48 protein-coding genes (1 of these 48 running past the window's edge) are annotated in these 57,671 nt (G+C 72.2%); 23 read left to right on the forward strand and 25 right to left on the reverse strand.

Translation table 11 applies throughout. The features are described from left to right. Positions 1 to 141: 141 nt before the first annotated feature. Positions 142 to 1,665: a M81 family metallopeptidase gene (locus tag ADL29_RS32815; protein WP_053927190.1), complete on the reverse strand. Its 1,524-nt coding sequence runs from the start codon at positions 1,663 to 1,665 to the stop codon at positions 142 to 144. A 6-nt stretch (positions 1,666 to 1,671) separates the two neighbouring features. Further along, a complete protein-coding gene (locus ADL29_RS32820; RefSeq protein ID WP_053927191.1) occupies positions 1,672 to 2,823 on the reverse strand; it encodes an ROK family transcriptional regulator in 1,152 nt (383 codons plus the stop codon). A 243-nt stretch (positions 2,824 to 3,066) separates the two neighbouring features. Here ADL29_RS32820 and ADL29_RS32825 point away from each other — a divergent pair, with 243 nt between their 5' ends. The 5 genes from ADL29_RS32825 to ADL29_RS32845 all read left to right on the forward strand — a co-directional run bounded on the left by ADL29_RS32825 (position 3,067) and on the right by ADL29_RS32845 (position 10,842). Then, on the forward strand, positions 3,067 to 4,833 hold the full coding sequence (locus ADL29_RS32825) for a peptide ABC transporter substrate-binding protein (protein ID WP_245689729.1): 1,767 nt from the start codon (positions 3,067 to 3,069) through the stop codon (positions 4,831 to 4,833). Further along, positions 4,830 to 5,780, forward strand: coding sequence for an ABC transporter permease (locus tag ADL29_RS32830; RefSeq protein ID WP_053927193.1), 951 nt, complete (start codon positions 4,830 to 4,832; stop codon positions 5,778 to 5,780). The genes ADL29_RS32825 and ADL29_RS32830 overlap by 4 nt, the downstream gene beginning before the upstream one ends. Then, positions 5,777 to 6,658 (forward strand): ABC transporter permease, encoded by an 882-nt coding sequence (locus tag ADL29_RS32835; RefSeq protein WP_053927194.1) that lies wholly within the window; start codon positions 5,777 to 5,779, stop codon positions 6,656 to 6,658. The genes ADL29_RS32830 and ADL29_RS32835 overlap by 4 nt, the downstream gene beginning before the upstream one ends. After that, a complete protein-coding gene (locus ADL29_RS32840; protein WP_053927195.1) occupies positions 6,655 to 8,685 on the forward strand; it encodes a dipeptide ABC transporter ATP-binding protein in 2,031 nt (676 codons plus the stop codon). The genes ADL29_RS32835 and ADL29_RS32840 overlap by 4 nt, the downstream gene beginning before the upstream one ends. Positions 8,686 to 9,444: 759 nt before the next feature. After that, positions 9,445 to 10,842, forward strand: a complete 1,398-nt coding sequence (locus tag ADL29_RS32845; protein WP_053927297.1) for an NADP-dependent succinic semialdehyde dehydrogenase — start codon at positions 9,445 to 9,447, stop codon at positions 10,840 to 10,842. A 9-nt stretch (positions 10,843 to 10,851) separates the two neighbouring features. Here the strand turns inward: ADL29_RS32845 and ADL29_RS32850 are convergent, their stop codons facing one another. Continuing rightward, positions 10,852 to 11,244: an effector-associated constant component EACC1 gene (locus ADL29_RS32850; protein ID WP_157878636.1), complete on the reverse strand. Its 393-nt coding sequence runs from the start codon at positions 11,242 to 11,244 to the stop codon at positions 10,852 to 10,854. Positions 11,245 to 11,288: 44 nt separating this feature from the next. Beyond that, positions 11,289 to 13,430: a SpoIIE family protein phosphatase gene (locus ADL29_RS32855; RefSeq protein WP_053927298.1), complete on the reverse strand. Its 2,142-nt coding sequence runs from the start codon at positions 13,428 to 13,430 to the stop codon at positions 11,289 to 11,291. A gap of 201 nt (positions 13,431 to 13,631) precedes the next feature. Here ADL29_RS32855 and ADL29_RS32860 point away from each other — a divergent pair, with 201 nt between their 5' ends. Then, entirely contained in the window at positions 13,632 to 15,257 is a 1,626-nt protein-coding gene (locus ADL29_RS32860) for a glycoside hydrolase family 30 protein (protein WP_078971467.1), read from the forward strand. 27 nt (positions 15,258 to 15,284) lie between these two features. On the opposite strand, the gene ADL29_RS32865 is transcribed toward ADL29_RS32860, so the two are convergent. From ADL29_RS32865 to ADL29_RS32885, 5 genes are all read right to left on the reverse strand, one after another. Next, positions 15,285 to 16,511: a metallophosphoesterase gene (locus tag ADL29_RS32865; protein WP_078971468.1), complete on the reverse strand. Its 1,227-nt coding sequence runs from the start codon at positions 16,509 to 16,511 to the stop codon at positions 15,285 to 15,287. A gap of 121 nt (positions 16,512 to 16,632) precedes the next feature. Then, complete coding sequence (locus ADL29_RS32870) at positions 16,633 to 17,166, reverse strand: DUF1990 domain-containing protein (RefSeq protein WP_053927197.1); 534 nt, start codon at positions 17,164 to 17,166, stop codon at positions 16,633 to 16,635. Then, on the reverse strand, positions 17,163 to 18,026 hold the full coding sequence (locus ADL29_RS32875) for a YndJ family protein (protein ID WP_053927198.1): 864 nt from the start codon (positions 18,024 to 18,026) through the stop codon (positions 17,163 to 17,165). The genes ADL29_RS32870 and ADL29_RS32875 overlap by 4 nt, the downstream gene beginning before the upstream one ends. Positions 18,027 to 18,237: 211 nt before the next feature. Further along, positions 18,238 to 19,005 (reverse strand): crotonase/enoyl-CoA hydratase family protein, encoded by a 768-nt coding sequence (locus tag ADL29_RS32880; RefSeq protein WP_053927199.1) that lies wholly within the window; start codon positions 19,003 to 19,005, stop codon positions 18,238 to 18,240. After that, a complete protein-coding gene (locus ADL29_RS32885; RefSeq protein ID WP_053927200.1) occupies positions 19,005 to 20,657 on the reverse strand; it encodes an acyl-CoA dehydrogenase family protein in 1,653 nt (550 codons plus the stop codon). The genes ADL29_RS32880 and ADL29_RS32885 overlap by 1 nt, the downstream gene beginning before the upstream one ends. A gap of 87 nt (positions 20,658 to 20,744) precedes the next feature. Between ADL29_RS32885 and ADL29_RS32890 the strand changes: the two genes are divergently transcribed. Then, on the forward strand, positions 20,745 to 21,494 hold the full coding sequence (locus tag ADL29_RS32890) for a PaaX family transcriptional regulator C-terminal domain-containing protein (RefSeq protein ID WP_053927201.1): 750 nt from the start codon (positions 20,745 to 20,747) through the stop codon (positions 21,492 to 21,494). A 461-nt stretch (positions 21,495 to 21,955) separates the two neighbouring features. Beyond that, positions 21,956 to 22,663 (forward strand): LysM peptidoglycan-binding domain-containing protein, encoded by a 708-nt coding sequence (locus ADL29_RS46160; RefSeq protein ID WP_053927202.1) that lies wholly within the window; start codon positions 21,956 to 21,958, stop codon positions 22,661 to 22,663. A gap of 651 nt (positions 22,664 to 23,314) precedes the next feature. Here ADL29_RS46160 and ADL29_RS32900 read toward each other — a convergent pair. Continuing rightward, on the reverse strand, positions 23,315 to 24,511 hold the full coding sequence (locus tag ADL29_RS32900) for a lactonase family protein (protein WP_053927203.1): 1,197 nt from the start codon (positions 24,509 to 24,511) through the stop codon (positions 23,315 to 23,317). 351 nt (positions 24,512 to 24,862) lie between these two features. Here ADL29_RS32900 and ADL29_RS32905 point away from each other — a divergent pair, with 351 nt between their 5' ends. Then, positions 24,863 to 26,005 (forward strand): tetratricopeptide repeat protein, encoded by a 1,143-nt coding sequence (locus ADL29_RS32905; protein WP_078971470.1) that lies wholly within the window; start codon positions 24,863 to 24,865, stop codon positions 26,003 to 26,005. A gap of 132 nt (positions 26,006 to 26,137) precedes the next feature. Here ADL29_RS32905 and ADL29_RS32910 read toward each other — a convergent pair whose 3' ends face one another. Then, on the reverse strand, positions 26,138 to 27,607 hold the full coding sequence (locus ADL29_RS32910; protein ID WP_053927204.1) for a lipase maturation factor family protein: 1,470 nt from the start codon (positions 27,605 to 27,607) through the stop codon (positions 26,138 to 26,140). A 352-nt stretch (positions 27,608 to 27,959) separates the two neighbouring features. On the opposite strand from ADL29_RS32910, the gene ADL29_RS43820 reads away from it, so the two are divergent. Continuing rightward, a complete protein-coding gene (locus ADL29_RS43820) occupies positions 27,960 to 28,130 on the forward strand; it encodes a hypothetical protein (RefSeq protein WP_157878637.1) in 171 nt (56 codons plus the stop codon). 153 nt (positions 28,131 to 28,283) lie between these two features. Here the strand turns inward: ADL29_RS43820 and ADL29_RS32915 are convergent, their stop codons facing one another. Beyond that, entirely contained in the window at positions 28,284 to 28,859 is a 576-nt protein-coding gene (locus ADL29_RS32915) for a TIGR03086 family metal-binding protein (protein ID WP_053927205.1), read from the reverse strand. 993 nt (positions 28,860 to 29,852) lie between these two features. On the opposite strand from ADL29_RS32915, the gene ADL29_RS32920 reads away from it, so the two are divergent. Beyond that, complete coding sequence (locus tag ADL29_RS32920; protein WP_425424301.1) at positions 29,853 to 30,245, forward strand: VOC family protein; 393 nt, start codon at positions 29,853 to 29,855, stop codon at positions 30,243 to 30,245. A gap of 24 nt (positions 30,246 to 30,269) precedes the next feature. Here ADL29_RS32920 and ADL29_RS32925 read toward each other — a convergent pair whose 3' ends face one another. Both ADL29_RS32925 and ADL29_RS32930 read right to left on the reverse strand, forming a co-directional pair. Continuing rightward, the gene (locus ADL29_RS32925; protein WP_053927206.1) at positions 30,270 to 31,097 is read right to left on the reverse strand and encodes a M55 family metallopeptidase; all 828 of its coding nucleotides are present in this window, start codon (positions 31,095 to 31,097) and stop codon (positions 30,270 to 30,272) included. Positions 31,098 to 31,262: 165 nt separating this feature from the next. Beyond that, positions 31,263 to 32,210: an aminoglycoside phosphotransferase family protein gene (locus tag ADL29_RS32930; RefSeq protein WP_053927302.1), complete on the reverse strand. Its 948-nt coding sequence runs from the start codon at positions 32,208 to 32,210 to the stop codon at positions 31,263 to 31,265. 118 nt (positions 32,211 to 32,328) lie between these two features. Between ADL29_RS32930 and ADL29_RS32935 the strand changes: the two genes are divergently transcribed. The 7 genes from ADL29_RS32935 to ADL29_RS32965 all read left to right on the forward strand — a co-directional run bounded on the left by ADL29_RS32935 (position 32,329) and on the right by ADL29_RS32965 (position 39,931). Further along, positions 32,329 to 33,507: a CapA family protein gene (locus ADL29_RS32935; protein WP_053927207.1), complete on the forward strand. Its 1,179-nt coding sequence runs from the start codon at positions 32,329 to 32,331 to the stop codon at positions 33,505 to 33,507. Positions 33,508 to 33,601: 94 nt separating this feature from the next. Then, the gene (locus ADL29_RS32940) at positions 33,602 to 34,219 is read left to right on the forward strand and encodes a TetR/AcrR family transcriptional regulator (protein ID WP_046924791.1); all 618 of its coding nucleotides are present in this window, start codon (positions 33,602 to 33,604) and stop codon (positions 34,217 to 34,219) included. Positions 34,220 to 34,403: 184 nt separating this feature from the next. After that, entirely contained in the window at positions 34,404 to 35,630 is a 1,227-nt protein-coding gene (locus ADL29_RS32945) for a cytochrome P450 (RefSeq protein ID WP_053927208.1), read from the forward strand. 83 nt (positions 35,631 to 35,713) lie between these two features. Next, the gene (locus ADL29_RS32950; protein ID WP_053927209.1) at positions 35,714 to 35,905 is read left to right on the forward strand and encodes a ferredoxin; all 192 of its coding nucleotides are present in this window, start codon (positions 35,714 to 35,716) and stop codon (positions 35,903 to 35,905) included. Beyond that, on the forward strand, positions 35,905 to 37,134 hold the full coding sequence (locus ADL29_RS32955; RefSeq protein WP_053927210.1) for an NAD(P)/FAD-dependent oxidoreductase: 1,230 nt from the start codon (positions 35,905 to 35,907) through the stop codon (positions 37,132 to 37,134). The genes ADL29_RS32950 and ADL29_RS32955 overlap by 1 nt, the downstream gene beginning before the upstream one ends. A gap of 54 nt (positions 37,135 to 37,188) precedes the next feature. After that, positions 37,189 to 39,636 carry an excinuclease ABC subunit UvrA gene (gene uvrA, locus ADL29_RS32960; protein ID WP_078971472.1) on the forward strand — a complete coding sequence of 816 codons (2,448 nt, stop codon included), beginning with the start codon at positions 37,189 to 37,191 and terminating at the stop codon, positions 39,634 to 39,636. Positions 39,637 to 39,718: 82 nt separating this feature from the next. Continuing rightward, entirely contained in the window at positions 39,719 to 39,931 is a 213-nt protein-coding gene (locus tag ADL29_RS32965; RefSeq protein WP_053927212.1) for an EF-hand domain-containing protein, read from the forward strand. A 31-nt stretch (positions 39,932 to 39,962) separates the two neighbouring features. Here ADL29_RS32965 and ADL29_RS32970 read toward each other — a convergent pair whose 3' ends face one another. Then, entirely contained in the window at positions 39,963 to 40,880 is a 918-nt protein-coding gene (locus tag ADL29_RS32970; RefSeq protein WP_053927213.1) for a LysR family transcriptional regulator, read from the reverse strand. A gap of 85 nt (positions 40,881 to 40,965) precedes the next feature. Here ADL29_RS32970 and ADL29_RS32975 point away from each other — a divergent pair, with 85 nt between their 5' ends. After that, positions 40,966 to 41,616, forward strand: a complete 651-nt coding sequence (locus ADL29_RS32975; RefSeq protein WP_107095154.1) for a LysE family transporter — start codon at positions 40,966 to 40,968, stop codon at positions 41,614 to 41,616. A 16-nt stretch (positions 41,617 to 41,632) separates the two neighbouring features. On the opposite strand, the gene ADL29_RS32980 is transcribed toward ADL29_RS32975, so the two are convergent. Next, positions 41,633 to 44,008, reverse strand: coding sequence for a GH92 family glycosyl hydrolase (locus tag ADL29_RS32980; RefSeq protein ID WP_053927215.1), 2,376 nt, complete (start codon positions 44,006 to 44,008; stop codon positions 41,633 to 41,635). A 112-nt stretch (positions 44,009 to 44,120) separates the two neighbouring features. On the opposite strand from ADL29_RS32980, the gene ADL29_RS32985 reads away from it, so the two are divergent. Beyond that, positions 44,121 to 44,930: a hypothetical protein gene (locus tag ADL29_RS32985; protein ID WP_053927216.1), complete on the forward strand. Its 810-nt coding sequence runs from the start codon at positions 44,121 to 44,123 to the stop codon at positions 44,928 to 44,930. Between the two features lie 68 nt (positions 44,931 to 44,998). Here ADL29_RS32985 and ADL29_RS32990 read toward each other — a convergent pair whose 3' ends face one another. From ADL29_RS32990 to ADL29_RS33005, 4 genes are all read right to left on the reverse strand, one after another. Next, the gene (locus ADL29_RS32990) at positions 44,999 to 46,441 is read right to left on the reverse strand and encodes an amino acid permease (RefSeq protein ID WP_053927217.1); all 1,443 of its coding nucleotides are present in this window, start codon (positions 46,439 to 46,441) and stop codon (positions 44,999 to 45,001) included. A gap of 153 nt (positions 46,442 to 46,594) precedes the next feature. Next, complete coding sequence (locus tag ADL29_RS32995; RefSeq protein ID WP_046924782.1) at positions 46,595 to 46,810, reverse strand: dodecin; 216 nt, start codon at positions 46,808 to 46,810, stop codon at positions 46,595 to 46,597. Between the two features lie 97 nt (positions 46,811 to 46,907). Continuing rightward, positions 46,908 to 47,393, reverse strand: coding sequence for a universal stress protein (locus ADL29_RS33000; RefSeq protein WP_053927218.1), 486 nt, complete (start codon positions 47,391 to 47,393; stop codon positions 46,908 to 46,910). 78 nt (positions 47,394 to 47,471) lie between these two features. Further along, entirely contained in the window at positions 47,472 to 48,161 is a 690-nt protein-coding gene (locus ADL29_RS33005; protein WP_053927219.1) for a PAS domain-containing protein, read from the reverse strand. 105 nt (positions 48,162 to 48,266) lie between these two features. Between ADL29_RS33005 and ADL29_RS33010 the strand changes: the two genes are divergently transcribed. Both ADL29_RS33010 and ADL29_RS33015 read left to right on the forward strand, forming a co-directional pair. Beyond that, the gene (locus ADL29_RS33010; RefSeq protein ID WP_053927220.1) at positions 48,267 to 51,449 is read left to right on the forward strand and encodes a bifunctional cytochrome P450/NADPH--P450 reductase; all 3,183 of its coding nucleotides are present in this window, start codon (positions 48,267 to 48,269) and stop codon (positions 51,447 to 51,449) included. 139 nt (positions 51,450 to 51,588) lie between these two features. After that, positions 51,589 to 52,770, forward strand: a complete 1,182-nt coding sequence (locus tag ADL29_RS33015; protein ID WP_342671188.1) for an FAD-dependent monooxygenase — start codon at positions 51,589 to 51,591, stop codon at positions 52,768 to 52,770. A 33-nt stretch (positions 52,771 to 52,803) separates the two neighbouring features. Here the strand turns inward: ADL29_RS33015 and ADL29_RS33020 are convergent, their stop codons facing one another. After that, positions 52,804 to 53,346: a DUF2165 domain-containing protein gene (locus ADL29_RS33020; RefSeq protein WP_053927304.1), complete on the reverse strand. Its 543-nt coding sequence runs from the start codon at positions 53,344 to 53,346 to the stop codon at positions 52,804 to 52,806. 179 nt (positions 53,347 to 53,525) lie between these two features. Here ADL29_RS33020 and ADL29_RS33025 point away from each other — a divergent pair, with 179 nt between their 5' ends. Continuing rightward, positions 53,526 to 54,560 (forward strand): phosphatidylinositol-specific phospholipase C domain-containing protein, encoded by a 1,035-nt coding sequence (locus ADL29_RS33025; protein ID WP_053927221.1) that lies wholly within the window; start codon positions 53,526 to 53,528, stop codon positions 54,558 to 54,560. A gap of 38 nt (positions 54,561 to 54,598) precedes the next feature. On the opposite strand, the gene ADL29_RS33030 is transcribed toward ADL29_RS33025, so the two are convergent. The 4 genes from ADL29_RS33030 to egtC all read right to left on the reverse strand — a co-directional run. Continuing rightward, positions 54,599 to 55,546 (reverse strand): trypsin-like serine peptidase, encoded by a 948-nt coding sequence (locus ADL29_RS33030; RefSeq protein WP_245689730.1) that lies wholly within the window; start codon positions 55,544 to 55,546, stop codon positions 54,599 to 54,601. A 100-nt stretch (positions 55,547 to 55,646) separates the two neighbouring features. After that, on the reverse strand, positions 55,647 to 56,579 hold the full coding sequence (locus ADL29_RS33035) for a phosphatidylinositol-specific phospholipase C (RefSeq protein ID WP_053927222.1): 933 nt from the start codon (positions 56,577 to 56,579) through the stop codon (positions 55,647 to 55,649). A 120-nt stretch (positions 56,580 to 56,699) separates the two neighbouring features. Continuing rightward, positions 56,700 to 57,662 carry an L-histidine N(alpha)-methyltransferase gene (egtD, locus tag ADL29_RS33040; RefSeq protein ID WP_053927223.1) on the reverse strand — a complete coding sequence of 321 codons (963 nt, stop codon included), beginning with the start codon at positions 57,660 to 57,662 and terminating at the stop codon, positions 56,700 to 56,702. Beyond that, a protein-coding gene (gene egtC / locus ADL29_RS33045; RefSeq protein ID WP_053927224.1) for an ergothioneine biosynthesis protein EgtC crosses the window boundary here: on the reverse strand, positions 57,659 to 57,671 show its end. 743 nt of this gene lie beyond the right edge of the window; 13 of the gene's 756 nt are visible here — the last part of the coding sequence; its start codon lies beyond the right edge, outside the window; the stop codon is at positions 57,659 to 57,661. Before egtC ends, egtD begins: the two co-directional genes overlap by 4 nt.

Below are 57,671 nucleotides of genomic sequence, written 5' to 3' on the forward strand. Positions count from 1 at the left end.
TCAACGGGGAGGTGCCGGGCTGTAGCGGCGGAGCCGTGTAAGCCCGGTGCCGCTGCCGGACAGCCCCGCGCAGCGGCAACCAGCCCGCCGCAGGCGCAATGGTGGGAAAGCCCGACACGTCGGCCCAGGCAAAGCGCAGCGTCACAGCACCACGGCAGTGAGATCCGGCCCCTCGAACCCCTCATCATCAAACGGATACAGCGGCCGCCGCACCCGCTGATGCCCCAGCCGCAGCAGATCCTGGTCCACCCCGCCCGGGGTGAGGGCGAGCAGCCAGTCCGCGGCCATGGCGTACAGCTCCGGCTCCAGATAGCCGATCTTGACGACCACCAGGTCGTACCCGAGCGGATCCAGCGTTCCGAAGTCCGCGCGGGTGTGGAACGGCCTACGGCGCTCGGTGAGCACCACGGTCACCCCGCCGCGGGTGACGGCGGCGCTGCGCCCGCCGCCGTCGTAGGCCGGATTGCCGCGCGGGGCCGCGGGGCCGGGGGAGGGCGGGGCCTCCAGAGCGGTGACGGTGCCGGTCAGCTCGTACGGCTCGGCGTGCGGGCCGGTGCCCGCGCTGACCCGGCCGCCGACGCGCAGCGTGACCTCGGTGCCCACCCCCGCGGCGAAGCAGGCGGCGACGGCCTCGGGGTCGGTGATTCCGGGGTGCAGCGCGGTGACCCGGCCGCTTGCCAGGTCCTCGTGGGCCAGGAGGCGGCCCAGCATGTACGGCAGATCCCCGGCGCCGCCCGCCGTCGGGTTGTCGCCGGAGTCGCTGATCAGGAAGGGGCGCCAGGTGGATGCGACGGCGCGGGCGATGCAGTCGTCCGCGTCGCCGGTCGGGCCGGCGAAGACGAAGTCGCGGCGGGCGTTCCAGTACTGGCGGGCCAGTAACTCGGCCTGGGTGACGGCGAGTTCAGGAGAATCCGCGGTCACCACCACCGCGGCCCGACAGCGCTCCTCGTCGGCCCAGGCATAGCCCACCCAGATCGCCGCGTCCACCACTCCGGCCAGTGCCTCCACCGAACTCAGCTGCCCGTAGAGGGACTTGGCAGGCTCGAGGCGAGTGCTGGTCTTCTCGCCGGGGAGCAGGACCGGGACCTGCACCCAGGCGCGATACGGCCGCCCCCGCCCGGACACCAGCCGCTCCACGAGCTTCCGGGCGGCCCGCTCGCGGGTCTCCCAGGCGTCCTCGTGCGGAGCCAGGCGGTGCGCGGTGAGCAGATCCAGGCGCTCGGCGAAGCGGCGCGAGACATTGCCGTGCAGATCCATGGCGGCCGAGATGAGGGTGCCGGGGCCGGTCGCGTCCCGTACGGCGTCGGTGAGGTCGGCCTCCGCATCGGCCAGCCCTACCACGCTCATCGCGCCGTGGATGTCGTATACCAGACCGTCCAGCGGCCCGGAATCGCGTATGCGCGCGGTGAGTTCGGTCCTGATGAGGTCGTACGTCCCACGTTCGACCGGGCCGCCCGGCAGGGCGACGGCATGCACCAGAGGCACCCACTCGACGCGTTCCGCCAGAGCGTCGTCCGGCCGGGTCCAGGCGTAGCGGGCCAGCAGCTCGTCGCCGCGGGTGACACGGAAGTCGTCGTACATCGAGCGGTGCGGGCAGAACTGGCTGGACTCGATGGCCATACCGCCGATGCCGATCCGCAGGCGGCGTACGGGAGAAGCGGACATGGGGCCTCACTTTCCGTGGGCGGTGGGGAGTTCGCGCAGGGCGGCGTGGCCCGCGCCGAGCAGGCCCGCGTCCGGGCCGCGGACGGCGGCCCTGATGACGAGTTCGCCGGTCGCCATCGGCAGACAGCGCTCGTAGAGCATTCCGCGTACGGCGGCGACCAGTGGCTCGGCGCCGGAGAGCGCGCCGCCGAGGATCACCGCCTCGGGGTTGAAGAAGTTCACCACCACCGCCAGTACGGCGCCGATGTCCCGGCCCGCCTGCCGGACGAGCGTGGTGGCGTGCGGTTCGCCGTTCCCGACCAGGCGGAGGACGTCGGTCGTGGAGTCGGCCCGGAAGCCCTGCGCGCGCAGCGCGGCGGCGATCGCGGCGCTGCTCGCCACGGTCTCCAGACAGCCGATGTTGCCGCAGGAACAGGGGAGCCGGGCCGCCTCGTCGACCCGCACATGGCTGATGTCGCCGGCCGAGCCGCGCGCCCCGCGGTAGAGCCGGCCGTCGCTGATGATGCCGGCGCCGATGCCACGGCCCGCCTTGACCACGACGAGATGGCGCAGCGCCGGGTGGGCGGCGCGGTGCTCGCCCAGGGCCAGCACATTGGCGTCGTTGTCGAGCAGGACCGGCAGCCCCAGCCGGTCGGCGAGCCGGTCGCGCAGCGCGAAGAGATGCCAGCCGGGCATGCGGGAGGGGGCGATGATCCGGCCGTCGGCGGTGTCCACCGGGCCCGGGAAGCCGATGCCGACGCCGCGTACCGTCCGCCCGGCCGCGCGCTGCCGGTCGGCCAGGGCCGTCAGCCGCTCGGCGAGGACATCGAGGGCGGGTCCGGGCCCGGCGGTCAGATCGAAGGCACATTCCTCGACGTCCCGCGCGGTGCCGGTCAGCCCGACCGCGCCGGTGCGGATGTGACGGCTGCCCAGGTCGGCGGCGAGCGCCACCGCCCCGTGGTCGGCGACCCGCAGCAGCCGGGGCCGCCGGCCGCCGCGCGAGACACCCTCGCCCGATTCGGTCAGCAGACCGGCGTCGACGAGCTCCTGGACGCGGGCGGAGACGGTGGAGGCGGCGAGCCCCGACTCCCGTACGAGATCGGCGCGGGAGGCGGCGGTGCCGTTCGCGACGAGTTCGAGGACCTGCGCGGCGGAGCCGGACTGCTCGTCGGGGGGCATCGCTGGGGGCCTTTCGTACGGGAAGGGAGCGTGCAAAGGAACTTTTTTCGGTGACCGAAGGAAGTCGGCCGGGGTTCTCGGCTCTCAAACAGCCGTCAGTAGACCGCAGTTCGGTTGCTTCGCCAAGGTCTTGACTTCCTTTCCCGGCCCTCCGTACTTTGCTCGCATTCTTCGACCGGTCGATCCCCCGGAGGCGGCATGGGCGTGTGCGGCGGACGACTGTGTGCGCCCCTGGGGCGCACGGTGGCCGCGGTCTTGTTCGGCTTCCTCGCACTGGTCGGCTGCGGGCCGGGTGGCAACGTTGTCACCCGCCTCGGCCCCACCGGCGGCACCCCCGTCGAGGGCGGCACCGTCACCATGGCCCTGCCGCCCGCCGCCACCCCCAACTGGATCTTCCCGATCGGCGCCCCCGGATATCTGGCCGGCTACAACAGCGCCATCCAGAACCTGCTGTTCCTGCCGCTGTACCTGCCCGAGAAAAAGGGCGACGCGCTGACCATGGACTCCCCGCGCGGTCTCGCCGAACCGCCCCGCTACAGCGACGGCAACAAAACCGTCACCATCACGCTGAAGAAGGGCTACCGGTGGTCCGACGGAAAGCCCGTCACCACCCGCGACGTGAAGTTCTGGTTCGATCTCATCCAGCACAACAAGCAGGAATGGGCGGGGTATTCGCCGGGCCTGATGCCGGACGACGTCAAGAAATTCGAGATCACCGGAGACCGCACCTTCCGGCTCCGGCTGGACCGCGCCTACAACCCGGCATGGTTCACCGCCAACGAACTCCAGGACGTCGTCGCGCTGCCCGTACACGCCTGGAACCCCGGCCACGAGGGGCCGAAAAAGACCTTCGCCCGGCTGATGCGGCACGCCCGCCGCTTCTCGCGCTTCGCCACCGACCCGCTCTGGAAGACCGTCAACGGACCCTGGACCGTGGAGAAATGGACCACCTCGGGACAGGTCTCCCTGACCCCCAACAAGAAATACCGCGGCCCCGACACACCGCACCTCGACCGGGTGATCCTCAAGCCCTTCACCACCGCCGACTCCGAATTCAACGTGCTGCGCGCCGGAGGCGTCGACTACGGCTACATCCCGCCCTCGGTGATGGCCCGGTCCGCGGCATTCAAGCAACTGGGCTACCGCATCGATCCCTGGGAGGGCTGGGCGGTCACCTACATCGTGCTCAACTACCACCACCCCGCCGCCGGGCCCCTGCTGCGCCAGTCCTATCTCCGCCAGGCGCTCCAGCATCTGATCGACCAGAAGGCGATCTCCCGGGTGATCTGGCACGGCAGCGCCGCCCCCACCCTCGGCCCGGTCCCGGCGAGCCTCCTGCACGGCGAGCCCTATCCGTACGACCCGGAGCGGGCGCGGACGCTGCTGGCCGCGCACGGCTGGTCCGAGCGGGACGGTGTGCTGCGGTGCGTACGGCCGGGCGGCGGCGCGGGGGAGTGCGGTACGGGGGTCCGGCGCGGCCGGGAACTGCGGTTCTCGCTGCTCTCGCAGTCCGGGTCGACGGAGACCGCCAACACCATGCAGGCCATCAAGTCGGAATTCGGCAAGGCGGGCATCGCCCTCGACATCCGGCAGCAGCCGCTCAACACCGTGCTGGGAACCACCGTTCCCTGCAAGCGGACCGAGCCGCTCTGCGCGCAATGGCAGCTCGGTTTCTTCGGCACCCAGGGCAGCTGGTACTTCCCGCCCGACCCCAGCGGCGAGAAGATCTTCGCCACCAACGCCCCGTCCAACATGGGAAGTTGGTCCGACCGGCACACCGACCGGCTCATCCGCGCCACCGAGTACTCCGACGACCCCACGGCGCTGTGCGACTACGGCCGCGAGGTCGCCCGCCGGCTCCCGGTGCTGTGGACCCCCAACCCCGCCTACCAGGTCTCCGTCATCCGCAACGACCTGCGCGGCGTCGATCAGAACCCGACGCTCACCCTCGCCCCGCAGGACTGGTACTTCGTGACGGCCGACGGCCGGAAGGGCGGCGCCGGCGCATGATCCCCTTCCTGGTCAAACGGCTCGCCCAGGCCGCCGTCGTCCTGCTCCTGGTCTCCGTCATCGTCTTCGCCCTGCTGCATCTGCTGCCCGGCGGCCCGGCCCGCGCCATCCTCGGCGTCCAGGCCACCCCCGAAGCCCTCGCACACTTCAACCACCAGCAGGGATACGACCGTTCGCTGCCCGAGCAGTACGTCGGATACCTCGGACGGCTGTTCACCGGCGACCTCGGCGAGTCGTACAAGCTCAATCAGAGCGTCCTCTCGCTGCTGGGCGAGCGGCTGCCCCGGACCGCCCTGCTGGCGGGGCTGTCCCTCGCCCTGGCCGCGGCCCTCGCCGTACCGCTGGGCATCCTGCAGGCCGTACGCCGCGGCCGGGCCGCCGACCATGTGCTCACCGGCGTGGCCTTCCTCGCCTACGCCACCCCGGTGTTCTTCCTCGGCCTGGTCCTCATCCTCGTCTTCAGCCAGGAGCTCCGGCTGCTGCCCGCCGAGGCGCCGCAGGCCGACAGCGTCGGCGGCATCCTCGCCGACGCCCCCGCGCTGGTCCTTCCGGTCGTGACGACCGCGCTCGGCATCATCGCCGCCTTCAGCCGCTATATGCGCTCGGCCGTCCTCGACAACCTCGGCGAGGAATACGTCCGCACCGCCCGCGCCAAAGGCCAGTCGGGCGCCCGGATCATGGCCCGGCACGTGCTGCGCAACGCCCTCATCCCGCTGGCCACCCTGCTCGGGCTCTACCTCCCGACCCTCTTCAGCGGCACCCTCGTCGTCGAGTCGATGTTCAACTACCCCGGAATGGGCCTGCTGTTCTGGAACGCGGCCCAGGCCTCGGACTTCCCCGTGCTGCTCGGCGTCACCCTCGTCGTCGGCGTCGCCACCGTCCTCGGCTCCCTGATCACCGATATCGCCTATGCCGTTCTCGACCCGCGCATCAGGAGCGTGCCGTGACGACCCTCGCGCTGGATGCCACCCCGGGACCGGCCCGCCGCACCCTCGCCGCCTTCGCCGGCAACAAGCTCGCCCTCACCGGCGCCCTGGTGCTGCTCGCCCTGCTGGCCTTCTGCTTCCTCGGGCCGCTGATCCACCCCACCGACCAGATCCACACCGACCTCTCCCAGACGAACCTCGCGCCCGGCGCCGGCCATCCGCTCGGCACCACCGACCTCGGCTACGACATGCTGGGCCGCCTGATGCACGGCGGCCGCACATCCCTCGAAGTCGGCCTGGCGGCAGGGGTGCTGGCGACCCTCTTCGGGACGGTGTACGGCGCGGTCGCGGGCTACTTCGGCGGCTGGGCGGACGCCGCGATGATGCGGGTGACGGACGCCGCGCTCGCCATCCCTGCCCTCTTCCTGCTCGTCGTGGTCGCCACGATCGTCACCCCCAGCAAGCCCGTCCTCATCCTGGTCATCGCCTCCGTCGCCTGGCTCTCCCCGGCCCGCCTCGTCCGCGGTGAGGCGCTGGCGCTGCGCGGCAGGGACTACCTCCACGCGATGCGGCTGATGGGCGGCGGCGGAGGCCGGGCCGTCTTCCGGCACATCCTCCCCAACGCCGTCGGCACCGTCATGGTCAACGCCACCTTCCAGATCGCCGACGCCATCCTCTACGTCGCCTATCTGTCCTTCCTCGGCCTGTCCCTCCCGCCGCCCGCCGCCGACTGGGGATCGATGCTCTCCGCCGGGATCACCTACACCCAGGTCGGCCACTGGTGGCTGATCTTCCCGCCGGGTCTGGCGATCGTGCTGGTCGTCGCCGCGTTCCACTGCATCGGGGACGGGCTGCGGGACGCCTTCGACGTACGGCTCGAGAACCTAGGACGCTCATGACGCACCCGCTGCTGCGGATCGAGGACCTGCGCGTGGAGATCGCCGGGCGCGACCGCACCGTCCATGCCCTCGACGGCGTCAGCCTCGATCTCGCGCCCGGCGACTCGCTCGGCATCGTCGGCGAGTCCGGCTGCGGCAAGACCATGACCGCGCTGTCCGTCCTCCGCCTGCTGCCGCCCGGCGGCAGGATCACCGGTGGCCGGATCCTCTTCGACGGCACGGATCTCGCCGCCGCCCCGGAACCCGTACTGCGCGGCATCCGCGGCAACACCCTCGGCATGGTCTTCCAGGACCCCCTGACCTGCCTCAACCCCACCCTCACCATCGGCGCCCAGGTCGCCGAACCCCTGCTGCTGCACGGGAGCCTGAGCAAGGCCGAGGCCCGGTCCCGGGCCGAGGAGATGCTGCGGCTGGTCGGTCTGCCGCGCCCCGCCGAGCGGATGGCGCACTACCCGCACCAGCTCAGCGGCGGAATGCGGCAGCGCGTCGCGATCGCCATGGCGCTCATCTGCGAACCCCGGCTGCTGATCGCCGACGAGCCGACCACCGCCCTCGACGCCTCCACCCGGCACCAGATCCTCGAACTCATCGACGATCTGCGCGAACGCCTCGGGATGGCGCTGATCCTGGTCACCCACGACCTCGGCGTGATCGCCCGCCGGGTCGACCGGGTGGCGGTGATGTACGGCGGCCGGATCGCCGAACGCGCCCCCGTACGGCGCCTGTTCACCACCCCGCGGCACCGCTATACCCAGGCCCTGCTCGCCGCCCTCCCCGAGCGGGCCACCGCCGGCCGCCCGCCGGCCGGCATCCCCGGCCTGCCGCCGTCCCTGCTCACCCGCCCCACCGGATGCCGCTTCGCGCCACGTTGCGGCTTCGCCGGCGACCGCTGCCGCACCACCGAACCGGACCTCGCCGGGGGCGAGCACTCCTTCGCCTGCTTCCATCCCGTCGACCCGGCCGTCACCCGTACGGACCCGGCAGCCGCTGCTACGGACCCGGCCGCCGGGCTCCGCGCGCCCGCCGCGCCCCCGGAGCGCAGCGACGAACCGCTGCTGCGCCTCTCCGGCGTCGCCAAGACCTACCCCTTGCGTGCCGGCCCCTTCGCCCGCCGGAGATCGGGCGAAGGTCGCGCCGGGGAGATCAGCGCGGTGGCCGGCATCTCGCTCACCGTAAGGCGCGGTGAGACATTCGGCATCGTGGGGGAGTCCGGATCGGGTAAATCCACCCTCGGACGCCTGATCGTCGGCCTGGAGGCACCCACCGAGGGCACCATCCGTTTCGCCGGACGCGACATCAGCACCCTGACCCGGCGGGAGCTGCGCGCCCACCGGCGCAACGTCCAGCTGATGTTCCAGGACTCGTACGCCGCCATGGACCCCCGGATGCGGGTCGGCGCCGTGCTGCGCGAACCGCTGGTCATCCAGGGCATCGGGAACAAGGCCGAACAGCGGCGGCGGATCGCGGAGCTGCTGGACGACGTCGGGCTGCCGCGCGGCGCGGTGGACCGCTATCCGCATGAATTCTCCGGCGGCCAGCGCCAGCGCCTCGGTCTGGCCCGCGCCCTTGCCCTGGCGCCCGCGCTCGTCGTCGCCGACGAACCGCTCTCCGCCCTCGATGTCTCCGTACAGGCCCAGATCCTGCGCCTCATGCGCGAGCTGCAACGCGAGAAGGGGATCGGCTATCTGTTCATCTCGCACGATCTGGCGGTGGTACGGCATCTGGCGGACACCGTCGGAGTGATGTACCTCGGCAAACTGGTCGAGACCGGCCCCGCCCGGAGCGTCCTCACCCGGCCGCTGCACCCGTACACCCAGGGGCTGCTGGCCACCGTCAGCCCACCCGATCCGGACGCCGCCGCGCCCGGCACCCCACTGTCCGGCGAGGCCCCGTCGGCCGCCGCCCCGCCCTCCGGGTGCCGGTTCCGCACCCGTTGCCCCCACGCTGTGGCGTTGTGCGCCGACAGCGAGCCGCCGGTGGCCGAACCGTTTGTGGCTGGCCATCGGGTGGCTTGCCACCTGGTTTAGGCCCCACGTTGTCGTCTGCGGCGCCGCGGTTCGTCTCGCCGTTGCGCCTGCGGCGGGCCGGGTGCCGCTGCGCGGGGCTGTTCGGCAGCGGCACCGGGCTTACACGGCTCCGCCGCTACAGCCCGGCACCTCCCCGTTGGGGGTGGGGAAAGACCTCGGGGGTGTCCGTAATCCCATACGCGCGGGCAGTGAGGCAGAACATGCTCGCCCCCACCGGCCTTCTCCTACCCCCCCCACTGTCGGGAGGGGACGGACCGCAGGACGGAGTCCGGAGGGCCGGCACCGCGGCCGACAAACAACCCCCGCCCGCCGCCAGGCGCAACGGCGAACAACCCCCACGGCGGGACAGCCGACAACGTACGGCCAAGGCAAAGCGGCAGCGACAACGTGGGGAGAAACCTAGATGGCGCTAGGGGCATCCACACGCCAGACTCGGGTACGGGGGCCGATGTGCCGCGAAATATCTGATTCTGGAGGCCCCCGTGCAGCGGCAACCGCTTACGCACAGTGACCGTACGTTTGACCGTGATCCCCAGCCCGTGCCGCCCCCGGACCCCGGTGGCCCCGGTCCCAGCCCCCTGCCGGAGCCGCTTCCCGGGCCGCCGCCGACGCCCGAGCCGCCCGATCCCATGCCGCCGGAGCCGTCGCCGGTGCCGCGTCCGCCCGGACCCGACCCCGTCCCGGATCCGTCCCCGGCTCCCTCACCGCTCTCCTGAGCCCCCGTTCCCCGCCCCCGCTCCCTCACAGGAGGTGCTGATCATGGCCATCGCCACGGTCAATCCGGCCACCGGCGAGACCCTGAAGACCTTCGACGCGCTCAACCCGGGCGAGGTCGAAGACCGCCTGGTCCGTGCCGAGCAGGCCTACCAGGAACACCGCACCACCACCTTCGCCTACCGCCGCGAACTGCTGCTCGCCGCCGCCGACCTGCTCGACGCCGACCGGGAGACCATCGCGCGCACCATGACCACCGAGATGGGCAAACCGCTCGCCCAGGCGCGCGCCGAGGCCAAGAAGTGCGCCAAGACGATGCGCTGGTACGCCCACCACGCCGAGAAGCTCCTCGCCGACGAGTACCCCGACCCCGCCGATGTGACGGACTCCGGCGCGGCCCGTGTCGTGGTGCGCTATCGCCCGATCGGCACCGTCCTCGCGGTGATGCCCTGGAACTTCCCACTCTGGCAGGTCGTACGGTTCGCCGCCCCCGCCCTGATGGCGGGCAACACCGGACTGCTCAAGCACGCCTCGAACGTCCCGCAGACCGCGCTGTACATCGAGGAACTCTTCCGCCGGGCCGGCTACCCCGAAGGCTGCTTCCAGACTCTGCTGATCGGGTCCGGCGCCGTCGAGGACATCCTGCGCGACCCGCGGGTCGCCGCCGCGACGCTGACCGGCAGTGAACCGGCCGGCCGCTCGGTCGCCTCCATCGCCGGTGACGAGGTCAAGAAGACGGTTCTCGAGCTGGGCGGCAGCGACCCGTACGTCGTGCTGCCGTCGGCCGACCTCGAGAAGGCGGCCGCCACCGCCGTCACCGCGCGCGTCCAGAACAACGGGCAGTCCTGCATCGCGGCCAAGCGGTTCATCGTCCACGCCGATGTGTACGACGCCTTCGCCGCCCGCTTCACCGAGCGGATGGCCGCGCTGTCCGTCGGCGACCCGATGGACGAGAACACCGACGTCGGCCCGCTGGCCAGCGAGCAGGGCCGCTCCGACCTGGAGGAACTCGTCGACGACGCGGTCCACCAGGGCGCCGCCGCACTGTGCGGCGGCCGCCGCCCGCCCGACCGCCACGCCGGCTGGTTCTACGAGCCGACAGTCCTCTCCGGCATCACCCCGACCATGCGCATCCACCACGAGGAGGCGTTCGGCCCGGTCGCCACGCTCTACCGCGTCGCCGACATCGACGAGGCGGTGTCCGTCGCCAACGACTCGCCGTTCGGCCTCAGTTCCAACGCCTGGACCCGCGACCCGGACGAACAGGACCGTCTTTCCAGGGACTTGCAGGCCGGTGGCGTCTACTTCAACGGGATGACCGCCTCCCACCCCGGCTTCCCCTTCGGCGGTGCCAAACGCTCGGGCTACGGCCGGGAGCTGTCCGGGCACGGCATCCGGGAGTTCTGCAACATGACGACGGTGTGGTACGGGCCGGAGGAGTGAGGAGCCGGCTCATTCCCCCTGTGCGTCCGGTGAGTTGGCGCCGTCCAGCGCGGTGAAGAGGTCGTGCGCCTCGCGGATCACCGCCGACCGGTCGGTGGCGCGTTTGACATCGACGCACACCTTACGGCGGTCGCCCAGCTCCAGGGTGACCGCGACATCGGGGCGGCGGCCGGTGAACCAGGTGGACAAGGGGCCGATCGGCGCCGCGATTCCGCCCGGGCCCAGGGCGACGGGCAGCACCTCCAGGGTGCCGCCCATGCGGCCGGGCTCGGGCGGCGCGTACTGCCGGCCGACCCGGCCCCGCAGTTCGTCGTCGGAGGCAAGCCACTCCTGCAGCGAACGCAGTGGCGCCTCCCCGCCCGGCCCGTCGACGGTCAGCTTCACTTCCCCCACCACAGGCATCTCATGTCCTCCCGGAGCAGTTGGCCGCCGCCGTCCTGGCATGGTCACCCGGGCGTTGCCCCGGCCTCAGGGACCACGAACTCGCACCACAGCGCCTTGCCCGAACCGCGCGGCTCCGCGCCCCAGCGCTCCGCGAGGGCCTCGACCAGCATCAGCCCGCGGCCGGAGGTGGCGGTCTCGCCGGGGCTGCGGCGGCGCGGCCAGGAGCTGGAGCGGTCCTCGACCTCCAGGCGGATCCGCCGCGGGGCGCCGGGCAGCAGCTCCACGGAGACGAGAGCACCGCTCTCGGTGTGGGTCAGTGCATTGGCGATCAGCTCGGAGGCGGCGACCTCGACGTCGTGGGTGATCTCGCCCGCCCGCCACTGGTCCAGCGTGCGCCGTAGCGCCGAGCGGACCTCCGCGGTGCCCGAGGGATCGGCCTGATGGACATGCAGCCGCAGCCGCGGCGTGGTGGCGGCCCCCGGGCCCGGCAGCCGGTGCAGCAGCAGAAGGGCGAGATCGTCCTCCGAGCCCGGCTCGGCCCACAGCTGCTCCGCGAGCCGGTCGGCGAGCGCCTCCAGCTCTGTCGGCCCGGTACGGAACGCCGCCGACAGCGCCTCGATACCCGCCGAGATGTCCCGGCCGGGCTGTTCGACCAGCCCGTCGGTGCACAGCAGCAGTGTGGAGCCCGGTTCCAGGAACAGCTGTGTCTCGGGGAAGTGGTCGTGCCCGAAGGCGGTGGCCACGCCCAGGGGCAGCCCGCCGCGTACCTCGGGCCAGTCGATGTGCCGGGCGCCGTCGCAGATCAGCGGGCCGAGGTGACCGGCGCGGGCCACATGCAGCGCGCCCGAGTCCAGGTCGGCCTGGACATACGTACAGGTCGCGAACCGCTCGGTTTCCAGCTCGGCCAGGAAGCGTGAGGCCCGCACCAGGACGGTCTCCGGCGCATGCCCCTCGGCGGCATAGGCACGCAGCGCGATGCGCAACTGGCCCATCACGGCGGCCGCGTGGGTGTCGTGGCCCTGCACATCGCCCACCACCAGGCCGGTCCGCCCCTGGGGCAGTGCGATCACGTCGTACCAGTCGCCGCCGATGTCCCGCCCGACGCTCGCCGGGTGGTAGCGGACGGTGACCTCACCGCCGGAGATGGGCGGCACCCGGCGCGGCAGCATCGTGGCCTGCAGCCCGGTGGCGAATTCCCGCTCCTGGTCGAAGAGCGTCGCCCGCTGCAGCGACTGGGCGACGACACCGGCCAGCGCCAGCGCCAGGTTCTTGGCCTCCGTCGACTGCACCGCGGGCTCGACGTTGAACAGCCCCAGGGCCCCGATGACGGTGTCCTGCGCAATGAGCGGAAGAAAGGACGAGCTGCCGGTCGGCAGGACGTCGCTGTACGGGCGCAGCCGCGGATAGCGGGCGATCAGCTCACCCCGGGTGCTCAGGAAGGCGGGCCGCCGTGAGACCGCCGCCTCGGACAGCGGCAGGGTGTCGTCCAGCTGGGATGTGCGCATCTCCTCGGGCACCTCGCCGTCCATCCCCGCGACGGCGATGACCTCGAACCGGTCGCCCTCGGCCAGCCCCAGGACCAGCCCGTCCGCGCCGAACCGCCGGGCGCCGCCGACGCCGGTGAGCACCCGCGTCACATCCGCGACCGACAGCGCCCGGGACAGCGCGGCCGTGGTCTGCTGCACCATCGCCGTCTGCCGCTGCCGCTCCTGCTGGAGCGAGCGCAGCAGCGCGGAGTCGGCCAGCTCACCGGACGCCTCCCGGACGATCCCGACGATGCGGTACGGCCGCCCGTCCTCGTCGTGCAGGATCCGGCCCTGGGAATGCGCCCAGCGCGGGGTTCCGTCGCGGCACTGGACCCGGAAGTACGCGCCGTACGACGAGCCGCCCTCCCGCAGCGCCCGGGACAGCGCCGTGTCCAGCCGCATGCCCTCCTCCGGCGGTACCCGGCGGACCAGCGAGAGCGGGGCGCCGTCGTATTCCTCCGGGCGCAGATCGAAGACCTCCAGCGCTCCGGGGTCCAGGTCCATGAACCCGCGGTCCAGGTCCCAGTCGAAGGTCCCCATGCGGTTGAGCGCCAGCCGCCTGTGCAGGCCGATCGGTTCATGGTGGGAGACGCCGGGCACATGCTCCGGGACGTGCCGGATCTCCCGGTGGGCGCGGGGGTCGTAGCCGTCGGCGGACGGTCGGCTCTGCCTGGTCATGGTGCGTGGCGCCTCCGCGGCCGATGTCCACCGGAACGCGGCCATGCGCTCACCTTAGGCGGCGGCCGGGGACCCCGCATGTCCTGCACCGCGGGGGCCAGGGGCGTTACGGAGAACGGGTGACGCCGCGGATTCCCTCTTGACGCCGTACATTCAGGACGTGCGTGCCTGTCCCGACCCCCACACGAGGGCACTCCTGCCATGAGATCCCGCACCGCATTCCGCACCGCATTCCGCACCGTGTCCCGTACTGTCTTCCGCACCGTGTCCCGTATCGGCCCCCTTGTCGGATCCCGCCCGGGGATCCGGGGAGTGCGCCGCGCCCTGACCGGTACGGCCGGAGCGGCCGCCACCGCCCTGGCGCTCGTCTACACGGCCGTCGGACCCCCGGTCGGCCACGGCAGCACCGACCGGGAACGGGGCCGGCCGCAGCCCCGGCCCCGGATCCAGGTCCACCTCACCACCACCTCCGACCCCGGCGGCCGGCACGTCGCCAAGGGACTGGCGAAACAGCCCCCGCTCACCTTCACCCCCCGGGGCGGGACACGCCGTGCCGACGGCGGCAGCGTCGATATCACCGTTGACGACGCGAAGGCGTACCAGACCTTCGAAGGCGGCGGTGCCTCCTTCACCGACACCGCCGCCTGGCTGCTGAAAGGCAGCGGCGCGTTGAGCGATGCCGCCCGCGCCGCGACGATGAAACGGCTCTTCGACCCCGACGACGGCATCGGCCTCGCCTTCCTCCGCAACCCCATGGGCGCCTCCGACCTCGCCCGCTTCGGCTACACCTACGACGACCTGCCGGCCGGGCGCACCGACCCCGGACTGAAGCGCTTCACCATCGGGCACGACCTCGCCGGCGTCCTGCCCCTCACCGCCGAGGCCCGCCGCCTCAACCCGGCCCTCAAGGTCATGGCCGCCCCATGGAGCGCACCCGCCTGGATGAAGGACAACGGCAGGCTCGACCAGGGGCGGCTCCAGGCGAAGTACTACGCCGCCTACGCCCGGTACTTCGTGAAATACCTGCGTGCCTACCAGGACCACGGCGTACCCGTCGCCTATGTCTCCGTACAGAACGAACCCACCTGCTGCATCGGCTATCCGTCCATGCGATGGAACAGCTCGGGCCTGGCCCGCTTCACCAAGGACCACCTTCTCCCCGCGCTGCGAAACGCCCGGCTGTCCACCAAAGTCCTTGCGCTGGACTGGAACTGGGACCGCTACGCCGACTTCGCCGCTCCCACCGTCGACGACCCGGCCATCCGCAACCACCCCAACTTCGGCGGCCTGGCCTGGCACGGCTACGCCGGCGATGTCACCGAGCAGACCCGGGTGCACCACCGCTATCCCGGTCTCGCCGCGTACGACACGGAACACTCCGGCGGCCGGTGGATCCCCAACCAGCAGCGGGAGGACATGCGCAACCTCATCGCCTACACCCGTAACTGGGGCAGCAGCTGGGTCAAATGGTCCCTCGCCGTCGACCGGAACGGCGGCCCGCACCAGGGCGGTTGCGACAACTGCACCGGCCTGATCACCGTGCACCACGGCAACGGTGCGCAGGGCGCCGTCGACTACACCGTCGAGTACTACACCATGGGCCATCTCACCAAGTTCGTACGGCCCGGGGCGCGCCGCATCGACTCCACGGCCTCGGCCACCGTCCCCAACGTGGCCTGGAAGAACCCCGACGGCTCCCTGGCGCTGATCGCCTACAACGACACCGCCGCCACCCGCCACCTCACCATCGACTGGCACGGCCGGAAGGCCGGTTACCGCCTGCCGGCCGGTGCCTCGGCCACCTTCACCTGGCAGCGGGCCACCTGAAGAGCGCCCGTTCTCGTCGGCGCGACATCAGGCGTGCGCCCGCGCCGCCGCGGAAACCGGTCCCGTCTGCCGTGTGCGGTGCGCCAGGGTGGCCGTCCGCGTCGCCACATCGACCGTGTAGACCTCGATGGTCAGCCGCTCCTGCGCCACCTTCAGCACCATGAACCCGTGGTCGGAGAAGTTCTGCCAGGCCGCCGGGTTGGCGAAGTGCGCCTTTCCGTCCTCGGTCTTGGCCGACGCCCCGCACACCACCTGCCGGGTGCCGCCGGTACGCGCCGTGGGCTCCAGCACCTGCAGCGTGTGATCGTGACCGGACAGAATCAGATCGGCCCGTCCGCACACCACGTTCTCGTACATGTCCTTGAGGTGGACCCCGCTGGTGTAGTTCCCGATCTCGAACCCGTCGTACGAACCGGCGCTGCCGTGCTTGCCGTTGTTCAGGTACGGGTGGTGGCCGATCACCACCTTCCAGCGGGCCCGCGAGGCACGCAGCGCGCCGTCCAGCCACTTGCGCTGCTCGCGCATGTACGGGCCGTCCCAGCGGAAGTACGGGTCGATCTGCGCGACATACGACGACCAAGGAATGGTGTCGATGGCGAAGAACTCCACCAGCGGGTCGGCGACCGGCAGCGGCACGCTGTAGTAGCGGCTCGGCATGTACCAGCGCTTCGACGTCGTGGCGTAGGCGACCTCGCGGTCACCGCGGGACGGGTCGCCGCCGCTGCCGGGGATCAGACCCGAGCAGTCGTGATTGCCCAGGACCATCAGCCACGGCACGTCGATACCGCTGTTGGGCTTCTCGAACTTGTCCTGGAATTCGGAGTCATGGGCCGACTCGGGGCCGTTCTCGTAAATATTGTCGCCGAGCCCGATCGCGAGCCCTATTCCATCGGCCTTGCAGACATCACGGGCGGCCGCCGCCACCGCGTACTGCGCCTCGTCACCCGTTCCCGCGTCGCCGGTGACCAGAACCGCGAACTCGCCCTTCCCATTGGGGTGTTCGGGGAACGGAAAGGCCCCCGGCGCCCCGCCGCGGGGCGCGGCCGACGCGGTGGCCGGCCGTGCCCCCGCCGCCAGCACCGTGAGCGCCGCGCCGGCCATCGCGCCACCCAGCAACGTGCGCCGGTTCACCGGCTTCGGCACCCGCCCCGTCGTGCGCACCGGCGGCCCGTCCACCGCCGCCTCCGAGCCGGCCTTCAGCCACTCCCGCTCGGTCATGTCCGCCTGCGGCGGGATCAGTTCGTCATCACACATGCCTGGTTTTCTCTCACGGCAGGCGGGGGCGGTGGTGACGAAAAGATGAAGCGCAGGTGGACGTATGGCGATCAGCGGCAGCCGGTGCTACCTGTCGGTAACTACGCGTTTCCGCACGTCATCAGGGCGTGAGCGACGAGCCCGCAACGGCCCGTCGGGCCAGTCGGCGGAGGGTCCGGCCGAGGTGCCGGGCGTAGCAGCGCTGGAGCACGGGGACCAGCGGGCCGGCGAGGCGGGTGTACCACGCGGCGGGCCGGCTGAACGCGGTGACGGTGAACCACACCGAGTCGTCGGCGCGCCGCTCGACCACGAAGGCCTCCTCGCCGCACTCGGGGTGGCCGTCCCGGGTGCCGTACCCGAAGCCGATACGGTCCTCGTCGGCCACCGTCCACACCACCCGGCACGGCGCCCGCAGCCGCAGCGGGCCGAGGCCCAGCCCGACCTCGACGGCGACGCCCGGTGCGGCGCGGGTGGCGTCGGCCTGGATGACGGTGCCGGCCGCGCGGTGCATCCGGAAGGTGGTGACCGCCTCGCCCGCCGCCATCAGGGCGGTGCGTCCCCGGCCGACCGGTACCTCCACCCGGAGATGGGCGTAGCCGGCCGGCAGCGGGGTGCGCCGGCTGCCGCCTTCTTCGGGGTAGTTGACGTCGCTCATGCGTGGCGCTCCTTCAGGATCGGGGCGAGTGCGGGCCGTCGGGGTGTCGGGGCGGTGCGCAGGCGGCGCTGCGCGAGGATGGCACACAGGGCGAAGCCGAGGGCGTTGCCCAGGCCGTGGGTGGCGGCCATCCAGGCGAGGGACGGGTGCGGCAGGCCGGTTGCCTCGCCGAGTGCCCAGGTCAGGGCGAGGAGCATGGTGGCCACCAGGACCAGGGCGGAGCAGCCGAGCAGCGCGCGGGTCGTCCGGTCGGGCCCGGTGGGCCGCAGGTTCCGCCAGGTGAGCAGGCCGACCACCCACATGCCTGCGGTGAGGACCAGCGCTCCGGCCAGTTCGGCCCAGTCGTCGATGAAGTATCCGGCGAGGACGAGCAGGGTGCCGACGGGAACGCTCAGCGCCGCGAACCGGCCGGCCCGCCCGCCGTCGCCGCGGCAGACCAGCCCCGCGATCAGCGCCGCGGCGAATCCGGCGAAGTGGAAGTGCGGCACGGTCAGCGCCAGGATGTCGAGGCCGAAGCCGAACAGCCGGTGTCCGCCGCGCTCGGCGACCAGCGCCAGGCCCGCAACGGCCGGGGTGGCCAGCGCGGTCAGGACCGCGACCTCGGACGGTGCGAGCGAGCGGTTACGGGCCAGCCGCCGGGGCGCCTGCACGGCAAGCGCCAGCGTGGCGGCCGCGTAGCCTGCGGCACACCCGACGGCGACCGGGCCGCGCGGCAGCCACAGCGCGACGGAGCCCACGACGGCGGCGACCGGCCAGACCCTGTGGACGCCGGCCAGTCCGGGCTCCTCGATCAGCGAGACCCCCAGCGGGATCACCACAAACATCCCGAGCATGACGATGAGTTGGACCAAAGCGGTCATCGCCTCCCCCTTTCACAACGGTCCGGACCCCCGTTTCCTCCTGGTCCGGACGTGGTGAGGCCGACAGTACCGCAAAATTGAACGCGTTCAATAATGCCCCCCGGGGGGGAGAGGGGAGGGGGCTGCGCACACTCGGAACTTCCCGCCCGCCCGCCACGTTGTGGCTCGTAAGGGGTCCTCGCATCCCCTAGGGGATCCGTTCGATCACCCCCTAAGGGATGGCATCCACCTCCCCATGCCGCCCCGCCCCCGCCGCAAACCGGGCCGCACCGGTCAGGGCCTCCGTCAGCACGCCCTGTCCATGACGGAGTTCACCGGCCATTGCCGCCTCCTCGCTCCGGCCCTCCTGGTCCAGCAAGGAGGCCCGGTCGCTGCGCAGACAGGCCTGTGGGAAGCGGGCGATCTCGGCGGCCAGGAGTTCGGCCTCCATCCGGGCCGTCCCGGTGGGCACCACCCGGTTTGCCAGCCCGATGTCCAGTGCCTCACCGGCCGGGACCGGGCGGCCCGTCAGGATCAGGTCCATCGCCCGGCTCGTCCCGATCAGCCGGGGGAGCCGGACCGTACCGCCGTCGATCAGCGGCACTCCCCAGCGCCGGCAGAACACCCCGAAGACCGCGTCCTCCTCCACGACCCGCAGATCGCACCAGAGCGCCAGCTCCAGACCGCCGGCCACCGCATGCCCGGCGACCGCCGCGATCACCGGCTTGCTCAGCCGCAGCCGGGTCGGCCCCATGGGGCCGTCGCCGTCCGGTGCGACCCGGTTGCCGCGGCCGGTGCCGACCGCCTTGAGGTCCGCGCCGGCGCAGAACGTCCCGCCCTCGCCCCACAGCACCGCCACGTACGCCGTCTCGTCGGCCTCGAACTCACGGAAGGCGTCGGCGAGTCGGCGCGCCGTCGCACCGTCCACGGCGTTACGGGCGGCCGGCCGCGACAGCACCACCGTCGTGACCGGCCCCGTACGCTCCACCCGTACGGACATCAGGCCCCGCCCGTGCCCTTCGCCTGCGTACGGTCCAGAATCGCGCCCAGATCGACGCCCACAGGCAGCGTTCCGAAGGCATTGCCCCACTCCCCGCCGAGCCGCGAGGCGCAGAACGCGTCGGCCACGGCGGGGTGGCTGTAGCGCACCAGCAGCGATCCCTGGAGCACCAGTGCCATCCGTTCCGCCAGCGACCGCGCCATCAGCTGCGCTCGCTCGGGGACGGCGAGCCCGCCGAGCATCCCGCGGACCCCCGCCACCGCCGCATCCAGCCGCCGGTCGGCGCCCGCGGCGGCGTCCACCTCGGCGAAGAAGGCGTCCAGAGAGGACGGTTCCTTGGCCAGTGCCCGCAGGACGTCCAGCGCGGCGACGTTCCCCGAGCCCTCCCAGATCGACAGCAGCGGTGCCTCGCGATAGAGCCGCGGCATACCGGACTCCTCCACGTAACCGTTGCCGCCCAGGCACTCCAGCGCCTCCGCCGCATGCGTACTGCCGCGCTTGCACACCCAGTACTTGCCCGCCGCCAGCGCCAGCCGCCGCAGCGCCGCCTCCGCGGCGTCCCCGGCCTGTGCCCGGTCCACGGCCGCCGCCAGCCGCATCGCCAGCATCGTCGCCGCCTCCGACTCGATCGCGAGGTCGGCCAGCACCGAGCGCATCAGCGGCTGCTGGGCCAGCTCCCGCCCGAACGCCCGCCGGTGAGCCGTGTGATGCAGCGCCTGCCGCAGCCCCGCCCGCATCCCGGCCGCGGACCCCAGCACACAGTCCAGCCGGGTCATGTTCACCATCTCGACGATGGTCCGCACCCCCCGGCCGGGCTCGCCGACCGGCCACGCCACCGCCTCGTCGTACTCGATCTCGGAGGAGGCGTTGGAGCGGTTGCCCAGTTTGTCCTTGAGCCGCATCAGATGCATTCCGTTGCGGGTGCCGTCCGGCAGTACGCGGGGCACCAGGAAGCAGCTCAGGCCTTCCGCTGTGTGCGCCAGCGCCAGAAAGACATCGCTCATCGGCGCCGACGTGAACCACTTGTGGCCGGTGATCCGGTACGTACCGTCGCCGGCCGGCACCGCCCGCGTGGTGTTGGCCCGTACGTCGGAGCCGCCCTGCTTCTCCGTCATCGACATGCCCGCGATCAGGCCCGATTTGGTGAGCGGGGCGCGCAGGCCGAAGTCGTACGTGCGGGAGGCCAGCAGCGGCTCGTACTGCGCGGCCAGTTCCGGGGCCGCGCGCAGTGCGGGGATGGCGGCGTAGGTCATCGAGATCGGGCAGCCGTGTCCCGGTTCGGCCTGCGACCAGACGTAGAACTTCGCGGCGCGCACCAGATGGGCGCCCGTGCGGTCGTCGGACCAGGGCGCGGCGTGCAGGCCGTGCTCCACCGCGACGCTCATCAGCTGATGCCAGGCCGGGTGGAATTCGACCTCGTCCACGCGGTGCCCGTAGCGGTCGTGGGTGAGCAGGCGGGGCGGCTGCTCCTCGGCCCAGCGCGCCTGGTCCTGCACCGCCTGCGTGCCGGCCAGCGCCCCCAGGGCGGACACCTCCGCCGCACCCCACTCGGCACCCTCCCGGCGCAGCGCCTCCAGCAGGGCCGGCTCGTCCGCCGTACTGAACTCGGTGAGCGGCGGGGCCTGATTCAGGACTTCGTGAGTGACGGTCATACGGTCGACGTTACAGATCCACAACACCCGAGGGAAGATTGTAAGACCGGAGGTGGGAGAGTGGCGTGGCTAGAATTCCGGGCACATATGAACGACGACTCCCTCGCGCTGCGGCCGCTCACCGCCCGCTCCATCGTGCTGAGCACCCTCCTCGGGCACCACCCGCCCCGGATGCCCGCGCGCGCCCTGGTGCGGGTCGGTGAACTCTTCGGCATCGCCGAGGGAACCGTCCGTGTCGCCCTCTCCCGCATGGTGGCCGCCGACGACCTCCGGCAGTGCGACGGCTCGTACGAGCTCACCGCCCGGCTCCTGGCGCGCCAGGCCCGCCAGGACGAGAGCCGGTCGCCCCGAACGCGGCCCTGGGGCGGCGACTGGGAGATCGCCGTGGTCAGCGTCGACCGCCGGCCGGCCGCCGAACGTACCGCGCTGCGCCAGGCGATGGCGGCCCTGCGGCTGGCCGAGCTGCGCGAGGGCACCTGGCTGCGCCCTGCCAATCTGGAACGGCCCCGGCCCGCCGTCGTCACCGAGCAGTGCACCCTGCTGACCGGAACCCCGGACGGTGACCCGGCGGCGCTGGCGCGCACGCTGTGGGATCTGTCCGGATGGTCGGCGCGGGCGCGCGCCCTGCTGGGTGCTCTTGACGCGGCCGCCACCCCCGCGCGACGCTTCACAGTCTCGGCTGCTGTATTGCGCCATCTCCTCACCGACCCGCTGCTCCCGGACCGGCTCCTGCCGCGTGACTGGCCGGGTGCCGAACTCCGCCGCCGTTACGACGAGTTCGAGGACGAGCTACGCGATCTTCTGCGGCAGTACGTCACGCCGGGCAGCGCCGACTGACCGTGGCACGGCCGCAGGGTCCGTGCGCGGTGCGTGCGGACCTGCGCCGCGCGTGTGCACCGACCCCCGCGAATGCGCCCGGCGGACACGGCCGATGTGAACGTCTGAGCGATTCGTCCGGAGTCTCTGTGCCTCAGGCATGAAGGATGCGCCCCTACCCGGCATATGCGTGCGCCATGCGACGGCCGCTGTCCCCGATGCAGCGGCAAGGGTGCAAGGGGTCCGGTGAAGGCGCTACCGCGCGCTCTGTCGATGCGAACTCCGGACGTGGTTGGGTCTGACCCGTCGAATTCATGGCACTCGCAGAATTCGCTGCACAAGGAATGCGCAGGGCGGTGCACAAACGACTCGTAGCCGATGTGCACGGTAATGCGCAGAACCGCGTGGGGTGATGGACGTAAAGGTGCCAGGTTTCCTGAATAGCCGCCAGGTAACTGCGCGGCGAGCGACGGGAGCGAGAAATGGAATATCCTCAGGTGCACGAGGACGGGTCGGCAGCCGCAGGGCGGAGTGAATTCCGGGGCCGGGGGGTCCGGGGCGTCACGGCGGCCGCGGTCCTGCTGGCGGCCGGCGCGCTGAACATGACGGCAGAGGGGTCGGCCGAGGCGGCCAGCGGCGGGACCTGGGACCGCCTGGCCGGGTGCGAGAGCGGCGGCAACTGGCACGCCGACACGGGAAACGGATTCTCCGGCGGGCTGCAGTTCGCCCACACCACCTGGCGCTCGTTCGGCGGCGGTACCTTTGCGTCGCGGGCGGCGCTGGCCAGCCGGCTGCAGCAAATCAACGTCGCGGAAAGGGTGTTGGCCCGGCAGGGATGGGGCGCCTGGCCCGCCTGCTCGGCCTCGCTGGGGCTGCGGGGGTCGGTCTCCGGGCGTACCACGGCGCCACGGACCACGACGCCACGGGCCAGCGCACCGCACCGGACCACGCCGCGCACCACGACCCCGAAGGCCGCGCCCGCCCCGGGGAAGCGGTGGAAGGCGCCACGCCACCGGAGCGCCGGCGGGTCCGTCGTCGTCAACCTGGGCGACACGGTGAGCGGTATCGCCTCCGCGCACGGCTGGCGATGGCAGGAATTCTACCGGCTGAACCGTGCGGTGATCGGCGCCGACCCGGACCTCATTTTCCCGGGAATGCGGCTCGCCGTGCGGCGCTCCGGCACCAGCTGACCGAATTCCGGACTCTCCGGACCCGTAACACAGAATTCAGTCGAGGGTGATGCGGCTGAGGGGATAGCAGGCCGTCCGTGGCGCCGCGGACGGCCTGCCCGCATTTCTTGGTGGCGGGTGGGCCCTGTGGCAGCCCGCTTTGTATGTGCTCCGGCCCGCGCTGCATTTGTGCGGACCCGTGCTGTATTTACCTCCGCCCGTACGGAATTCAGGCGCATGCCGGATGACACCCGCGTGGTGACTGCGCACCTGACTTCATATCGGCCGGCGCCGGATGTCGTATGCGGCCGATGGCTCGGCCGCCGCCGGCCCGTTCGGCCGGGGCCGGTCGCCTCGGCCGCACTCGGGCGACGACGAACGTGGGACGGGCGAACAGGCCGGTGATGCCAAGGGAGTTGATCTCGCCCAGGCGGATCCGGGGGCGCGTCAGCTGCGGGCACCAGCGGCCGGTCCGGGGTCGCCGCGTACGGGCTCACCTCGATCGCCTTCGGTATCCGGAGAACCGTTGTGATCACCTGAAAGATGGACAGCATGGAGAAACCCAGCATGCGCAGCACGAGGAAGCGGATCGCCTGCGCCGCCCGCTCGGGTTCCGACGCGGATCGGCCTGCCACGCACGGACGTTGAGCGGCGCCTGGCCCCGCGCCGTGCTCACCGGGGCAGTACGCACACCGGCATCGGCGCGGCGAACGGCTCGCCGGCCCGTTCCAGTGCCCCCGTCCGGGCGTCCACGAAGAACACCGTCACCGACCCCGACTTCTGGTTCGCCGCGAACAGCAGCTGCTCGTCCGGCGAGAAGGCGATCCCCCGTGGGAAGTCCCCGCCCACCGGCACCGTGTCCAGCAGCCGTAGCCGCGCCCCGGCCGCCTCCACGGCATAGCGCGTCAGGCTGTTGTGCCCCCGATTGGCGAGATACGCGAAGCGGCCGTTCCGGGTGACCAGCACCTGCGCCGGAAAGCTGGTCCCCGGGCCGGTCCCTGTGGACTGCGGTTCACCGGGCATCAGCCGTCCGGTCAGGCGGTCATAGCCGCAGACCACGAGCGTGTTGTCGACCTCGTTCGCCAGATACGCGAAGGCGCCCGAGGGATGAAACGTCAGATTCCGGGGCCCGGCGCCCGGCCGCAGCGCCGCATACGACACCTGGCTGAGCCGCCCCGCCCGCTCGTCCAGCCGATAGGTGTACACCGTGTCATTCCCGAGATCCACCGAGAGGACGTGGCGGCCGTCCGGGCTGGTGATGATCTGGTGTGCATGCGGCCCGTCCTGGCCGGGGCCGGGCGGTGGGCTCGAGTGCGCGACCAGGTCCGTACGCGCCCCCAGCGCGCCGCTCTCCGGATCGATCGGGTGCACCGCCACGCTGCCGGAGAGGTAGTTGGCGCTGAGCAGCCAGCGCCCGGAGGGGTGCACCGACAGATGACAGGGCCCCGCGCCGCCGGTCGACCGGGTGCCCAGCACCCTGGGCGGCGCCCCGCCGGGCGACAGCGCCAGGGCGGTCACCCCGCCCTCCTCCTGCTCATTGACCGCATACAGGGTGCGCCCGGACGGGGCGAGCGCCAGATAGGACGGATCGGCGACGCCCGCCACCACACCCGTTGCGGTGACCCGGCCCTCGGCGGTGTCGTACGTGCCCAGCCCTATGCCGGTGCCGCCGCCCTCCTTCGAGGTGTACGTCCCCAGGAAGAGCGGCCGCTCGGCCGGCGGCCGGCGTCCGGCAGCGCGCCGCCGGTCGTGCGCGGGGGCCGTGTCCCCGACCGCGAGCCCCGCCGCCCCGGCCGCGGCGATGCCCATGAAACGCCGCCGGCCGACGGCTGTCCCTGCCCCGGTCGATATGCCTCGTCCTGCGCTCATGCCACACCTCGGGTTCGGTGATCGCGGATGGCGGATGTGGCAGCCAGGGTGGCCCGTGCCGCACGACCAGGCAAGACCTGCAACTCGCATTGCACATGATGCAACGCATGCGGGGTGGGTCATCAGCGGCTCCGAGCGGCTCCCGAGTGGCTCACGACCCCTGCGCGGCCCCGGCTCCCCTCCCGCAACCCCGACGTCCCCCTACACCCAGGTGATGACCACCACCCCTCAAGTAGCACTCCAGTCGTACGGCACAAACCCATACACGGGTTGATTCGCCGGACCCCGCGCGGACCGTAATTTCGTGATCAAGGCACGGAGACGAGTGGATGAACGAAGGGCCACGGATCTATGTACGGCAAGGCATTCGCCCCGGAATACCAGGGCGAACTCGGGACGGCGCTGGGCGTGAACTCCTCCTACGAGGAGGTGCTGGCCACGGCGAGACGGGCGCAGGCCGGCGCGGCCACGGCACTGGAGCGGGCGCGCGCCGCACTCGCGGTCGCCGAGGCCAACCGGCGGCTGGGGCGGGTGGCGGACGCCGGTGCCGCCTGGCGGGACAGCTACCGCAGCGCCCGCGAGGCAGGCGATGCGGCCGCCATGTCCTGGGCCCTGTGGAGCGGCGGCACCCTCGCCCGCCAGTGCGGCACGCTCCCGCTCGCCCGCCGGCTGCTCACCCACGCCGTCGAGCTCGCCGACGGCAGCGGTGACCGCCTCGCCCATGGCTACTCCCTCGCCGGACTGGCCGAGACCGGCCGCATCCAGGGCGACTACGCCGCGGTCGCCGACCTCCATGAACGCCTCCTCGAAGAGGGTCGGGCGCATGGCGAGGCCCGCCATATGGTCTGGGCCATGTCCGGCATCGCCCAGATGCACCGCAACACCGGCGACTACGCCAAGGCCCTGGAGCTGTTCGAGGAATCCGTCCGCATCGCCACCGAGGCCGATGACGCCCGGGGCCGCGCCTGGTCGCTCCGCGGCGTGGCCGACGTCCTCTCCGTACAGGGCGAACCGGACCGCGCGCTGGCCCTCCTCACCGAGGCGGAGACCATCTGCCGCACCATGGACCTGGCGAGCGCCCTCGCCTACAACCACAAGATGCGTGCCAACGTCCAATACCGCGCCGGACGTTATGAGTCGGCCCGCGACACCTACGCCCTGGCCCTGGCCGAGTTCAGCGATATGCACGAACCACGCGGCATGGCCCTCTCCCGCCTGGGCCTGACCAAATCCCGGGCGCGCCTGGGCCGCGACCGTACGGAGACGCTCGCCGAACTCGCCGAGCTGGAGCGGGACTTCGCGCGTATCGGGCTGCGGCATGCGCGCGAGATGGTCATCGCCTTCCGCGACGAGCTGAAGGAAGGGGAGGGCAGCGCCGAGCCGAGAGAGCTCGTCGGGGCGGCTGGGGTCCCTCCGATATCGGGGACCGGTGAGGTGCCGGAGGCCGTGGAGGCGGGAGGGGAGAGCGGGTTCGCCGTGCCGGCCAGGGCGTAGGCGTCGGCGGGACGGTCCTGACCGAGCCGACCGGGACGACCGAACCAGCCGTCCCCTCCGTACCAGCCGGCTGGGACGGAGGGGTTCTGCGGCGGCTGCCCTACGGGCCTACGGGCCCACAGTCCCACGGACCTACGGGTGCGACGGGCGCCAGGGCCGTGACGGTCGTGACGGCCGGGGCGACGGCGGTGCGAAGGGCGAGAGTGCCATGGGCGGCAGAAAGTCCCGGATCTCGCTGCGATGCCACCATGCGCCGGTCTCCCGCAACTCCCGCCATGTCGTGAAGCGGTACTGGAAGACCCGGGCCCGCACCCGGGCCGGTGGGGTGTCGGGGAACGGATTGGTCCGCAGCAGGCGCAGCGTGTCGCGGTCGTTCTCCAGCAGCCGTTCCACAAAGGCCACAAACCACGCCCGTGCGTAGGCCGGTGAGAGCGCCGCGAACCACATCAGCCAGTCCAGCCGCAGGTGATACGGGGCGAACTGGCGGGGCAGCCGCCGTACGTCCCCCGGCTTGCCGTGGAACTCGTAGGCGAGCCAGGTCGTATCGGGACCGGTCACCGCATCCGCCGTCCCCTCGACCACGATCTCCCGGCGCACCCGCGTGATACTGCCGAACGCGCCGTAGGAGTTGACCAGATGCAGCGATTCGTACGAGGTGTTCATGCGCTGCATACGGCTCAGCAGATTGCGCGCCGGACGGTAGCTCAGCAGAACGACGCAGACGGTGGCGGCGATCACGACGACCTCGAACCAGAGCGGGGGTGCGGGAGGTGCCGAGGACGGGTGCCGCCACGAGGGGGCGAGGGCGGAGACGGCCAGCGTGATGGTGAGCCAGTTCAGCCAGGCGAAGTTGCCGGACAGTACCAGCCACAGCTGGGTGACGACCATCGCGGCCGCGGCCCAGCCGGCCACCGGTTGCGGGGCGAACAGCAGGACCGGGAGGACGAGTTGGGCCACATGGTTGGCGGCGACCTCGACGCGGTGCAGCGGCTTGGGCAGATGGTGGAAGAACCAGCTCAGCGGGCCGGGCATCGGCTGGGTCTCGTGGTGGTAGTAGAGGCAGGTCAGATCGCGCCAGCAGCTGTCGCCGCGCATCTTGATCAGCCCGGCCCCGAACTCCACCCGGAACAGCACCCAGCGCAGCAGATACAGCACCAGGACCGGGGGAGCGGTATCGGCGTTGCCGAGGAAGACGGCGAGCATGCCCGTCTCCAGCAGCAGCGACTCCCAGCCGAAGCTGTACCACGTCTGCCCCACATTGACGATGGACAGATACATCGCCCACAGCACCAGCCACATCACCATCGACGCCCACAGCGGCACCGCATCCGCCGCCCCCGCCGCGACCGCAGCCGCCAGCAGCGCCCCGCCCCACGACCACAGCGCGAAGAACCGGTCCGAGTAATGCAGGTGGAAGACCGACGGCGAGGCACGGAACGGCGCCCGCGCCACGAACTCGGGCACCGGAAGCATCCCCCGCGCCCCGATCAACGCCCGGAACTGCCGGGCCGCCGCAACGAACGCGACGACATACATCACCGCCAGCATCCGCTGGAACACAAACCGCCCGAGCCAGTAGCCGGGATCCGCGAACCATTCCACCCGCCCATGGGTAGCACTGCGGCCGCGTACCCGGGCGAACGGCGCGCGGCGGCGGGGGCGCGCTCACCTGCCCGGCTACGGAAAGTCACCGGGCTGGGCAAAGCTTACGAAAGCCAAGAAAATCGGCAACCCGGGAGTGGGGTTTCCGCCGTCCGACGACATGCCTATATCGCCGGAAAATGCCGAGCGAGCCACCAGGGACGTCGATACTCTGGTGGTCGACGGACGACCCCTCTGGGAGAACGCCAACACCATTGGCCCGTCGCGGGAACGCCACAAACCCTGGCTGACCTCCCGGTTTGTGAACAAGGCGCCACCGCGTCGGACCGTTACCTCAATGAAGGAGTGCGTGGTGGCATTGCACAAGGCTCAGTACAAGCAGCCCCGGTTGAAGCAGGGTGACCGGCCAGGTCGTATCAAGGAAGTCCGCAACCTCGAGGTCTGGGGCCGCTGCGCCCCGGTGCGCCTCGCCGGCTGCGATGACGACCCCGCCGAGCCGTACATCATCCGCGGCATCGACTGAGGTCGCCGAGTTCGCCGGCGAGGGCGACTCATGAGGACGGCTCATGACGACAGCTCACGAAGACGGCTCATGAAGACGACAGACGAGGACGACTGACGCGCAAGACCGACGGGGAGCGGCGCCAACGGACGGCTGCTCCCCGTCGTGTGCGGCTCAGGGCCGACGCCCCAGCAGGCACAGCAGCCGGGTGAGATCGTCGGCGTCGGCCGGGGGCTCGATCGCGGGGGCGAAGAGACCCGAGGCGCCGAGCCCCGGAGCGTATGGCTCGACCTCGCGCAGGGCGGCCGTCGCGAGGTGGTCGGGGAGCCGTTCATCGGCGCCGATCGCACGGGAGAGGTCCCAGGCGTGCACCACGGCGTCGGCCATCATCTGCGCGCAGTATGCGTCGGCCGGACTGGTGCCGTAGGACAGGTGGACGGTGCGGTTGAGCGCGCCCGGTGCGCTGAACGCCGCCACGGCGGCCACCGCCGCGCGGTCCCAGACCGAGGCCGGATCGACGCCCAGCTGATCACCGTCGAAATCCGTGCCCACCTGGGCAATCGTGGCGCCGTCCCGCACCAGGCGGGGGACCCACAGCTGCTCGGCGGTCAGGTGGTTCACCAGATCGCGCACCGACCATTCCGTGCAGGGCGTGGGGTCGCCCCACTGGTCGTCACGGACGGCATGGACCCGCGTCCCGAACAGCTCGAGGGCCTCGCCGTGGGTGCGCAGGATCTCGTCATGGTTCATGCTCCCCGAGGATAGGAGGGGGCGCTGACATCGGGGGCGACGGCGCACGGCGAGCGGGCGGAGCGGGGCCCCGGCTCGCCGTCCTCTGCTCCGATGAAGCGACCGGTGACCCGATCGGCGCAGCGGCCGGGAACTTTTTTCCGGTGGTGTGGACCGGGTGCGCGCCCTACGATGCCGACCTTCGATTTCCGGCCGGCCGGTCCACGGACGGCCGGGGAATCCGGTCGTCCCGGTCCGGCCCGACGTTGCCCGTCGACCGGCTCGGCGGGGATCTCCTGCTCCGGCGTGCCGACGTCGCCGTCGACCACCCTTGACGATCGCCTTGGCGTCGAAGCCGGCCGGGTTGAACGTGGCGGCTGCTCCTCGAACGCCTCTGCGCTCGGCTTGGGCCGTACGTTTTCGGCCGTCCCGCCATGGGGGTTTGTCGCCGTTGCCCGTTCGCTGCGCTTTGCCTGGGCCGTACGTTGCCGAGTGCAGCGCCGTTGCGCCTGCGGCGGGCTGGTTGCCGCTGCGCGGGGCTGTTCGGCAGCGGCGCCGGGCTTACGCGGCTCCGCCGCTACAGCCCGGCACCGCCCCGAGTGGGGTGGGAAAAGACGGTGGGGGTACCCGTACGCGGTCGGGTGCGCCCAGTGGACGAGACATAGGGAACTGGACACTCGACGCCAGCCCCCACCGGCCTCTTCACCCCCTACCCACGGGAGGGGCCGCTCCGCAGGACGGAGTCCGGAGGAGGGGCACCGCACCCGTACAACCCACGCCCGCCGCAGGCGCAACGGCGAGAAGTACCCACGGCGGGGAAGCCGGCAACGTACGGGCCCAGGCAAAGCGCAGCGAACGGGCAACGACGACAAACCCCCACGGCGGGATAGCCGACAACGTACGGCCAAAGCCAGGCGCAGCGGCATGACGGACACCTGGTGTCCTACTGCGCCCCTAGCGTCGGCGATGCGGGGCGCAACCGGTGTGGCCCGCACCGAAAAGGCGAGGAGCGGCATGATGAACGGGGAAGAGAACATGGCGGGGGCGACGGCGCGGCTGATGGGTGCCGGGTTCTGGGCGCATGACGGCAAGGCGCTGGCCGACTTCTATGCCGCCGCCCTGGGATGGCAGGTCACCCGGACGTTCGGTGACACGGCGGTGATGATCAGCGACGGCAGCGAAGGCGCGACCGGCTACGTCTTCTACACCGCCAAGGATTTCCGGGCGCCGGACTGGCCGAAGGACGAGCTCGTCTTTCATGTCGACCTGTCCTGTGACGACATCGCCGCAACGGAGCAGCGGTTGCTGTCCCTTGGCGCCACGAAGCCCGAACACCAGCCGGGCGGCGACCGCTGGACGGTCCTCCTGGATCCGTCCGGGCAGCCGTTCTGCATCAGCGCTTCCTAGGCCGTATCGGTGCCTCCTGGGCTGTCACTCCGCGATGCCCCGGGTAAGGACCACGACGGTGACGAACCTGCGGTAGAGCCGGATCGGGTCCTCGTCGGTCAGCCGTACGGTCACGGCGTCGAGGCGTTCGACGCCGGTGATCCAGGTGGCCATCTCGGCGAGGTCCGGATTGCGCAGCCGTACGGTAAGCGTGGCCGGGAGAGCGATCCGGGGCGGGGCGGCGGTCTGCGGCAGGGCCCGGACGGCCTCGTATGCGGCCTCGTGGATCCGTTCCCGTGCCGTGAGGGGGTGGAGGCTGTCGGCGGCGAAGCGGGAGACCGAGGATTTGACCACGGCGCTGCGGATCCCGGGGCAGAAGGGTTCGATCTCGGCGGCCGTCGTCTCGTCACCGGTGATCAGCACCACCGGCACACCGTGGCCCAGCGCGACCAGGGCGTTGATGCCGCTCTCGCCGGCGATCACGCCGTTCAGCCGTACCTCGCTGATGGCCCGTGGGTTGTAGGTGTGCGACAGTGTGGCCGGGGCGCCCGACATCGAGCCGTGGTACGAGACGAAGAAGACGCCGTCGAACGAGGCGTCCAGGCCCTGCATCATGTAGAGCGGCTTGTGCCGTCCGGACAGATAGCGGCTGCGGCCCGCGAGGGCGTCCGGCCGTAGATTGGCCATCGCCGAGTGCGCGTCGTTGACCAGGAACTCGGTCGCGCCGCCGGCTCGCGCCCCTTTGATCGCGGCGTTGACCTCCTCCTGCAACAGGCCCCGGTAGTAGGCGTATTCAGGCTCCGCGGGACGGCACTGCGCCCAGTCCACGACGCCTGCGGTGCCCTCCATGTCGGAGGAGAGGAAGATCTTCACGGCATGCGCTCCCTGGGTGCGGTTCGGGCCGGGCCGGCCGGTTGTGCGGGACCAGTGAGGGGGATCAGTGATGCGCATCAGTGATGCGCATCAGTTATGCGCTGAACGGCCGGAGCGTGGCCAGAGCGCCTTTTCGGCCGACCGGGGGCGCGCTCTCCCGGAGCCTCACAGGCCGGCCAGCTCCGCCAGTACCTGAGTCTGCGTCAATTCCGCGGCCCCGCCCGCCACATCGTCGTGAGCGGCGCTCCACAGCGCGTTCTCCACGCCCCGCGCCACCGACCAGGCAAGCAGCCGTGCGGGGTCCTCGCCCAGCTCCCCGGCGACCAGGGCGTAGCGCTCGCGGAGCACCGGGCGGGGGTCCGGGTGGCCGAAGGGGTCGTCGATCCCCAGCAGGAGCGGCCAGGGGTCGTACGCCGGGTCGCCGATCATCGGCTTGGGGTCGATGGCCAGCCACGGACGGCGGTCGGCGGCCAGGACGTTGCCCGGGTTGAAGTCGCCGTGGACGACGACCTCGCGGGTGGCCGTCGCCGGGAGCTCGCGCAGCAGGACGGCGCCGAGTGCGACCAGGCCGGGGTCGTAGGCGGGACGCAGCCGCAGCATGCGTTCCTCCACCAGGTCGGCCCACTCGGCGCAGACCGCGTCGACCCGTTCCAGACGGCCGTCGAGCGGTGCGGGAGCGGTCCACAGGTCGCGCAGCAGGCGGGAGGCGAGGGTGAGTCGTTGGGCGGCCGGCAGTGCGGCGGTGCCGGCGAGCGGGGTGCCGGGGGTGCAGCGTTCGATCAGCAGGGCGCCGCGTGCGCGGTCCCACCGGTGCAGGCGCACCGCGCCGTTGCCGTCCCACGCGCGCAGTCCCGGTGCCTCGCCGTCCGCCTCGCGGTGCGGCCAGGACACTTTGAGGACGGCCGGGCCGCCGTCGGGGAGTGCGGCCGGTGCCACCCAGGAGCAGCTGCCGCCGCGGAAGGGGGCGCCCAGTCGCAGCTCCCATCGCTCCGCGGCCTCCCGGACGATCCCCGGCAGCCGGTCGAGCCAGGCCCGCCCGGACGCGGTCCGGCTCATCTGCCGTATGACGGGCAAGTCTGCGGGGAAGCGGCCGGCGCGGTGTGGATCAGCCATCCGGGCAGCGTACGCCGGAGCGGTGCGGCCGGGGCCGTACGGGGCCGTACGGGGGAGCGTGCCGGGTGCCGCGGCGGTACGGACGGAATGCTCCGGAAGGCGGTGGTATGTGTCGGGCATGAGCGCCTCTACACGGTATGCGGCCGTCGCCCTGGTAGCCGCGCTGGCCGTGGGCTGCGGCGGCCCGCCCAGCAGCACCCCGCACCCTGCCCCGCACAGCGCCCGGCAGCCGTTCGCGAAGGCCAAGCCGCGCGGCGAGGCCGGCGCCGCGATGACGAAGGACGTCCGGCCCTTCACCCTCGTCGCCGGCGGGGACATCATCCCGTCCTCCCCGGACGTGCTCGAGACGGCGCGGAGCGATGCGATGGGCACCGGCTACGACTACCGGCCGATGCTCGCGGGCGTGAAGTCGGTCGTCTTCGGCGCGGATCTGGCGCTGTGTCACCTGGGGGCGCCGCTCGGGCCGCTGACCGGTCCCTTCACCGGCTACCCCGTCTACCAGGCGCCGCCCCAGCTCGCCACCGCCCTGAAGGCCACCGGTTACGACTCCTGTTCCACCGCCTCCAGCCACGTCCTGGACCAGGGCGTCCCCGGGGTGAGCCGCACCCTGGAGGCCATGGACACCGTCGGGCTGCGCCATGTCGGCTCCGGGCGCGACGCCGCCGAGGGGGCGCGGCCGGCGCTGCTGCGGGCCGACGGCGGGGCGCGGGTGGCCCATCTCGCGTACACCTACGGGACGGATCAGAAGCGCCGTCCGGCGTCGGCGCCCTGGACGGTGAACCTGATCAACGCGCGGAAGATCATCGCGGATGCGCGGGCCGCGCGCCGGGCCGGTGCCGATGTCGTGGTCGTCAGCCCGCACTGGGGCGCGGAGTACCGCACCGCCCCCTCCGAGGAACAGCTGAGGCTCGCCCGCGCACTCACCGCCTCCACGACCGGCGGCCGCCCGGACATCGACCTGATCCTCGGCAGCCATGCGCAGACCCCCCAGCCGTACGAGAAGGTCAATGGCACGTGGGTCGTCTACGGTCTCGGCGACCAGGTCTCCGGGGCCATGAGGAGACCGGAGGGCAACTGGGGCACCCTCGCCCGCTTCCGGTTCGCGCCGCCGGACCGGGCCGGGCAGCGCTGGAAGGTCACCAGGGCGCAGTACATTCCCCAGCTCGCCGAGCTGGGGCCGCCGCTGCGGGTGCGCAATCTCGCCCGGACCGCCGGCCACCGGGACGTCCGCACGGCGATCCGCAAGGCGGTGCTCGGCCGGGGTGCCCGCGCCGAGGGGCTGCGGATGGGGAGGTGACCGGGCGTCCCGCGGCGCTCCGGTACGGGCTGCCCGCGCGGTGTGAAACCCTGGTCACGTACGTCGGCGAGGCCAGGGAAGGGACCGGAGGGCAGTGAGCGAGAGTGCGGCCGCCCGGCCCCGTAATCCGCGCGGCCAGGGCGAGCGGCTGCGGGAGGAACTCCTGCGGGCCACCGAACGCCTCCTGGAGGAGGTCGGCAGCGAGGACGCGCTGTCGCTGCGCGCGGTGGCCCGCGAGGCGGGCGTCGCCGCGCCGAGCATCTACCGCCACTTCGCCGACAAGACCGAGCTGGTCTGGGCGACCATGGAGGTCAGCTACGAGCGGCTGGGGCAGGCGATGGCCGAGGCCGCCGCGAAGGCCCAGGACGACCCCGTCGCCCGGCTGCGGGCCCAGCTGCGCGCCTATTGCCGCTACGCCATCGGGCACCCCGCCACCTACCGCCTGCTCTACGAGACCCGGCAGACCCCGGTCGGCCCCGAGCGGCTGGCCGGGCATCCGGCCGCGCCCCTGGTGCGCGGGTTCCATGACGCGCTGACCGCCTGCGAGGAGGCCGGCTGGCGGGTGCGCGGCACCCGCACCGAGGCGCCGTATGTGCTGTGGTCGTCGGTGCACGGCCGGGTGATGCTCTGGCAGGTCATGCCGAGCCGCAAGGACGCCGGCCGGCTGGACCGGTTCGTGGACGAGATCCTGCTGCTGTTGCTCGAGCGCTGAGCCGCTCTTCTCCGGCGCCGCACGAGCGTCCTGCGACCTCCGGCGCCCTCGCCGGTGCCCTCCGCATCCTCACCCGCGACACATTTACCTGTGCATTACACGTGTAAGCTTACAGTCGTTAGGCGAACGTTCGACTCATGGCGCACGCCCCTGCGGCGTGTGCGCACCAAGCGAGATGAGCGAGATGACGATTTCCCCCACTGCTCCCGTCGGCACCGCCCCGGCGCCGCTCCCCGTCGAGCCCCCCACCGGCTGCCCCTTCGACCCTCCCACCGCCTTCGGCGCCCTGCGCACAGAGGAGCCGATCTCCAGGATCGCCCTCCCGGACGGGAGTTGGGCCTGGCTGGCCACCCGCTACAGCGACATCCGCGCGATCCTCGGAGACACCCGCTTCAGCTCCGACACCACCCTGCACGGCTACCCGCTCAGCGGTATGACCGGCGGCGGCAACACCCAGAACCGCGGCTTCATCCGCATGGACCCGCCCGAGCACACCCGGCTGCGCCGGATGGTCACCCGGGAGTTCATGGTCAAGCGGGTCGAGGCGCTGCGCCCGGAGATCCAGCGCATCACCGACGAGCTGTGCGACGAGATGGCGCGCGGACAGGGCCCGGTGGACCTCGTCGAGGCGCTGGCCCTGCCGGTTCCGTCGCTGGTCATCAGCCTGCTGCTCGGCGTCCCCTACGACGACCACGAGGTCTTCCAGCGGCTCACCGGCACCCTGCTCTCCCGTACCGTCCCCGACGACGAGCGGGAAGCCGCCCGGGTCGAACTGCGGGACTACCTGGACCAGTTGGTCACCGCCAAGGAAGCGGACCCGGGCGACGACATCCTCGGGCGGCTGATCACCGAACAGCAGCAAACCGGCGAGATCACCCACGACGAGGTCGCCGCCTTCGCCGCCCTGCTGCTCATCGCCGGGCACGAGACCACCGCCAACATGATCGGCCTCAGCGCCCTGACCCTGATGCGCGACCCGGAGTCCGCCGCGCGGCTGCGCCAGGACCCCGGTCTGATCCGCGGCGCCGTCGAGGAGCTGCTGCGCTTCCACAGCATCATCCGCAACGGCCCGCGCCGGGTCGCCACCGCCGACATCGAGATCGACGGGCATCTCATCCGCGCCGGCGAGGGCGTCGTCGCGGCCGTACCGTCCGCCAACCGCGACGAGAGCGTCTTCGCCGACGCCGACCGCCTCGACATCTGCCGCCCCAACGCCCAGCACCACGTCGCCTTCGGCTACGGCATCCACCAGTGCCTCGGCCAGGCGCTGGCCCGCGTCGAACTCCAGGTGGTGATCGGCACGCTGCTGCGCCGCTTCCCCACGCTGCGGCCGGCCGTGCCGGTGGACGAGATCCCGTTCCGTACCGACATGGCGATCTACGGCTGCCACGCGCTGCCCGTCACCTGGTGACCGGCCGGTCCCACGTCCCACGTCCCGGTCCCACCTCCCCGCCCGACGTCCCACGCCCCACGAACATCCACGGAGTCACCGCCATGAAGATCACCCTTGACGCCGACAAGTGCTGCGGCGCCGGCCAGTGTGTGCTGGTCGCCCCCGAGGTCTTCGACCAGCGCGACGAGGACGGCATCGTCGTGCTGCTCGACGCCGAGCCGCCCGCCGAGCAGCACGACGCGGTGCGCGAAGCCGCCGCCATCTGCCCGGCCGCCGTCATCGAGGTGCACTGATGACCGCCCGGCCCATCGCCGTCGTCGGCGCTTCGGCCGCCGGGCTCGCCGCCGCCGAGGCGCTGCGGCGCTCCGGCTGGACCGGCCCGCTCACCCTCATCGGCGACGAACCCCATCTGCCGTACGACCGGCCGCCGCTGTCCAAACAGCTGCTGCACGGCGCATGGGAACCGGAGCGCCTGCTGCTGCGCACCGAGGAGCAACTCGCCCCGCTCGACCTCGATCTGCGGCTCGGCACCCGCGCGACCGGCCTCGATACGGCCACCCGCACCCTCACCCTGGACGGCGGCGAGCGCCTGGCCTGCGTCGGAGTGATCATCGCGACCGGTGTGGCGGCCCGCACGCTGCCCGGCACCGAGGACATCGCCGGGGTGCACACCCTGCGCACCCTCGACGACGCGCTGGCCCTGCGTGCCCGGCTCACCGGCACCGGCCGCCGCCTGGTGATCGTCGGCAACGGCGTCCTGGGCTGCGAAGCGGCCGCGGTGGCACGGGAGCTGGGGCATCATGTCACCCTCGTCGGCGTCGAGCCGACACCGATGGCCGCGGCCGTCGGCACCGAGGTCGGCGAGCTGCTGGCCGAGGAACACCGGGCGCACGGCGTGACGCTGCGTACGGGAGCAGTGGACGGCTTCGAGGCGGACGAGCACGGCGTCACCGGCGTACGGCTGGCCGACAGTGGCCTGCTGCCCGCCGACACCGTGCTCCTCGCCATCGGCTCCACACCCGCCGTCGGCTGGCTGGCCGGCGACCCCGCCCTGGACACCTCCGACGGGCTGCGCTGCGACGCGTACTGCGCCGCCGCGCCCGGCATCTACGCCGCGGGCGATGTGGCCCGCTGGGAACACCCCGTGCACGGCCGGCCGCTGCGCTTCGAGCACCGCATGAACGCCGCCGAGCAGGGCATGGCGGCGGCCAGGAATCTGCTGGCCGAACTGGGCGAGAGCGGGGAACGCAAGGAGTTCGCGCCCGTCCCGTACTTCTGGTCCGACCAGTACGCGCTCAAGATCCAGGCGTACGGCATCCTCACCGGCGCCGACCGGGTCGAAGCCGCCCTCCTGGACAAGGAGGAGCGCCGCGTCGCCGCGCTCTACGGGAGCGGCGGTCTGGCCACCGGAGTGCTCGCCATCGGCCTCCCGCCCCGCCAGGTCCGCACCCTGCGCGCGGTGATCGCCGCCCCGCTGCCCTGGGAGGAGGCCCACCCACGGCTGCTCGCCGCACTCGGCTGACCGGTCACGGGGGACGGTGCCTGATCACGAAGGCCGGTGCCCGATCATGGGGACATGACCGACTCGTACGTCCGGGTGCGCGGCGCCCGTGAGCACAACCTCCGCCAGGTCGATGTGGACATCCCGAGGGACGCGCTGGTCGCGTTCACCGGGGTGTCCGGATCCGGCAAGTCCTCGCTCGCCTTCGGCACCCTCTACGCCGAGGCCCAGCGCCGCTACTTCGAGTCGGTCGCCCCCTATGCCCGCCGGCTGATCCACCAGGTCGGCGCCCCCAAGGTCGAGGACATCACCGGGCTGCCGCCCGCCGTCGCGCTGGAGCAGCGGCGCTCCGCGCCGACCTCCCGGTCCTCCCTGGGGACCGTCACCACCCTCTCCAACACCCTGCGGATGCTCTTCTCCCGCGCCGGCGACTACCCGGAGGGCGCCGCGGAACGGCTCGACTCCGACGCCTTCTCACCCAACACGACGGCCGGTGCCTGCCCGGAGTGTCACGGCCTGGGCACCGTCCACCACGTCACGGAGGCCTCACTCGTCCCCGACCCGGCCCTCTCCCTCAGGGACGGAGCCATCGCCGCGTGGCCGGGTGCCTGGCAGGGCAAGAACCTCCGCGACATCCTCGCCACCCTCGGGCACGACATCGACCGGCCCTGGCGCGAACTGCCGCAGGCGGACCGCGAGTGGATCCTGTTCACCGACGAACAGCCGGTCGTCACCGTCCACCCGGTACGCGAGGCGGGCCGCATCCAGCGCCCGTACAAGGGCCAGTACATGAGCGCACGGCGGTACGTCCTGCACACCTTCGCCGACTCCAAGAGCGAGACGCTGCGCAAGCGCGTCCAGCGCTTCATGGTGTCCGACGACTGCCCGGTGTGCGACGGGCGGCGGCTGCGCCCCGAGGCGCTGGCCGTCACCTTCGAAGGACGGGACATCGCCGAGCTCGCCGGACTGCCGCTGGCCGCGCTCGCCGAGACGCTGCGGCCCGCCGCCGCCCGCACGGACGACGCGGACGTGGCCGCCCCGCTCGCCCGCGACCTCGTCACCCGCATCGAGATCCTCACCGAGCTGGGCCTGGGCTACCTCAGCATGGACCGCCCCGCGCCCACCCTCTCGCCCGGGGAACTGCAGCGGCTGCGGCTGGCCACCCAGCTGCGCTCCGGCCTCTTCGGCGTCGTCTACGTCCTCGACGAGCCGTCCGCCGGACTGCACCCCGCCGACACCCGGGCCCTGCTCACCGTCCTGCACCGGCTCAAGGACGCCGGGAACTCCCTCTTCGTCGTCGAGCACGACATGGACCTCGTACGGCGCGCCGACTGGCTCGTGGACGTCGGGCCGCGGGCCGGGGAACACGGCGGGCGGGTGCTGCACAGCGGCCCGGTCGCCGGCCTCGCCCAGGTCGCGGAATCCGCCACCCGCCGTTTTCTGTTCGACTCCGGGGAGTACCCGCGGCACCGGGAGCCGCGCGAGCCCACCGGACTGCTGCGCCTCGAAGGCATCACCCTGCACAACCTCCGCGCCCTGGACGCGGAATTTCCGCTCGGCGTCTTCACGGCCGTCACCGGGGTCTCCGGGTCCGGCAAATCCACCCTTGTCACCCGCGTGCTCGCGGACGCGGTCACCGGCCACCTGGGCGCGGGCCCCGAGGACGACGAGGAAACCGGCGCCCGCCCCACCGCGGAACTGGCCGCCGCGAAGGGCCTGGCGGCCGTGGACCGCCTCGTCCGCGTCGACCAGAAGCCGATCGGGCGGACGCCCCGCTCCAACCTCGCCACCTACACCGGGCTGTTCGACACCGTACGGAAGGTCTTCGCCGCCACCGACGCGGCGCGCGCCCGCGGCTACACCGCCGGGCGCTTCTCCTTCAACGTCACCGGCGGCCGCTGCGAGACCTGCCAGGGCGAGGGCTTCGTCGCCGTGGAGCTGCTGTTCCTCCCCGGCACCTACGCGCCCTGCACCGCCTGCCACGGCGCCCGCTACAACCCCGGGACGCTGGAGATCACCTACCGGGACCGCACCATCGCCGACGTCCTGGCGATGACCGTCGACACCGCCGCCGACTTCCTCGCCGACCTCCCGGCCGCCGCCCGCAGCCTGCGCACCCTCCAGGACGTCGGCCTGGGCTATCTGCGCCTCGGCCAGCCCGCGACCGAACTCTCCGGCGGCGAGGCCCAGCGCATCAAGCTCGCCACCGAACTCCAGCGGACCCGCCGCGGCCACACCCTCTACCTCCTCGACGAGCCCACCACCGGACTGCACCCCGCCGACACCGAGGTGCTGCTCCGTCAGCTGCACGGCCTGGTGGACGCGGGCCACACCGTCGTGGTCGTCGAGCACGACATGGGGGTGGTCGCGGGCGCCGACCACGTCATCGACCTGGGTCCCGGCGGCGGCGCGGCCGGCGGCCGGATCGTCGCCGCGGGCACCCCCGCCGAGGTGGCGGCCGCCGCCGGCAGCCGTACGGCGCCCTACCTGGCCCGACGGAGGGCGCGGCCGGAGCCGTCTTGACGGTCCGCTAATGTACGCAGGTCAGATCACCAGGCATCACCACGGCGCAGCAGTGCGCAGCACCACGAAGGGGGCACCTCTGATGGCAGACATCGAGAAGGCCAAGGCGGCATTCGCCCGGTTCGACGCGGACGGCGACGGCCAGGTCACGCCGGACGAGTTCAAGCGGGCCATGGCAGCGATGGGCGACATGTACGCCAACGGCCCGATGGCCGAGGCGGTCCTCAAGTCCAAGGACATCGACGGCGACGGAAAGATGTCCTTCGACGAGTTCTGGGCGTCCCTGCAGAAGTAGGACCGACCCCGCCGCACCCCCTTCCCGGCGGTCAGGCCCGTTCGCCCGCGGCCGCGCGCAGCGCCGCCAGCCCGCGGGCGATCGGGGGCCGGCGCTCGCTGCCGCGCCGTACGGCCGCCATGAACCGCCGCACCGGGACGGGCTCGCCGCGCAGCGGCACCCGGACGACCCGGTCCCGGTAGCCGTCCGGCACCGGCGCCAGCCGCGGCAGCAGGCAGATTCCGCAGCCATGGGCGACCAGGGCCGCGATCGCGGACCAGTCCACCGCGTTGTGCCGCACCCGCGGGGTGAAACCGGCGGCCGCGCAGGCGGCCAGCAGCAGTTGATGCTGATCGGCCGGATCGCCCGCCCGGATCCAGCACTCCTCGGCGGCCTCCGCCAGCGTCACCCCGCCCGCCGTCCGCCCGCCGAACCGGTGCCCGGCCGGCACCAGCAGATCCTGCGGCTCCTGAAGAACCGGCAGTTGGGTGAAGCGGGCGTCGCCCGGGGGCGGGCCGCCCGGCGTCGGAATCACGACGGCGATGTCCGCCCGGCCCGCCAGCAGCAGATCGAAGCGGTTCTCGCCCGGGTCCTCGCCGATCTCCACCGCCAGCCGCGGCTCTTCGCGGCGCAGCCGCTCCGCCGCCGGCGCCAGCACCCCCGTGATCGCGGTCGCCACCCCCGTCATCCGCAGCCGCCCGGCCACCCCGTCCGCATACCCGGCCAGATCCGCACGGGCCTCCTCCCAGCGCGCGAACAGCGCATCGGCATGCCCGAGCAGCGCCAGCGCCGCCGGGGTGAGCCGCACCCGGCGGCCCGCCGGCTCCAGCAGCTCCAGACCGAGCCGCGCGGAGAGCTGGCGCAGCTGCTGGGAGACCGTCGACGGCGTCAGATGCAGCGCCTGGGCGGTCGCGGTGACGGTGCCCTGCTCGTGCAGGACGCGGAGGGTCTGCAGCCGGGGGTCGATCATGCGCCGATCGTACGGTGATGCCGCACGGTACCGGGCGGAAGTATTCGATGGACCCGCACGATGACGGCCACCGATGCTGGCCCGCATGACCGAGACACAGGAACTCCTGACCCAGTCGTTTCTGCCGGGACTGTGGGCGGGATATGCGGTGGCCGTGCCCGTCGGGGCGCTGGCCGTGCTGCTGGTGAGCGTGACGGCCCGGACGTCGTTCCGGGTCGGCATCGCGGCCGCGCTCGGGGTGGGCACCGCAGACGCGTGCTACGCGCTGATCGCGGTTGCCGGGGGCGCCGCCGTCGCGCACGCCGTCGCCCCGGTGGCGGGCCCGCTCCGCGCGCTGGCCGCGGCGGTCCTGCTCGGCATGGCGATACGGACCGCCGTAGGGGCGCTGCGCCCACGGGACGGAAAGGCAGCGCCCGGCCCGGAGCGGCACGCCCTGGGACGCCCGCTCCGGGCCTATCTCGCCTTCTTGGGGCTGACGTTGGCGAACCCCTGGACGATCATCTACTTCTCCGCGCTGGTCCTCGCCGGCGGTGCCGGCGCCGGCACCGGGTTCGCAGCCAAGACGGTCTTCGTCGCCGCCGTCCTCATCGCCTCGATGAGCTGGCAGCTCTTTCTGGCCGCGAGCGGAGCCGCACTGGGCAGGACGCTGACCGGCCCACGGGGGCGGGCCGTCACCGCTCTGGTCTCCGCCGTGGTGGTCGCGGCACTGGCGGTCGGCCTGCTGCTGCCCGGCTGATCCGGCGCCCGCTGGTCTACCGCCCGGCCGAGGCGCCCACCGGCGGCGGTGCGGCCCGGTCGCCGGTGCCCCACCGGGACGGCTTCGGCCCCACGGAGAAGGCCAGTTCGCGGCCCGTCCGCAGATCACCGGTGGTGAGGTAGGTCCGGTCCCGCGCGGCGCCGTCCAGGCGGACGGACTGGATGTACCGGTCGGCGGACGACGTACCGGGCGCGGTGACGGTGAAGTGCCCGGCCGGGAAGTAGCGCCGGTCCAGCGTCAGATCCACCCGGTCGAAGACCGGTGTGCTCAGCCCCCAGCTGTCGGTGCCCGGCTGCACCGGGAACACCCCGATCGACGAGAGCACCATCCACGCCGACATCGTCCCCAGGTCGTCGTTCCCGGTCATCCCGGACGGGGTGTCGGTGAACAGCGTCAGCGCCGCGTGCACCACATCCGTCGTCTTCCAGGGACGCCCGGTGGACAGGTAGGTGTACGGCGCGATGAGGTCGGGCTCGTTCTGCGGGTTGTACTTGTCGGCGTTGTAGTAGTCGTACGGCCCGTTGACCCACACCTCGCGGGCCGTCTTCTCCGGGTCCGCCAGCAGTTGCCGGTAGGCGAAGAAGGAATCCAGCCGCCGGTCCGCCGCATCCTTGCCGCCGATCAGCCCGATCATCCCCGGCAGGTCCTGCGGCACCAGCCACTGGTACTGCCACGCCGTGCCCTCGTGAAAACCCTCGCTCTTGGCGGGATCGGCGGGCCCGGTGAAGGCGCCCTCGGCGTCCCGGGCCCGGAAGAACCCGGTCGAACGGTCGAAGATCCTGCGGTAGTTCTGCGCGCGGGCCGCATACCGCCCGGCGTCCGCCGGATGCCCCAGATCGCGCGCCATCTGCGCCAGCATCGCATCGGACAGCGCGTACTCCAGCGTCGCCGAGGCACCGTGGTCGAAGTCGGAGTCGCCGGGCTTGGTATGCGGCCGGCCCTTGAGATACGGGACGAAGCCGGCCTTGAGGTACTCGGCGTCGGCCTCCCGCCCGAGGGCGGGCGAACCGGCGGGCGGCACCCCGTCGGCGTTCTTCCTCAGCGCCGCATACACCTCCTCCTCGTGGCCCGCCAGCAGCCCCTGCTGATAGGCATTGGTGAGGAACGGTGTGACCGGATCGCCCGTCATGATGTTCGTCTCGACCGTGCCGTAGCCCCACTTGGGCAGCCAGCCGCTCTCCTTGTCGATCCGCAGCACCGACAGCGCCATGTCGCGGGACTCGCGCGGTGCCAGCAGGGCGAGCAGCTGCGCCTGGGTGCGGTAGGTGTCCCACAGCGACCAGTTCTGGTAGTAGGTGAAGCCGTTCGCCCGGTGGATCTTCCGGTCCCAGCCCGTGTAGCGGCCGTCCGCATCGCTGCCGATGTTCGGCGCGAGGAAGGACCGGTAGAGGGAGGAGTAGAAGGTGCGGCGCAGGGTCCGGTCGCCGCCCTGTGTCCGGACCAGGCCCAGCCGCCGCTCCCAGGCGGCATCGGCCGCGGCCCTCGTCCGGTCGAAGGAACCCCCGCCCTCGGCATGCAGATTGCGGGTCGCGCCCGCCGCATCGACGTAACTGAGCGCCGTGGTGGCCTCGACCGTACGGTCCTTGCGGGTGTCGAAGCGGGCGTAGGCCCCGTGCCGTCCGCTCGCCGTGGACCCCCGCGACCCGGCCGTCACCTTGTCGCCGTCCCAGGTCCCGTACGACGCGAACGGCCGGTCGAAGCGGGTGATCGTGTAGACGGTGTACGGCTCGGTGTCCTGGCAGAAGCCGCGGCCGGTGAGGGCGGTGCGGATGGTGCGGGAGTCCAGCACCTCGACGCGGGTGGAGACCGTCCTGTGCAGCGACTGGCCCGCGTTGAGCAGCACATTGGCCTTGTCGGTGGCGGGGAAGGTGTAGCGCTGTCTGCCGGTGCGGGCGGTGGCGGTCAGTTCGGCCGTGATCCCGCCGTACGACGTCAGCCCCACGCGGTAGTAGCCGGGCCGGGCCGACTCGTCGTCATGGCGGTAGGCGGATGCATACTTCGCATAGTCGGTCTCGGTGATGTCGCCCGTGGTGGGCAGCACCGGCAGATCGCCGCCCAGCCCGCAGCCCACCCCGGAGGCATGGACGGAGCTGAAGCCGCGGATGCGGTCGTCGTCGTAGTCGTAGCCGGTGGTGTGGCCGGTGTCGGGGGAGAGCTGCACCATGCCGAACGGGACGGCGGCCCCGGGGTAGGTGTTGCCGTCGTTCCGGCTGCCGATGAATGGATTGACCAGATCGGCGAGCGGGCCGTCGCCGGGCGGCGCGGCGTGCGCGGCGGGAACGGTGAGGGTGCTCCCGGCGAGGGCGGCGGCCAGCACCGCTCCCGCGGTACGCAGCCGGTGACGACCGGGGCGACGTCTGAGCCATGACATGGGTTCACGAACCTCCGGATGCCGACAACGTTGTCAGGGCGCGCTCATTCTTAGTTCCGGCCAGGTGCACGTCAAGAGGGCGGGGCCGCGGCCGGGCAACTACCCTCGCCCTGTGCAGACACCCGACCGGACCGACACTCCGTCACCCCGCCCCGTCCCCGCCGGGTTCGTCCGGTACGCCGTCGCTCTCGAGGTGTCCGAGCTCGCCTGGGGTCATCTCCACGGCCGGCTGACCGCCGGGGACACCGTCGAGCTGGCCTTTCTGCGCCGCTGCGACCTGGGCGAACCCGCCGAGGGCTTCGCCCGGATCCATGCCCTGGGACCGGACGCCCCCGAGCTCGCCGCCGTATGCCGGGAACTCGTGACGGACGACGCCCGGGACCGCCGGATCTGGGAGCACCTCGCACGCGCCCACCACCCGTCGGAGGACACCGACCCCGGCCAACTGGCCGCCGGACGCAAGGAGTTCCTGCTCGCCCGGGCCGCCGCCGGCCGCGGTATGAACTGGCAGGACTCCTCCGCCCTGATGGGCACCGACCGCCCGGAAGAGGTGGACGCCGCGTTCGCGCGCGGCGAGGAGATGGTGGGCGTCGCGGTCATCGGACTCGCCCTCACCCATCCCGACGCCGCGGCGATCCTGCCCAGGGTCGCGCAGGCGCTGGAAACGGCGCTGGAGACCGGGGACCGCAAACTTCTCTCGCAAGGCAGCGTCGCCCTCGCCCACACCGCCCGGCTGCACGGCACCGTCGACCGCCGCTGCCTGGAGGCGCTGCGCCGCTGCCCGCGTGGCATGGAGGCCCACACCGATGCCTGGGGCTATGTGCCGTGGCGCCGTCTGCCGCTGTGGTTGTGGCGGGACCAGCTCCCCGGCCACCTGCGGTGGCGGCTGCGCTGGCTGTTGTGGAGCAAGTGGTTCGGCTAGAAGGCGTCACGGCGCCCGGTGCCGTACGGCCCGCTGGACCGCCGTACGGCACCGGGGGAGACGGACCGTCAGCCGCGCTCGCCCGGCTCCGGCGCCGCGGCCTCGCTCTTCGCCAGCTCGGACCGCTTGTACGAGTACGAGAAGTAGATGACCAGGCCGATGACAAACCACACGGCGAAGCGCACCCAGGTCTGCCACTCCAGGAAGGTGATCAGCCAGAGGGAGAAGCAGACGCCGATCGCCGGGACGAACGGCATGCCCGGCGTACGGAAGGTCCGCGGCAGGTCGGGGCGCTTGTAGCGGAGGACGATCACCGCGACGCAGACCACCACGAACGCCAGCAGAATGCCGATGTTCGTCAGCTCGGCGGCCTCGCCGATCGGCAGGAAGCCGGCGATGAGGGCCGAGGCGAAGCCCACGATCCAGGTGACCCGGGTCGGCACATGGTGTTTGGGGCTGGTCTTGGCGAACCACTTCGGCAGCAGGCCGTCGCGGCTCATCGAGAACCACACCCGGGTCACCCCGAGCATGAAGGTGAACATGACCGTCAGGATGCCGATGATCGCGCCGACCGCGATGACATCGGCCAGGGCGCTCAGCCCCACCGATTTGAACGCGGTCGAGAAGCCGCTCTCCGGGTCGATGTCCTTGTAGTTCTGCATACCCGTCAGCACCAGGCAGGCCAGCACGTACAGCACCATCGAGATCGCCAGCGAGTACATGATCGCCTTCGGCATATGGCGTTGTGCGTCCTTGGACTCCTCGGCCGCGGTGCTCATCGCGTCATAGCCGAAGACCGCGAAGAAGACGGTCGCGGCGCCGGTGAACGCGCCGCTCACCCCGAACGGGAAGAAGGGGGTGTAGTTCGCGCTGTTGATGTGGAAGAAGCCGACCGCGATCACGACGACGACCACCAGGACCTTCAGGCCCACCACGATCGTCTCGAAGCGCGCGGCGTTCTTGATGCCGAGCGTGAGGAGATAGGCGATCAGCAGGCAGAGCACCGCCGCGAAAAGGTCCACCCGGTGACCCGGGCCGGTGCCCGGTGCGCCCAGCATCCAGACGGGCAGATCGAGGCCCGCCTCGCCCAGCAGAAAGCCGAAGTAGCCCGAGATGCCGATCGCGACCACCGCCACGATCGCGGTGTACTCCAGCAGCAGGTCCCAGCCGATGAACCAGCCCGCGAACTCGCCGAGCACCGCATAGCCGTAGGTGTAGGCCGAGCCCGCCTTCGGGATCAGCCCGGCGAACTCGGCGTAGGAGAAGGCGGCCGCGGCACTGGCGATGCCCGCGATGAGGAAGGAGAGCAGAACGGCGGGCCCGGCCTTCCCGTTGGCGACCGTGCCGGCCAGCGTGAAGATGCCCGCGCCGATGATGCCGCCGACGCCGATGGCGGTCAGTTGCCACAGGCCCAGCGCGCGGGTGAGCTGCTGGCTCGCCGCGCCTTCCGGTTCCTCGATGTGGTCGATCGGTTTCCGGCGCAATACGCCCTGTCCCGCGCGCAGGCCCATGCGTCAGCCCTCCGTAGGCTCGATCCGTCGTACTCCGACGGCGGATCATCATGGACCCTCGAGGGCGTCTGAGGAAGACGACTCCCTAGTAGCGACGTGACTCGCCGGGAGTCGTACACGGGAGGGGTGTGCAGGGGGCTCAATACCGCCGGTTCACTCGGCGTCCTCCAGCCGGAAGCCGACCTTCAGACCGACCTGGTAGTGGTCGATATGGCCGTCGACGATATGCCCGCGGACCTCGCTGATCTCGAACCAGTCGAGGTTGCGCAGGGACTGCGAGGCGCGCCGGATGCCGTTGTTGATGGCGGCGTCGACGCTCTGCTGGGACGTACCGACGATGTCGGTCACGCGATACGTGCGGTCGGTCACGATGCTCTCCCTCGGCCGGGGCGGCGCTCCGCCCGTCCACTTCCCACCGTGCCTCAGGGCGGCCCGCCCCACCAGCGGAGCGGGTGTGGCGGCAGGGCTACGGGACGACGGTGACCGGCCAGCGCCCGGCCTTGACCAGGCGGACCGCGACCGACCCCATGATGCGGTGCCCGGCGGACTCCGACGCGCCGACGACCACCGCATCGGCCTTGAGCTCATCGGCCATCTGCACCATGCCGTTGTACGGGTCCCCGCGCAGGGTGCGGAACTCCCAGCGGACGTCGTATATCCCCCGCAGCCGCTCCGTCGCCTCGCGGATCGCGGCCATCAGCTCCTCGGCGACCTCGTTGGTCGCGTCCACGACCGGGGCGCCCATCGCGGCACCGGCCGGCATCACCGGCTGCACATAGACCAGGACGAGCTTCGACCCCTGCCGCCGGGCCAGCCCGGCCGCGTAGGCGGCGGCGCGCCACGACGAGTCGGAGCCGTCCACACCGACGACGATGACCTTCGGGCCGTCCGTACCGCGTTCGAAGGGCCCGGGAGTGCTGTCGGAAGAGCTGCCGGAAGTGCTGTCGTCCACAGCAGGGAGGGTAACCGTACGTGCGTGGCGACGGTGCCCCGGGCCATGCCGCCGTGTCCCCCGCGGCGCCGGGGCGGGTCAGGCGGGGGCCGGCGGCCAGGCGTCGGGGGCCAGTACGCCGAGGACGTAGGCCCTGGCGACCAGCGCGGTACGGCCCTGGACGCGCCAGCGGCGGGCCAGCCGGGTGAGGTGGTAGTTGACGCCGTCGACGGTCAGACCCAGTGCGGTGCCGATCGACGCGGTGGTCGCACCGCCGGCGGCCAGCGCCAGGATCCTGGCCTCGACGGGGCTCGCCGTGCCGCGCGGCGGCACCGGCGGATCGGTCTCGCGGACCCGCAGCAGCGCCAGCAGCACGGGCGGCTGGACCGAGGAGTCGCCGACCGGATCCACCGTCAGTTCCCCTTCCCGCTCGGTCCCGTCGGACGCCGAACGCCAGTGGACCTCCACCGGATAGCGCGAGCGGCGGCCCAGCCGGACCGCCTCGGCGATCCGGTACACCTGCTCCTTCGCCCGTGGCCGGAAGAGGTCCAGCAGACTGCGTCCGCGCAGCTGCCCGGGGGACGTGCCCCACTGCTCGGCCATCGCCGGATTGGCGATCAGCACCTCGCCCTCGGCATTGCACACCGCGATCGGCGTGGGGATGCGGTCGAGCAGGATCAGGAAATAGTTGCGCCACGGACCCCCCGCGTACGGCCCGGCCGGGTCGGCCGGTGCGACGGGCCCGTTCGGGCAGGTCTCGGCGGTGTCGTCGGCAGCCCCGTTGTCCATTGCCCCTTCTCCGGTCGGTGCGCAAGAGCGAGTGGCGAGAAACCACTGCACAATCATGCAGTTGCCCGGCCCTGACCTGCACACCGGACCGGTCACGCTGGAGACATGACCGACACCATCGCGCTGCACTCCGACGAACGCGCCGCCGACGACGGCATTCCGGTTGCCGACATCACGGCGACCGGTCTCACCTCGACGCCGCTCCAGCAGGCCATGGACCTGGCCCGGGTCCACGGTCCGGTCTTCCGGCGCCGGCTGGGTGACCGCGAGACGCTGCTCGTCTCCTCGCTGGACCTGGTCACCGAACTCGCCGACGAGAACCGCTTCGCCAAGGGCGTCTCGGCGATCCTGGAGAATGTCCGGGAGTTCGCCGGAGACGGTCTGTTCACCGCCTACAACGACGAGCCGAACTGGGCCAAGGCGCACGAGGTGCTGATGCCGGCCTTCGCGCTCGGCTCGATGCGGACGTACCACCCGGCGATGCTCAAGGTGGCGCGCCGGGTGATGGCCGCCTGGGACCGCCGGGTCGCCGACGGCCGGGCCGTCGACGTCGCCGAGGACATGACCCGGATGACGCTGGACACCATAGGACTGGCGGGTTTCGGCTTCGACTTCGAGTCGTTCGCCCGGGACACCCCGCACCCGTTCGTCGAGTCGATGGTGCGCTGTCTCCAGTGGAGCGGCGCCAAGTTCGGCCGTGAGCCCGGCGCGGACCACTCCGCGGAGGATGCCGCGTTCCGCGTCGACGCCGACTATCTCGCGTCCGTCGTCGACGAGGTCATCGCCGCCCGGACCGCGAGCGGCGAGAGCGGCGACGACGATCTGCTGGGCCTGATGCTCGGCTCCCGGGACCAGGGGGACGGCGCCGGGCCCGCCCTGGACCTCGCCAACATCCGCAACCAGGTGATCACCTTCCTGATCGCCGGGCACGAGACCACCTCGGGCGCGCTCTCCTTCGCCCTCTACCACCTGCTGAAGGACCCGTCCGCGCTGCGTCTGGCCCAGCGCGAGGCGGACGAGCTGTGGGGCGACGACCCGGACCCCGACCCGTCCTTCGAGGACATCGGCCGGCTGCCGTACATCCGGCAGGTGCTCAACGAGTCGCTCCGGCTGTGGCCGACCGCCGCCGCGTTCACCCGGCAGGCCCAGCAGGACACCGTCCTCGGCGGCCGCTACCCGCTGCGGAAGGGCGATCTGCTCACCGTCCTCACGCCGATGCTGCACCGCGACCCGGCCTGGGGCGACAACCCCGACCTCTTCGACCCGTCCCGCTTCGCCCCGGAGGCCGAGGCGGCCCGCTCCCCGCATGCGTACAAGCCCTTCGGCACGGGTGAACGGGCCTGCATCGGGCGGCAGTTCGCGCTGCACGAGGCGACGATGCTGCTCGCGCTCCTGGTGCACCGCTACCGTCTGATCGACCACACGGGCTACCGGCTGCGCATCAAGGAGACGCTGACCCTCAAGCCCGAGAACTTCACGCTCACCCTCGCCGCCCGTACGCCCGCGGACCGGGCCGCGACCCGCGCCGCGCTCGCCGTCCTCCCGGGTGGCGGGGCCACGGCCGCCGGGGAAGGAGCGGCGGCCGCGACCGGCGACGGCCTGCCCACCCGTGTCCCGCAGGGCACCGGACTGCTCCTGCTGCACGGCACCAACTACGGCACCTGCCGGGAGTTCGCCGAGCGGCTGGCCGACGAGGCCACCGGCCTGGGCTTCACCACCGAGGTGGCACCGCTGAACGCCTACGCGGGCGGGCTGCCCGCCGACCGGCCCGTGGCGATCGTCGCCGCCTCCTACAACGGGCAGCCGACCGATGACGCGGCCGCCTTCGTGAGTTGGCTGCGCACCGCGCAGGAGGGCGCCGCCGAGGGGGTCCCGTACGCCGTCCTGGGGGTCGGCGACCGCAACTGGGCCGCGACCTACCAGCATGTGCCGACGCTCATCGACGACCGCCTCGACGCGCTCGGCGCCGAGCGTCTGGTGCCACGCGCTGAGGCCGATGCCTCCGGCAATCTGAACGGCACCGTCAAGGAGTTCGCCCTCGCGCTGCGCACCCGGCTGCTGACGCGCTACGGCGACCCGGCGAGCGCCGGTGTTGGCGCCCCGGCCGCCGAGGACACCCGTTACACCGTGACAGAGGTGACCGGCGGACCCCTGGACGCGCTCGCCGCCCGGCACGACCTCGTCGAGATGACCGTCACCGAGGCCTACGACCTGACGGCGCCGGACTGGCCGCGCCCCAAGCGCTTCCTGCGCATCGCGCTGCCCGACGGGGTCACCTACCGCACCGCCGACCATCTCGCCGTCCTCCCCGCCAACGCCCCGGCCGCCGTCGAACGGGCCGCACAGGCGCTGGGCGTCGGCCTCGACACCGTTCTCTCGCTGCACTCCGGCCGCCCGGCCCGCGACGCGCTCCCCGTCGACCGCCCGCTGACCGTACGCCAACTCCTCACCCATCACTTGGAGTTGGGTGCCCGGCCGACCCCCGGCCAGACATCCCTGCTCGCCGCCCACAACCCCTGCCCGCCCGAGCGGACGGCGCTGGAGACCCTCGCCGACGACGATCCCCGGACCCTGATCGGCCTGATCGAGGACCACCCGGCGCTGCGCGGCGCGCTGCCCTGGCCGGTCATCCTGGAGCTGCTGCCGCCGCTGCGCACCCGGCACTACTCCCTCTCGTCCTCGCCCGCCACCGACGGCCGGCACGCCGACCTGATGGTCTCGCTGCTGCCCGGCGGCACCGGTTCGACGTATCTGCACGGGGTGCGGCCCGGCGACACCGTCCTGGCCCGCGTCCAGCCCTGCCGTGAGGCCTTCCGCCTCGATCCGGCCGACCCCACCCCCGTCATCATGATCGCGGCCGGCACCGGTCTCGCACCCTTCCGCGGTGCCGTCGCCGACCGCGTCGCCGCGGGCCGGACGTCGCCCGCCCGGCTCTACTTCGGCTGCGACGACCCCACAGGCGACTTCCTCCACGCCGCGGAGCTCACCGCCGCACAGGAGGCGGGCGCCGTCTCGCTCCGCCCGGTCTTCAGCGCCCGCCCCGAACACAGCCACCTCTTCGTCCAGCACCGCATCGCCGCCGAGGCCGCCGAGGTCTGGGAGCTGCTGCAGGCCGGCGCGCGGGTCTACGTCTGCGGCGACGGCAGCCGGATGGCGCCCGGCGTACGGGACGCCTTCCGCGCACTGCACGGCGCCGCGGTGGGCGCCTCGCCCCAGGAATCCGAGGCGTGGCTGCGCGAACTGACCGCCGCCGGGCGCTATATCGAGGATGTGTACGCCGCGGGCTGATCCCCGCGCGTACGGACCCTGGCCCTCCCGGCGCGCCGGGTTCAAGGTGGGTGGTGCGGCCTACGGGGCCGCACCACCCGCCCGCCGGTTCCACCCGGCGGGCGGGCCGGACGGGCGGACCGACTGGGAGACCGACGGTATGACCACATCCCTGACCCGAGCCCTGATCATCGGCGGCGGCATCGCCGGAGCGGTGACCGCAATGGCCCTGCAGAAGGCGGGCATTACGGCGGAGATCTACGAGGCCTATCCGGCCGGCGCGGACGACGTCGGCGCCTTCCTCGTTGTCTTCGCCAACGGCCTCGAAGCGCTACGGGTGATCGACGCGCACGGTCCGGTCGTGGCGAACTCCTTTCCCGCACACCGCGTCACCTTCATCGGCGAGCGCGGCGAGGACCTGGGGGAGCGGCCCCTCTCCGGCGCCGGACGGGGTACCGGGCCCGGCCCGCGCACCCTGCGCCGGGCCACGCTCAACCGGGTGCTGCACGCCGAGGCGGCGCGCCGCGGGATATCCGTGCGGCACGGGAAACGGCTGATCGGCGCGGAGACCGTACCGTCGGCGCACGGCAGCCGGGTGGTCGCCGCCTTCGCCGACGGCAGCACCGCCGAGGGCGACATCCTCATCGGCGCGGACGGCCTGCACTCCGTCACCCGCGGCCTCATCGACCCGGCCGCGCCGCGCCCCCGCTCCACCGGCCGCACCACCGTCAGCGGCTACACCCGCGACGCCGCGGCCGTGCCGGACGCCTACACCATGGTCTTCGGCAAGCGGGCGTTCTTCGGCTGCACCCGCGCCCCCGACGGCGAGGTGTGGTGGTTCGCCAGCGTCCCCGGCCCGGAACCGGACCGCACCGGCCCGGCCGCCGTAACCCCTGACACATGGCGTCGGCGCCTCACCGCACTGCTCGACGGCGACGGCACCCCAGCGGCGGCCATCGTCCGCGCCACCGCCGGCGACCGCATCACCGCCGCCCACTCCTACGACATCGCCAGCACCCCCACCTGGCACACCGACACCATGGTCATCATCGGCGACGCCGCCCATGCGGCCGCCCCCAACGCCGCCCAGGGCGCCTCGATGGCCATCGAGGACGCCGTCGTCCTCGCCACCTGCCTGCGCGACCGGGCGGATCCGCCGAGCGCCTTCACCGCGTACGACGGGCTGCGCCGGGAGCGGGTGGAGAAGCTCGTCGCGACCAGCGCGGGCATGGCCCGGCTCACGGACGTCGACGCGACGGGCCGCCCGCCGCGCCGGGCCCCTGTGGAGCGCGGCGGAGCGGGCGGCGACAACTGGCTCACGGGATACCGCATCGCGTGGTGACGGCGCGGGGGCCCGGGGTGCGCCGGCGGGCCGTCACTCCCCGCTCTCGTCGGAAACCGTGGCCCCCGGCAGATGGACGACGATCAGCGCCACCCCGGCCACCACGATGTTGCGGGCCGCCGCCTCCAGTCCGTTCCAGCTCTTCGACTGCCACATCGCGAACCACTCCCCGCCGACCGCCATGAACCCCGCCCCGAACAGCACCAGCAGCATCAGCAGCCCCATGCTGGCCGTTCGCCGGGCACGGCCGAAATCGCCGCGCCGCAGCCCCAGCGCCCCGAGCACGGTGGCCACGACCAGCACCACCGCGGCCGCCGTCTCCCAGGCGATGATCCCGACATACGCGGCGTCCTGCAGCGCGGGCGAGGTGATGGCGTGCCACATCAGATCCGGGTCGTGGAACGTGGTGTCCATCGCCAGGACATGACGCACGAAGTCCCGGTTGGTACCGAAGTCGGTGATGTTCCCGAAGGCGACGAGCGCGATATAGAGCGCGACCGTCCCGGTGAGCACGGTCGCCGCGAGCGGCAGCCCCGTACGCCGCGTTCCGGAACGAGCCGTCGTCCTACGCTCCATGACGGCACGTGTCTTCCTGAGCATGCACTTCCTCCAGTCCTGGTAAGGGCCCGGCTCTCCAGGCCCCTGATGCCCCCGTGGTCTCGCCCGCACCCAACTCCCGTACGCTGCTGCCCGACCGAGCGGCCGACCGGGTGACCGACCGGGCGGATCTGACGGACTGAGCGGAAGCGGGGAACATGAACGGGAAGCGGTGCGTGGGGACGGTCGCGGTCGCCGCGGCGGCGGTGATCGCGGTGACCGGTCCGGCGGGTGCCGAACCGGCCGCCACGACATATGACACCAGCACGTCGGTAGGCGTCCACAACGCCTACGAGAAGGATAAGTACCCCTACTTCGCCGATGCGCTGGACTCCGGCGCGGCGCTCGTGGAACTCGACGTCTGGGCCAACGGGCTGGGCAGGTCCTGGCGGGTCTCGCACAGCAACCCGCTGGGGAACAACAACAACTGCGAGGGCGCCGCGAACGCGTCGGAGCTGCGCACCAAGGACCGCGACCAGAACTTCGGCGCCTGCCTCGCCGACATGAAGGCCTGGCACGACGCCCACCCCGGCCACCGGCCCATCCTGGTCAAAATAGAGATGAAGGACGGCTTCAACGCCAAGGGCGGCCGCGGTCCCGCCGAATTCGACGCACTGGTGCGGGAGAAGCTGGGCGATGCGGTCTACGGTCCCGGCGACCTGACGGCCGGACACGCCACCCCCGACGAGGCGGTACGGGCGAACGGCTGGCCCGCCCGCTCCGCCCTGTCCGGAAAGTTCCTCATCGAGCTGATACCCGGCACCCTCGAGGAGAACAACCCGCTCGACAAACTGTGGACCGACGTCGAGTACGCCAGCCACCTCAAGGACCTTGCCGCACAGGGCCGGCTGGCGCAGTCCACGGCGTTCCCCGCGGTGCACGGCGCGGCCGCCGGCGATCCCCGCGACCGCTACGCCGACCCGGCGCTGCGCCCCTGGTTCGTGGTCTTCGACGGCGACGCCGCGACCTATCTGAACGGCAGCATCGACACCGCCTGGTACGACACCCGGCACTACCTCCTCATCATGACCGACGCCCACAAGGTTTCCCCGGAGATCGACGGCACCCACCCCACCGAGGCCGAGGCCCTGGCCCGGGTGAACCAACTCGCGGCCGCCCACGCGAGTTTCGCCACCGCGGACTGGTACCCGCTGCCGTCGGTCCTCAAGACGGTGGTGCCGCGGGGGGCCTGAGGCCGGGCCGCCCGCGGCCATGACCCCTCGCACGGGTCCTAAGCCGTCGCCCGCCGGTACAGCCTCGCCACGTCCGCGTCGAGGCGGCTGCTGTACGAGGTGGCGTCGTCCCCGCCTTCGTCCAGCCCCCCGATGACGCCGATCAGGGAGCCGGTGCCGGTCGCCGGGTCCACGTCCGTCAGCATCGGCCCGCCGCTGGTGCCGTTCGGGAACCCCGGGCAGGCGAAGCGGAGCTGGCTGCGGCTCTGGGCGTCGGCCGTGTGGCGGCAGCCGAGCGGGGTGTCCCGGTCCTCGGGGTAGCCGGTCAGCTGGGCCGGGCCGCCGACGGGCGCGTCGAAGCGGATCCGCTCGGCGCCGGTGACCGCCTCGACCGGGCGGCCGTCCGACGGCCGCCCGGCCCGGCGCACCCGCAGGAACGCCACATCGCGGTCGGGGTCCCGGTCGGTGATCCAGCGCGGGTCGACATCGATCCGGGTGGGCACCCACAGGCCGTACGGCGCGATCCCGTCGTGCAGACCGGGCACGAACACCAGCCGGGTACGGAAACCGCCGTCGTGTACGCAGTGCGCGGCGGTGACCAGGAGATCGCCCGCCGGGGAGTGCACCACGCTCGCCGTGCAGTGGTGGAACGGCTTGCCGTCGTCGCCGGGCGAGAAGAGCGCACCGACGGGCGGGGAGGGCACGGTCGGCGAGGCGACCAGCGGACGGGACGGCCGCAGTGGGGCCGGGGTGCCGATGCGGTCCGCGGACACCGACACCGGCGGTCCCGGCCGTTCCCGGTACGGTCCGGCGAGCACCGCGGCGGCGGCCGAGTCCCCGGCGTGCCGGCCGGGCAGGTACGAGCCCGTGGCGGGGTCCCCGGCCGCCAGGTACGGATCGCGCGACCCGGACCACAGCACCAGCGCCACACCGCCCGCCACCACGCCCGTCAGCAGCAGCGCCAGCGCCACCCGCAGCGGAACACTGCCGCACTCGCCCGTCTCCACCAGCCGCCGCCTTGCCACATCAGCCGGCGCCGCACCGTCGTGCGGACGGTGCGGCGCCGGAACCAGTGATCCAGATGTGGCTCAGTCTGCGGGATGCGGCTCAAGGGGGCGCGATGCCACGGCGGGGCCCGGGGACGTTGTGCCCGATCAGCGTCTCCGCCAGTCCGAACGCGTTGGGGAAGTCCATCGGGACGATGCCCAGGCCCGTCCAGCCGGCCGCCTCCGACCCCGCCAGCAGGCTCTTGACCTGCGGGTTCAGTCGGTCCGCGTTCGAGCGGGGCGGCAGCAGGGCGGCGGTGCTGACGTAGTTGACATACAGCTTGCCCGGCTCGCCGGCCGCCTTGCGGAACTGGGCCTCGACCTTGGGCCACTTGGCGAACGGCTCCGCCATGTAGTTGTCCTGGATGTCGAACAGCTGCGGATCGCCGTACCGCACGCCCGGCATCCCGTCGGAGTCCGCCAGCAGGACCACCTTGCCCCGGGCCCCGCCGAGGGAGGGGAGACCGGCGTCGAGCCGGAACAGCGGGCGGTAGCCCTTGTCGTCGAGGTAGATGTCGAAGATACGGCGGAACTCCCCGGCGGAGACCTCCGAGTACTCCTGCTTGACCCGCATCAGGACGGTTTCGGACGGGTGCGCCTGCAGGAAGGCCCGGCAGGCGTTGAGCACATCGCCGAACATCAGCTCCTGGTAGAAGGCGCCGTGATGGATCGCGAAGACATCGTCGACGGCCCGGCAGCGGACGTCCAGGAAGCGTATGCCGCCCGCCAGTTGGTCCTCGACGGCGGAGTTCTGGCAGGCGACCCAGGGGCCGCCGATCCGGGCACCCGAATCATGGGTGCCCGGGATCGTCAGCCGTGGGACGGGGGTGGCATCGGGGACGGCCGACATCCAGTCCTGGAGGGATACCCGGGACCGTACGGGGGCGCGCTGTGCCGCGCCGGCCGTGAACTGTGTGCCGCCGAGGCCCGCCAGCGCCCCGGCCGCCGACAGTCCGGCCGCACCCCTGAGGAATCCCCGCCGGTCCAGTCCCATTCCGCCACCCCTGCCCGATGCCCGGCGAACGTACGATGCGAACGTGCGATCGAGGTATCGAACCACACGGGCGGCGGATACGGCACCCGTCCGGCGGGGAACGGCCGTGGGGCGCGGACCTCAGGGACGGACCGACAGCGACAGCGCGAAGCGGCCCGCGCCGTCCGTCCACCACTTGCTCAACTCCAGCCCCGCGGCGGCGAGTTCGTCCCGCACGCCGTCCTCGCGGAACTTCGCGGAGACCTCGGTCCGTACCTCCTCCCCCTCGGCGAAGGACACCACCAGGTCCACGCCGGGGATCTTGACGGTCAGCTCCTTGCGGGCGCGCAGCCGCATCTCGATCCACTCGCGCTCGGCGTTCCACAGCGCGACATGGTCGAAGTCCGCGGGGTCGAAGTCGCCGCCCAGCTCGCGGTTGATGACATGCAGCACGTTCTTGTTGAACTCGGCCGTGACGCCTTGTGCGTCGTCGTAGGCGGCGACCAGCGTGGCGGGGTCCTTGACGAGGTCGGTGCCGAGCAGCAGGGCGTCGCCCGGCGAGAGCAGGTCGTGGACCGAGCGCAGGAACGCGGCCCGTTCGTCGGGCAGCAGATTGCCGACGGTGCCGCCGAGGAAGGCGAGCAGCCGCGGGCCGGGCGCCTCGGGGAGGGTGAGGCCCCGCTGGAAGTCGGCGACCAGGGCCTGCACGGTCAGGTCCGGGTGCTCGATCAGCAGCGCCTTGCCCGCCGCGGCCAGCGCCGATTCGCTGACGTCGACCGGTACGTAGGTGTGCAGACCGGTGAGCGCGCCGATGAGGTGACGGGTTTTGTCGGACGAGCCGGAGCCGAGCTCGATGAGCGTACGGGCGTCGGTGGCCGCGGCGATCCCGGGGGCGCGGGTGAGCAGGATCTCGCGTTCCGCGCGGGTCGGGTAGTACTCGGGCAGCTGGGTGATCTCCTCGAACAGTTCGCTGCCGCGCGCGTCGTAGAACCACTTGGGCGGCAGCTGTTTGGGTGTACGGGACAGCCCCTGGGCGACGTCGGCGCGCAGCGCGGCCGAGGTGGCGTCGGCGGGGAGGGTGCGGGTGATGCTGAGGGGGCTCACGCGGCAGGC

It is taken from the genome of Streptomyces chattanoogensis (assembly GCF_001294335.1).
Lineage (GTDB): Bacteria > Actinomycetota > Actinomycetes > Streptomycetales > Streptomycetaceae > Streptomyces > Streptomyces chattanoogensis.

Coding starts and splice junctions, on each gene's coding strand:
- ADL29_RS32815 (WP_053927190.1), bottom strand. CDS start 1,665: ATGTCCGCTTCTCCCGTACGCCGCCTGCGGATCGGCATCGGCGGTATG.
- ADL29_RS32820 (WP_053927191.1), bottom strand. CDS start 2,823: ATGCCCCCCGACGAGCAGTCCGGCTCCGCCGCGCAGGTCCTCGAACTC.
- ADL29_RS32830 (WP_053927193.1), top strand. CDS start 4,830: ATGATCCCCTTCCTGGTCAAACGGCTCGCCCAGGCCGCCGTCGTCCTG.
- ADL29_RS32840 (WP_053927195.1), top strand. CDS start 6,655: ATGACGCACCCGCTGCTGCGGATCGAGGACCTGCGCGTGGAGATCGCC.
- ADL29_RS32845 (WP_053927297.1), top strand. CDS start 9,445: ATGGCCATCGCCACGGTCAATCCGGCCACCGGCGAGACCCTGAAGACC.
- ADL29_RS32850 (WP_157878636.1), bottom strand. CDS start 11,244: ATGCCTGTGGTGGGGGAAGTGAAGCTGACCGTCGACGGGCCGGGCGGG.
- ADL29_RS32855 (WP_053927298.1), bottom strand. CDS start 13,430: ATGACCAGGCAGAGCCGACCGTCCGCCGACGGCTACGACCCCCGCGCC.
- ADL29_RS32860 (WP_078971467.1), top strand. CDS start 13,632: ATGAGATCCCGCACCGCATTCCGCACCGCATTCCGCACCGTGTCCCGT.
- ADL29_RS32865 (WP_078971468.1), bottom strand. CDS start 16,511: ATGTGTGATGACGAACTGATCCCGCCGCAGGCGGACATGACCGAGCGG.
- ADL29_RS32870 (WP_053927197.1), bottom strand. CDS start 17,166: ATGAGCGACGTCAACTACCCCGAAGAAGGCGGCAGCCGGCGCACCCCG.
- ADL29_RS32875 (WP_053927198.1), bottom strand. CDS start 18,026: ATGACCGCTTTGGTCCAACTCATCGTCATGCTCGGGATGTTTGTGGTG.
- ADL29_RS32880 (WP_053927199.1), bottom strand. CDS start 19,005: ATGTCCGTACGGGTGGAGCGTACGGGGCCGGTCACGACGGTGGTGCTG.
- ADL29_RS32885 (WP_053927200.1), bottom strand. CDS start 20,657: ATGACCGTCACTCACGAAGTCCTGAATCAGGCCCCGCCGCTCACCGAG.
- ADL29_RS32890 (WP_053927201.1), top strand. CDS start 20,745: ATGAACGACGACTCCCTCGCGCTGCGGCCGCTCACCGCCCGCTCCATC.
- ADL29_RS46160 (WP_053927202.1), top strand. CDS start 21,956: ATGGAATATCCTCAGGTGCACGAGGACGGGTCGGCAGCCGCAGGGCGG.
- ADL29_RS32900 (WP_053927203.1), bottom strand. CDS start 24,511: ATGAGCGCAGGACGAGGCATATCGACCGGGGCAGGGACAGCCGTCGGC.
- ADL29_RS32905 (WP_078971470.1), top strand. CDS start 24,863: ATGTACGGCAAGGCATTCGCCCCGGAATACCAGGGCGAACTCGGGACG.
- ADL29_RS32915 (WP_053927205.1), bottom strand. CDS start 28,859: ATGAACCATGACGAGATCCTGCGCACCCACGGCGAGGCCCTCGAGCTG.
- ADL29_RS32920 (WP_425424301.1), top strand. CDS start 29,853: ATGATGAACGGGGAAGAGAACATGGCGGGGGCGACGGCGCGGCTGATG.
- ADL29_RS32930 (WP_053927302.1), bottom strand. CDS start 32,210: ATGGCTGATCCACACCGCGCCGGCCGCTTCCCCGCAGACTTGCCCGTC.
- ADL29_RS32935 (WP_053927207.1), top strand. CDS start 32,329: ATGAGCGCCTCTACACGGTATGCGGCCGTCGCCCTGGTAGCCGCGCTG.
- ADL29_RS32945 (WP_053927208.1), top strand. CDS start 34,404: ATGACGATTTCCCCCACTGCTCCCGTCGGCACCGCCCCGGCGCCGCTC.
- ADL29_RS32950 (WP_053927209.1), top strand. CDS start 35,714: ATGAAGATCACCCTTGACGCCGACAAGTGCTGCGGCGCCGGCCAGTGT.
- ADL29_RS32955 (WP_053927210.1), top strand. CDS start 35,905: ATGACCGCCCGGCCCATCGCCGTCGTCGGCGCTTCGGCCGCCGGGCTC.
- uvrA (WP_078971472.1), top strand. CDS start 37,189: ATGACCGACTCGTACGTCCGGGTGCGCGGCGCCCGTGAGCACAACCTC.
- ADL29_RS32965 (WP_053927212.1), top strand. CDS start 39,719: ATGGCAGACATCGAGAAGGCCAAGGCGGCATTCGCCCGGTTCGACGCG.
- ADL29_RS32970 (WP_053927213.1), bottom strand. CDS start 40,880: ATGATCGACCCCCGGCTGCAGACCCTCCGCGTCCTGCACGAGCAGGGC.
- ADL29_RS32975 (WP_107095154.1), top strand. CDS start 40,966: ATGACCGAGACACAGGAACTCCTGACCCAGTCGTTTCTGCCGGGACTG.
- ADL29_RS32980 (WP_053927215.1), bottom strand. CDS start 44,008: ATGTCATGGCTCAGACGTCGCCCCGGTCGTCACCGGCTGCGTACCGCG.
- ADL29_RS32990 (WP_053927217.1), bottom strand. CDS start 46,441: ATGGGCCTGCGCGCGGGACAGGGCGTATTGCGCCGGAAACCGATCGAC.
- ADL29_RS33005 (WP_053927219.1), bottom strand. CDS start 48,161: ATGGACAACGGGGCTGCCGACGACACCGCCGAGACCTGCCCGAACGGG.
- ADL29_RS33010 (WP_053927220.1), top strand. CDS start 48,267: ATGACCGACACCATCGCGCTGCACTCCGACGAACGCGCCGCCGACGAC.
- ADL29_RS33015 (WP_342671188.1), top strand. CDS start 51,589: ATGACCACATCCCTGACCCGAGCCCTGATCATCGGCGGCGGCATCGCC.
- ADL29_RS33020 (WP_053927304.1), bottom strand. CDS start 53,346: ATGGAGCGTAGGACGACGGCTCGTTCCGGAACGCGGCGTACGGGGCTG.
- ADL29_RS33025 (WP_053927221.1), top strand. CDS start 53,526: ATGAACGGGAAGCGGTGCGTGGGGACGGTCGCGGTCGCCGCGGCGGCG.
- ADL29_RS33035 (WP_053927222.1), bottom strand. CDS start 56,579: ATGGGACTGGACCGGCGGGGATTCCTCAGGGGTGCGGCCGGACTGTCG.